Origin of the sequence: Streptomyces sp. NPDC051578, assembly GCF_044454045.1 — a bacterium.
In the GTDB taxonomy this organism is placed as follows: domain Bacteria; phylum Actinomycetota; class Actinomycetes; order Streptomycetales; family Streptomycetaceae; genus Streptomyces.
Genome location: NZ_JBITDH010000001.1, coordinates 1,592,590 through 1,641,283, shown reverse-complemented (window position 1 = coordinate 1,641,283; position 48,694 = coordinate 1,592,590). Strand labels below are relative to the sequence as shown.

Annotated in this window: 43 protein-coding genes and 2 tRNA genes (1 of these 45 cut by a window edge); 31 read left to right on the top strand and 14 right to left on the bottom strand. The window is 73.3% G+C overall.

Features of this window, described 5'->3' with window-relative positions; genetic code table 11:
* The 4 genes from ACIA6C_RS07285 to nudC all read left to right on the top strand — a co-directional run.
* Nucleotides 1-2,545, top strand: a 2,545-nt coding sequence (locus tag ACIA6C_RS07285; RefSeq protein WP_399273504.1) for a PD-(D/E)XK nuclease family protein, incomplete at its 5' end; no start/stop codon positions are given.
* Between the two features lie 47 nt (nucleotides 2,546-2,592).
* On the top strand, nucleotides 2,593-6,267 hold the full coding sequence (locus ACIA6C_RS07280; protein WP_399273502.1) for a UvrD-helicase domain-containing protein: 3,675 nt from the start codon (nucleotides 2,593-2,595) through the stop codon (nucleotides 6,265-6,267).
* 10 nt (nucleotides 6,268-6,277) lie between these two features.
* A complete protein-coding gene (locus ACIA6C_RS07275) occupies nucleotides 6,278-7,678 on the top strand; it encodes a dipeptidase (RefSeq protein ID WP_399273500.1) in 1,401 nt (466 codons plus the stop codon).
* A gap of 65 nt (nucleotides 7,679-7,743) precedes the next feature.
* Nucleotides 7,744-8,691 carry an NAD(+) diphosphatase gene (gene nudC, locus ACIA6C_RS07270; protein WP_399273498.1) on the top strand — a complete coding sequence of 316 codons (948 nt, stop codon included), beginning with the start codon at nucleotides 7,744-7,746 and terminating at the stop codon, nucleotides 8,689-8,691.
* A gap of 64 nt (nucleotides 8,692-8,755) precedes the next feature.
* Here nudC and ACIA6C_RS07265 read toward each other — a convergent pair whose 3' ends face one another.
* A complete protein-coding gene (locus ACIA6C_RS07265; RefSeq protein ID WP_190183315.1) occupies nucleotides 8,756-9,016 on the bottom strand; it encodes a mycoredoxin in 261 nt (86 codons plus the stop codon).
* 215 nt (nucleotides 9,017-9,231) lie between these two features.
* Between ACIA6C_RS07265 and ACIA6C_RS07260 the strand changes: the two genes are divergently transcribed.
* From ACIA6C_RS07260 to ACIA6C_RS07240, 5 genes are all read left to right on the top strand, one after another.
* Complete coding sequence (locus ACIA6C_RS07260; RefSeq protein WP_366083115.1) at nucleotides 9,232-11,397, top strand: ATP-dependent DNA helicase UvrD2; 2,166 nt, start codon at nucleotides 9,232-9,234, stop codon at nucleotides 11,395-11,397.
* 114 nt (nucleotides 11,398-11,511) lie between these two features.
* Nucleotides 11,512-11,907, top strand: a complete 396-nt coding sequence (locus tag ACIA6C_RS07255; RefSeq protein WP_366083114.1) for a hypothetical protein — start codon at nucleotides 11,512-11,514, stop codon at nucleotides 11,905-11,907.
* A 187-nt stretch (nucleotides 11,908-12,094) separates the two neighbouring features.
* Nucleotides 12,095-12,466, top strand: coding sequence for a WhiB family transcriptional regulator (locus ACIA6C_RS07250; RefSeq protein ID WP_053676354.1), 372 nt, complete (start codon nucleotides 12,095-12,097; stop codon nucleotides 12,464-12,466).
* A complete protein-coding gene (locus ACIA6C_RS07245; protein ID WP_329198087.1) occupies nucleotides 12,463-12,795 on the top strand; it encodes a hypothetical protein in 333 nt (110 codons plus the stop codon). The genes ACIA6C_RS07250 and ACIA6C_RS07245 overlap by 4 nt, the downstream gene beginning before the upstream one ends.
* Before the next feature lie 113 nt (nucleotides 12,796-12,908).
* Complete coding sequence (locus tag ACIA6C_RS07240; RefSeq protein WP_329198090.1) at nucleotides 12,909-13,115, top strand: hypothetical protein; 207 nt, start codon at nucleotides 12,909-12,911, stop codon at nucleotides 13,113-13,115.
* Nucleotides 13,116-13,139: 24 nt separating this feature from the next.
* Here the strand turns inward: ACIA6C_RS07240 and ACIA6C_RS07235 are convergent, their stop codons facing one another.
* Nucleotides 13,140-14,486: an ABC1 kinase family protein gene (locus tag ACIA6C_RS07235; RefSeq protein WP_399273495.1), complete on the bottom strand. Its 1,347-nt coding sequence runs from the start codon at nucleotides 14,484-14,486 to the stop codon at nucleotides 13,140-13,142.
* A gap of 103 nt (nucleotides 14,487-14,589) precedes the next feature.
* Nucleotides 14,590-15,732: a TOMM precursor leader peptide-binding protein gene (locus tag ACIA6C_RS07230; protein ID WP_399273493.1), complete on the bottom strand. Its 1,143-nt coding sequence runs from the start codon at nucleotides 15,730-15,732 to the stop codon at nucleotides 14,590-14,592.
* 164 nt (nucleotides 15,733-15,896) lie between these two features.
* Between ACIA6C_RS07230 and ACIA6C_RS07225 the strand changes: the two genes are divergently transcribed.
* The 4 genes from ACIA6C_RS07225 (at nucleotide 15,897) to ACIA6C_RS07210 (ending at nucleotide 19,897) form a co-directional block, all read left to right on the top strand.
* Nucleotides 15,897-16,520 (top strand): M48 family metallopeptidase, encoded by a 624-nt coding sequence (locus ACIA6C_RS07225; RefSeq protein WP_399273491.1) that lies wholly within the window; start codon nucleotides 15,897-15,899, stop codon nucleotides 16,518-16,520.
* Between the two features lie 165 nt (nucleotides 16,521-16,685).
* Nucleotides 16,686-18,413 carry a TerD family protein gene (locus tag ACIA6C_RS07220; protein WP_399273489.1) on the top strand — a complete coding sequence of 576 codons (1,728 nt, stop codon included), beginning with the start codon at nucleotides 16,686-16,688 and terminating at the stop codon, nucleotides 18,411-18,413.
* Nucleotides 18,414-18,442: 29 nt separating this feature from the next.
* On the top strand, nucleotides 18,443-19,123 hold the full coding sequence (locus ACIA6C_RS07215; RefSeq protein WP_329202435.1) for an AIM24 family protein: 681 nt from the start codon (nucleotides 18,443-18,445) through the stop codon (nucleotides 19,121-19,123).
* Between the two features lie 18 nt (nucleotides 19,124-19,141).
* Nucleotides 19,142-19,897, top strand: a complete 756-nt coding sequence (locus tag ACIA6C_RS07210) for an AIM24 family protein (RefSeq protein WP_399273487.1) — start codon at nucleotides 19,142-19,144, stop codon at nucleotides 19,895-19,897.
* A gap of 77 nt (nucleotides 19,898-19,974) precedes the next feature.
* Here the strand turns inward: ACIA6C_RS07210 and ACIA6C_RS07205 are convergent, their stop codons facing one another.
* Together ACIA6C_RS07205 and ACIA6C_RS07200 are read right to left on the bottom strand one after the other, a co-directional pair.
* Complete coding sequence (locus ACIA6C_RS07205) at nucleotides 19,975-20,508, bottom strand: NUDIX hydrolase (protein ID WP_399273485.1); 534 nt, start codon at nucleotides 20,506-20,508, stop codon at nucleotides 19,975-19,977.
* Complete coding sequence (locus tag ACIA6C_RS07200) at nucleotides 20,505-21,980, bottom strand: zinc-dependent metalloprotease (protein WP_399273483.1); 1,476 nt, start codon at nucleotides 21,978-21,980, stop codon at nucleotides 20,505-20,507. Before ACIA6C_RS07200 ends, ACIA6C_RS07205 begins: the two co-directional genes overlap by 4 nt.
* Nucleotides 21,981-22,229: 249 nt before the next feature.
* On the opposite strand from ACIA6C_RS07200, the gene ACIA6C_RS07195 reads away from it, so the two are divergent.
* The 4 genes from ACIA6C_RS07195 (at nucleotide 22,230) to ACIA6C_RS07180 (ending at nucleotide 27,073) form a co-directional block, all read left to right on the top strand.
* A complete protein-coding gene (locus ACIA6C_RS07195) occupies nucleotides 22,230-23,351 on the top strand; it encodes an SDR family oxidoreductase (protein WP_361129797.1) in 1,122 nt (373 codons plus the stop codon).
* Nucleotides 23,352-24,990: 1,639 nt separating this feature from the next.
* Nucleotides 24,991-25,452 (top strand): molybdenum cofactor biosynthesis protein MoaE, encoded by a 462-nt coding sequence (locus tag ACIA6C_RS07190; RefSeq protein ID WP_361128921.1) that lies wholly within the window; start codon nucleotides 24,991-24,993, stop codon nucleotides 25,450-25,452.
* Nucleotides 25,453-25,598: 146 nt separating this feature from the next.
* Nucleotides 25,599-25,877, top strand: a complete 279-nt coding sequence (locus tag ACIA6C_RS07185) for a hypothetical protein (protein WP_399274573.1) — start codon at nucleotides 25,599-25,601, stop codon at nucleotides 25,875-25,877.
* A gap of 107 nt (nucleotides 25,878-25,984) precedes the next feature.
* Nucleotides 25,985-27,073: a PDZ domain-containing protein gene (locus ACIA6C_RS07180; protein WP_399273481.1), complete on the top strand. Its 1,089-nt coding sequence runs from the start codon at nucleotides 25,985-25,987 to the stop codon at nucleotides 27,071-27,073.
* 21 nt (nucleotides 27,074-27,094) lie between these two features.
* On the opposite strand, the gene ACIA6C_RS07175 is transcribed toward ACIA6C_RS07180, so the two are convergent.
* Complete coding sequence (locus ACIA6C_RS07175) at nucleotides 27,095-27,661, bottom strand: PPA1309 family protein (RefSeq protein WP_361128915.1); 567 nt, start codon at nucleotides 27,659-27,661, stop codon at nucleotides 27,095-27,097.
* Nucleotides 27,662-27,792: 131 nt separating this feature from the next.
* Here ACIA6C_RS07175 and ACIA6C_RS07170 point away from each other — a divergent pair, with 131 nt between their 5' ends.
* The 4 genes from ACIA6C_RS07170 to ACIA6C_RS07155 all read left to right on the top strand — a co-directional run bounded on the left by ACIA6C_RS07170 (nucleotide 27,793) and on the right by ACIA6C_RS07155 (nucleotide 33,173).
* Complete coding sequence (locus ACIA6C_RS07170; protein WP_399274515.1) at nucleotides 27,793-30,681, top strand: UPF0182 family protein; 2,889 nt, start codon at nucleotides 27,793-27,795, stop codon at nucleotides 30,679-30,681.
* A 52-nt stretch (nucleotides 30,682-30,733) separates the two neighbouring features.
* A tRNA-Met gene (locus ACIA6C_RS07165) sits at nucleotides 30,734-30,807 on the top strand.
* 204 nt (nucleotides 30,808-31,011) lie between these two features.
* Nucleotides 31,012-32,868, top strand: coding sequence for a tetratricopeptide repeat protein (locus ACIA6C_RS07160; protein WP_361128912.1), 1,857 nt, complete (start codon nucleotides 31,012-31,014; stop codon nucleotides 32,866-32,868).
* A 231-nt stretch (nucleotides 32,869-33,099) separates the two neighbouring features.
* Nucleotides 33,100-33,173: transfer RNA gene (locus ACIA6C_RS07155), tRNA-Met, on the top strand.
* Between the two features lie 139 nt (nucleotides 33,174-33,312).
* Here ACIA6C_RS07155 and ACIA6C_RS07150 read toward each other — a convergent pair.
* Nucleotides 33,313-33,729, bottom strand: a complete 417-nt coding sequence (locus tag ACIA6C_RS07150; RefSeq protein WP_329198116.1) for a Fur family transcriptional regulator — start codon at nucleotides 33,727-33,729, stop codon at nucleotides 33,313-33,315.
* A gap of 150 nt (nucleotides 33,730-33,879) precedes the next feature.
* Between ACIA6C_RS07150 and ACIA6C_RS07145 the strand changes: the two genes are divergently transcribed.
* The gene (locus ACIA6C_RS07145; protein WP_399273478.1) at nucleotides 33,880-35,331 is read left to right on the top strand and encodes a catalase; all 1,452 of its coding nucleotides are present in this window, start codon (nucleotides 33,880-33,882) and stop codon (nucleotides 35,329-35,331) included.
* A 79-nt stretch (nucleotides 35,332-35,410) separates the two neighbouring features.
* Here the strand turns inward: ACIA6C_RS07145 and ACIA6C_RS07140 are convergent, their stop codons facing one another.
* Together ACIA6C_RS07140 and hisN are read right to left on the bottom strand one after the other, a co-directional pair.
* A complete protein-coding gene (locus ACIA6C_RS07140) occupies nucleotides 35,411-35,806 on the bottom strand; it encodes a cyclic nucleotide-binding/CBS domain-containing protein (RefSeq protein WP_190183333.1) in 396 nt (131 codons plus the stop codon).
* 190 nt (nucleotides 35,807-35,996) lie between these two features.
* On the bottom strand, nucleotides 35,997-36,800 hold the full coding sequence (gene hisN / locus ACIA6C_RS07135; RefSeq protein ID WP_399273475.1) for a histidinol-phosphatase: 804 nt from the start codon (nucleotides 36,798-36,800) through the stop codon (nucleotides 35,997-35,999).
* A 136-nt stretch (nucleotides 36,801-36,936) separates the two neighbouring features.
* On the opposite strand from hisN, the gene ACIA6C_RS07130 reads away from it, so the two are divergent.
* Entirely contained in the window at nucleotides 36,937-37,506 is a 570-nt protein-coding gene (locus ACIA6C_RS07130; protein ID WP_399273473.1) for a TetR/AcrR family transcriptional regulator, read from the top strand.
* Here the strand turns inward: ACIA6C_RS07130 and ACIA6C_RS07125 are convergent.
* The 4 genes from ACIA6C_RS07125 to ACIA6C_RS07110 form a co-directional block, all read right to left on the bottom strand.
* Entirely contained in the window at nucleotides 37,472-37,795 is a 324-nt protein-coding gene (locus tag ACIA6C_RS07125) for a multidrug efflux SMR transporter (protein ID WP_190183336.1), read from the bottom strand. The two genes, ACIA6C_RS07130 and ACIA6C_RS07125, sit on opposite strands and share 35 nt — an antisense overlap.
* Before the next feature lie 125 nt (nucleotides 37,796-37,920).
* Nucleotides 37,921-38,931, bottom strand: coding sequence for a ribosome small subunit-dependent GTPase A (gene rsgA / locus ACIA6C_RS07120; protein ID WP_361128900.1), 1,011 nt, complete (start codon nucleotides 38,929-38,931; stop codon nucleotides 37,921-37,923).
* Between the two features lie 8 nt (nucleotides 38,932-38,939).
* A complete protein-coding gene (aroA, locus tag ACIA6C_RS07115) occupies nucleotides 38,940-40,292 on the bottom strand; it encodes a 3-phosphoshikimate 1-carboxyvinyltransferase (RefSeq protein ID WP_399273470.1) in 1,353 nt (450 codons plus the stop codon).
* An 87-nt stretch (nucleotides 40,293-40,379) separates the two neighbouring features.
* Nucleotides 40,380-41,093, bottom strand: a complete 714-nt coding sequence (locus ACIA6C_RS07110; RefSeq protein WP_399273468.1) for a M50 family metallopeptidase — start codon at nucleotides 41,091-41,093, stop codon at nucleotides 40,380-40,382.
* A gap of 53 nt (nucleotides 41,094-41,146) precedes the next feature.
* On the opposite strand from ACIA6C_RS07110, the gene ACIA6C_RS07105 reads away from it, so the two are divergent.
* The 8 genes from ACIA6C_RS07105 to def all read left to right on the top strand — a co-directional run bounded on the left by ACIA6C_RS07105 (nucleotide 41,147) and on the right by def (nucleotide 48,646).
* Nucleotides 41,147-41,962: an SOS response-associated peptidase gene (locus ACIA6C_RS07105; RefSeq protein ID WP_366082128.1), complete on the top strand. Its 816-nt coding sequence runs from the start codon at nucleotides 41,147-41,149 to the stop codon at nucleotides 41,960-41,962.
* Nucleotides 41,963-42,044: 82 nt separating this feature from the next.
* Nucleotides 42,045-42,713: an alpha/beta family hydrolase gene (locus tag ACIA6C_RS07100; protein WP_399273466.1), complete on the top strand. Its 669-nt coding sequence runs from the start codon at nucleotides 42,045-42,047 to the stop codon at nucleotides 42,711-42,713.
* Nucleotides 42,714-43,034: 321 nt separating this feature from the next.
* Complete coding sequence (locus ACIA6C_RS07095; RefSeq protein ID WP_008741505.1) at nucleotides 43,035-43,679, top strand: sigma-70 family RNA polymerase sigma factor; 645 nt, start codon at nucleotides 43,035-43,037, stop codon at nucleotides 43,677-43,679.
* Nucleotides 43,676-43,978: a mycothiol system anti-sigma-R factor gene (rsrA, locus tag ACIA6C_RS07090; RefSeq protein ID WP_190183343.1), complete on the top strand. Its 303-nt coding sequence runs from the start codon at nucleotides 43,676-43,678 to the stop codon at nucleotides 43,976-43,978. Before ACIA6C_RS07095 ends, rsrA begins: the two co-directional genes overlap by 4 nt.
* Nucleotides 43,979-44,169: 191 nt before the next feature.
* A complete protein-coding gene (locus ACIA6C_RS07085; RefSeq protein WP_366082126.1) occupies nucleotides 44,170-45,540 on the top strand; it encodes an HD-GYP domain-containing protein in 1,371 nt (456 codons plus the stop codon).
* Nucleotides 45,537-46,838 carry an HD-GYP domain-containing protein gene (locus ACIA6C_RS07080; RefSeq protein ID WP_399273463.1) on the top strand — a complete coding sequence of 434 codons (1,302 nt, stop codon included), beginning with the start codon at nucleotides 45,537-45,539 and terminating at the stop codon, nucleotides 46,836-46,838. Before ACIA6C_RS07085 ends, ACIA6C_RS07080 begins: the two co-directional genes overlap by 4 nt.
* A gap of 119 nt (nucleotides 46,839-46,957) precedes the next feature.
* Nucleotides 46,958-47,944 carry a hypothetical protein gene (locus ACIA6C_RS07075; RefSeq protein WP_361128880.1) on the top strand — a complete coding sequence of 329 codons (987 nt, stop codon included), beginning with the start codon at nucleotides 46,958-46,960 and terminating at the stop codon, nucleotides 47,942-47,944.
* A 66-nt stretch (nucleotides 47,945-48,010) separates the two neighbouring features.
* Complete coding sequence (gene def, locus ACIA6C_RS07070) at nucleotides 48,011-48,646, top strand: peptide deformylase (protein ID WP_361128877.1); 636 nt, start codon at nucleotides 48,011-48,013, stop codon at nucleotides 48,644-48,646.
* Here the strand turns inward: def and ACIA6C_RS07065 are convergent.
* Nucleotides 48,622-48,694, bottom strand: the 3' portion of a protein-coding gene (locus ACIA6C_RS07065; RefSeq protein ID WP_399273461.1) for a DUF3703 domain-containing protein. The gene runs 356 nt beyond the window's last position; the window shows 73 of its 429 coding nt (coding positions 357-429); its start codon lies beyond the right edge, outside the window; its stop codon occupies nucleotides 48,622-48,624. The two genes, def and ACIA6C_RS07065, sit on opposite strands and share 25 nt — an antisense overlap.

Sequence of the window (48,694 nt, the reverse complement as noted above, 5' to 3'; positions counted from 1 at the left end):
GGCGGGAGACGCCGGTTCGGGCGCCCCCGGCCCGGCGGTGCCGGCGGGGGCCGGGTCGGCCGACGAGGCCGTCTCGGCGGTGCCGGGCGGAGCCCAGGCCGAGCCCGCCGACGCCCCGGGTGCCGCCGCCACTCCCAGGGCCGGCTCTGCCGAAGCACTGGCCCCGGTTTCCGAGCCCGCCGACGCATCCGCCCTGGCGGGAGACGCCGGTTCGGGCGCCCCCGGCCCGGCGGTGCCGGCGGGGGCCGGGTCGGCCGACGAGGCCGTCTCGGCGGTGCCGGGCGGAGCCCCGGCCGAGCCCGCTGACGCCGGCGCGCGGTCCGCCGTGGCGGTCGGCTCCGGTGAGCCGGCCGGTTCCGGGGGCGGGAAGGGTGACGATCCCGCCCGGACGCCGGGTCCCGCCGTCCCGGCGCTGTCGGGTCAGCCGACGGGGGCTGTCGCTCCGGCCGCGTCCGGTCCCGGCGCGGCCCCGGGTTCCGGCTCCGCAGCCGCAGCCGCAGCCGCAGCCGCAGCCGCAGCCGCAGCCGCCGAGGCGGGGTCCGGGGCCGCAGTCGTGTCCGGCGTGGCCCCCGCCGAGGTGGAAGCCGATCCCGGCGCGGGGTCGTCGGGTGAGCCGGTCCGTTCCGGGGGCGGGCAGGGGGACGGCTCCGCCCCGTCGGGCGGGGGCGAGGGGTGGGTCGGGGTCGAGGCGGCCGTGGCGTTGCTGGCGTCGCCGCTCGGCGGGATGGACGCCGCCGATCTGCGGCGGCTCGGGCGCGCCCTGCGGGACGAGGAGCGGGCCGCCGGTGTCACCGTGCCCGCACCCTCCGACGTGCTGCTCGCGCGCGCCCTCGCCGAACCCGAGCGGCTCGTCGCCCACGACCCCGCCTACGCCCGCGGAGCGCAACGCCTCGGCCTGCTCCTGCGCAAGACCCGCGAACTCCTCGAAGGCGGCGGCACCGCCGAGGAGGCCCTCTGGCTCCTCTGGGACGGCACCCCCTGGCCCCAGCGCCTCGAACGCAGCGCCCGCCGCGGCGGCGCCGCCGGCCGCAACGCCGACCGCGACCTCGACGCCGTCTGCGCCCTCTTCGACACCGCCGCCCGCGCGGAGGAACGTACCGGCGGCCGCGGCGCCCTCAACTTCCTCGAACAGCTCGAAGCCGAGGACATCGCCGCCGACACCCTCACCCGCAAGGCCCACCGCTCCGACGCCGTCCGGCTGATGACCGCCCACCGCTCCAAGGGCCTCGAATGGGGCCTCGTCGTCGTCGCCGGCGTCCAGGAGGGGCTCTGGCCCGACCTCCGCCGCCGCGGCTCCCTCCTGGAGGCCGACCGCATCGGCCGCGACGGCCTCGCCGACCCCCTCACCCCCGGCGCGCTCCTCGCCGAGGAACGCCGGCTCTTCTACGTCGCCACCACCCGCGCCCGCCACCGCCTCGTCGTCACCGCCGTCAAGGCCCCCGCCGAGGACGGCGACCAGCCCTCCCGTTTCCTCGGGGAACTCGGCGTACCGGTCAGGGACGTCACCGGCCGGCCCCGCCGCCCTCTCTCCGTCCCCGCGCTCGTCGCGGAACTGCGCGCCACCACCGTCGACCCCTCGGCCTCCGAGGCGATGCGCGACGCCGCCGCCCGGCGCCTGGCCCGCCTCGCCGCGCTCACCGACGACGAGGACCGCCCCCTGGTCCCCGCCGCGCACCCGCAGCGCTGGTGGGGCCTGTACGAACCCACCCGCAGCAGCGTCCCGCTGCGCGACCGCGACCGGCCCGTCGCCCTGTCCGGCAGCGCCCTGGACCAGCTCGCCAACACCTGCTCCCTCCAGTGGTTCCTCGGCCGCGAGGTCAAGGCCGACGCCCCCTCCACCGCCGCCCAGGGCTTCGGCAACGTCGTGCACGTCCTCGCCGACGAGGTCGCCTCCGGCCGGACCCCCGCCGACCTCGCCGTCCTGATGGAACGCCTCGACTCCGTCTGGGACGCCCTCGCCTTCGACGCCCCCTGGAAGTCCCGCCAGGAGAAGGACAACGCCCGCGCCGCCCTGGAACGCTTCCTGCGCTGGCACGCCACCGACCGGGGAGGCCGGGCGGCCGTGGCCACGGAGCACGAGTTCGACGTCACGCTCGAAGCGGGGGACTTCGCCGTGCGCATCCGGGGTTCCATGGACCGGGTCGAATCCGACCCCCAGGGGCGTGCGTACGTCGTCGACTTCAAGACCGGCAAGGCCGCGCCCACCAAGGACGAGGTCGCGCGGCACCCCCAGCTCGCCGTGTACCAGCTCGCGGTGCGCGAAGGCGCCGTCGACGAGGTCTTCGACGGCCGGCGCCCCGAACCGGGCGGCGCCGAACTCGTGCAGCTGCGCCAGGGCGCCGCCAAGCGCGACGGCGGCGACGAGGTGCCGAAGGTCCAGGCGCAGCCGCCACCGGACGGCGAGTGGGCCGCCGACCTGCTCGCCACCGCCGCCGGCCGGGTCCTGGACGAGCGCTTCACCCCCACCACCGGGCAGCACTGCGACCACTGCTCCTTCCGCAGCGCGTGCAGCGCCCGCCCGGAGGGCCGTCACACGGTGGAATGACGGTCGGCGCGGCGGGGGCTGTCGGTGCGGGCGGCTAGCCTTTCGGGGTGTCCGCGCGTCCGGCCGGCCCCCCGGCCCTCACCGATCCCGAGCAGCTCAAGGAGCTCCTCGGGATCCCCTTCACGCCGGAACAGCTGGCCTGCGCGACCGCCCCGGCCGCCCCCCAGGTCATCGTCGCGGGAGCCGGCTCCGGCAAGACCACCGTCATGGCCGCGCGCGTGGTGTGGCTGGTCGGCACCGGGGCGGTCGCCCCCGAACAGGTCCTCGGCCTGACCTTCACCAACAAGGCCGCCGGCGAGCTCGCCGAGCGCGTGCGCAAGGCCCTCGCCCGCGCCGGCATCAGCGACCCGGACCCCTCCCCGGATCCGTTCCCCGCCTCCCTCCCCGGCTCCGCCCCGGCCGGGGGCGGCGCGGCCGTCGGCGAGCCCCGCATCTCCACCTACCACGCCTTCGCCGGACAGCTCCTCAAGGACCACGGCCTGCGCATCGGCCTGGAGCCCAGCTCCCGGCTGCTCGCCGACGCCACCCGCTTCCAGCTCGCCGCCCGCGTGCTGCGCGAGGCCCCCGGACCGTACCCCTCGCTGACGAAGTCCCTCCCCGACCTGGTCAGCGACGTGCTCGCGCTCGACGCCGAACTGTCCGAACACCTGGTCGACCCGGAGGAACTGCGCAGGTACGACACCCGGCTCCTGGACGAACTCGCCGCCACCAAGCTCACCAACGACGACCTGCGCAAGGTCCCCGAGGCGGTGCGCGGCCGGCTCGAACTGCTGGAGCTGACCGAGCGCTACCGGGACGCCAAACGCTCCCGCGACCTGTTCGACTTCAGCGACCAGATAGCCCTCTCCGCGCGGCTCGCCACCACCCGGCCCGAGGTGGGGGCGCTGCTGCGCGAGGAGTTCCGGGTCGTCCTGCTCGACGAGTACCAGGACACCTCCGTCGCGCAGCGGCTGCTGCTGTCGGGCCTGTTCGGCGCGGGCACGGGCCACGCCGTGACCGCCGTCGGCGACCCCTGCCAGGCGATCTACGGCTGGCGCGGCGCCTCCGTAGCCAACCTCGACGACTTCCCCGAGCACTTCCCGAACGCCGACGGCAGCCCCGCCACCCGGTACTCCCTCAGCGAGAACCGGCGCAGCGGCGGCCGGCTGCTGGACCTGGCCAACGGCCTCGCCGCGCCCCTGCGCGCCATGCACGAGGGCGTCGAGGCGCTGCGGCCCGCGCCGGGGGAGGAGCGGGCCGGCTCGGTCCGCTGCGCCCTGCTGCCCACGCACGCCGAGGAACTGGAGTGGCTCGGCGACTCCGTCGCGCACCTGGTGCGCACCGGGACGGCGCCGGGCGAGATCGCGGTGCTGTGCCGCTCCGCCGGGGACTTCGCACAGATCCAGGCGGTGCTGGTGGCCCGCGAGGTGCCGGTCGAGGTGGTCGGGCTGTCCGGCCTGCTGCACCTGCCCGAGGTCGCGGACCTGGTCGCGGTGTGCGAGGTGCTCCAGGACCCGGGGGCCAACGCCTCGCTGGTGCGGCTGCTGACCGGCCCGCGCTGGCGGATCGGCGCCCGCGACCTGGCGCTGCTGGGCCGGCGGGCCCGGCAGCTGATCGGCCGCACGCCCGGCGAGGTGGCTCCGGACGAGCGCCTCGCGGCGGCCGTCGAGGGCGTGGACCCGGTGGAGGTCATCTCGCTCGCGGACGCGCTGGAGACGTTCCTGGACTCCGCCGGGGCCGTCCCGGGCGAGGACCTGCCGTTCTCGGCGGAGGCCCGGGTCCGCTTCGCGTACCTCGCGCAGGAGCTGCGTGACCTGCGGCGTTCGCTCGCCGACCCGCTGATGGACGTACTGCACCGGGTGCTGGCGGTGACCGGGCTGGAGGTGGAGCTGTCGGCCTCCCCGCACGCCCTGGCCGCCCGGCGGCGCGAGACGCTGTCCGGGTTCCTGGACGTCGCGGCCGGGTTCGCCTCGCTGGACGGGGAGGCGTCGCTGCTGGCGTTCCTCGCCTTCCTGCGCACGGCCGCGCAGTACGAGAAGGGCCTGGACCACGCCCTGCCGGGCGGGGAGAACACGGTCAAGGTGCTGACGGCCCACAAGTCCAAGGGGCTGGAGTGGGACGTGGTGGTCGTACCCGGCCTGTGCGCGGGGTCGTTCCCGAAGGAGAAGCCGCCGGAGGCCTGGACCTCGTACGCGAAGGTCCTGCCGTACGCGCTGCGCGGGGACGCCGAGACCCTGCCGGGGGATCCGGCGTGGACCTCGGCGGGCCTCAAGTCGTTCAAGGCCGGGCTGAAAGAGCACAAGGCGGTGGAGGAACTCCGCCTGGGCTACGTGACGTTCACGCGGCCGCGCTCGCTCCTGCTGGCGTCCGGCCACTGGTGGGGGCCGACGCAGAAGAAGCGGCGGGGGCCGTCGCCGTTCCTGGAGGCCCTGTACGCGCACTGCGAGGCGGGCCACGGGGAGATCGAGGCGTGGGCGGACGAGCCGGAGCCCGATGCCGAGAACCCGGCCCTGGCCGCTGCCGCGAGCGCGGACCACGCCTGGCCGCTTCCGCTGGACCCGGCCTCCCTCACCCTCCGCCGCCGCGCGGCGGCCCTGGTCGAGTCCCACCTCTCGACCCCGCATCCTCCGACCCCGCACCTCTGGCCCCCGCACTGCGAGGAACCGTCCTACGACGACCCCCCGTGGCCGGACGACCTGGACGCCCCCGCCCTCCCGGCCCCCCGCCCCGCCCCACCCGAGGCCCCCTGGCCGACCGACGACGCCTGGGCCGCCGCGCAGGCCGACGCCCCGCGCCCGGAGTCCGACCCGGCGGGGCCGTCGGCCCGTGCCGCGCACGGCTGGGAGCCGCGGCCCGGCTCCGCCGTACCCGCGCAAGGCCCTGGGCCGCAGGCCCGTTCCGGCGTACCCGACCGGGGCCTCTGGCCGGAGGCCCGCCCCGGCGTACCTGACGAGGACCTCTGGCCGGAGGCCGACGCCTGGGCTGGCGTGCCCGGCGGGGGCGGCGGGGAGATGCTGGGGGCCGAAGAGGCGCGGGTCGTGGCCTCGTGGGACCGGGATCTCGACGCGCTCGAAGGCGAGCTCCGCCGTGCCCGTACGGCGGTCCGCGACGTCGAGCTGCCGGCCTCCCTCTCCGCCAGTCAGCTGCTGCGCCTCGCCGCCGACGAGGAGGGCTTCGCCCGCGAGCTCGCCCGGCCCATGCCCAAGCCCCCCCAGCCCGCGGCGCGCCAAGGCACCCGCTTCCACGCCTGGGTCGAGTCCCGCTTCGACGAGCTCCCGCTCCCCCTCCTCGACGTCCTCGACCCCGCCACCGAGCTCCCCGGCGCGGCCTTCGACCAGGACATCGCCGACGAGGCCGACCTCGCCTCCCTCAAGGCCGCCTTCGAGCGCAGCGAGTTCGCCGACCGCACCCCGCACCGGATGGAGGCCCCGGTCCAGCTCACCCTCGCCGGCCGGGTCGTCCGCGGCCGGATCGACGCCGTGTACAAGAACCCCGACGGCTCGTACGAGATCGTCGACTGGAAGACCGGCCGCACCACCGAGGCCGACCCCCTCCAGCTTGCCGTCTACCGCCTGGCCTGGGCCGAAGCCACCCGGACCCCGCTGGACCAGGTCTCGGCCGCGTTCCTCCACGTCCGCAGCGGCCGCGTGATCCGCCCCCGCGACCTGCCCGACCGGGCCCGTCTTGAGCGGATCCTCCAAGGCAAATCGGGCACGGACAGCGCCCCCCAGGCGGACGGTTAGGCTCGTAGGCATGAGCGAAACCCCGGCGGACAGCGTCGTCCGCACGTACATCGACACCCACCGCGCCGCTTTCCTCGCGGACCTCGCGGAGTGGCTGCGCATCCCGTCCGTCTCGGCTCAGCCCGAGCACGCGGGCGATGTACGCGCCAGCGCCGAATGGCTCGCCGCCAAGCTCAAGGAGACCGGCTTCCCGGTCGCCGAGGTCCTGGAGACCCCCGGCGCCCCCGCCGTCTTCGCCGAGTGGCCGAGCGCCGACCCGGCCGCCCCCACCGTCCTCGTCTACGGGCACCACGACGTGCAGCCCGCCGCCCGCGAGGACGGCTGGCACACCGACCCGTTCGAGCCGGTCGTCAAGGACGGCCGGATGTACGCGCGCGGCGCGGCCGACGACAAGGGCCAGGTGTTCTTCCACACCCTCGGGGTGCGCGCCCACCTCGCCGCCACCGGCGCCGACGCCCCCGCCGTGCACCTCAAGCTCCTCATCGAGGGCGAGGAGGAGTCCGGCTCCGTCAACTTCCGGGCCCTGGTCGAGCGCGAGACCGCCCGCCTCGCCGCCGATGTCGTGATCGTCTCCGACACCGGCATGTGGTCCGAGACCACTCCCACCGTCTGCACCGGCATGCGCGGCGTCGCCGACTGCGAGATCGACTTCCACGGGCCCGACCAGGACATCCACTCCGGCGCCTTCGGCGGGGCCGTGCCCAACCCGGCCACCGCCGCCGCCCGCCTCGTCGCCGCGCTGCACGACGCCGACGGCCGGGTCACCATCCCCGGCTTCTACGCCGGCGTCGCCGAGCTCGACGACGCCGAACGCCGGCTGATCGCCGAGCTGCCCTTCGACGAGGCCGAGTGGCTGCGTACCGCCAAGTCGCACGCGGCCGCCGGCGAAAAGGGCTACTCGACGCTGGAGCGCGTCTGGACCCGCCCGACCGCCGAGGTCAACGGCATCGGCGGCGGCTACCAGGGCCCCGGCGGCAAGACCATCGTGCCCGCCTCCGCGCACGTGAAGCTGTCGTTCCGCCTGGTGTCGGGGCAGGACCCGTACGAGGTCGAGGCGGCCGTACGGGACTGGGTCGCGGCCCGGGTCCCCGAGGGGATCCGGCACTCCATCGTCTTCGGCGCCCCGACCCGGCCGTGCCTGACCCCGCTGGACCACCCGGCCCTGCAGTCCGTCGTACGGGCCATGGGCCGCGCCTTCGGGCAGCCGGTCCGCTTCACGCGCGAGGGCGGCTCCGGTCCCGCCGCCGACCTCCAGGACGTCCTGGACGCCCCGGTCCTCTTCCTCGGCATCTCCGTCCCGTCGGACGGCTGGCACTCGCCCAACGAGAAGGTCGAACTGGACCTGCTCCTCAAGGGCGTGGAGACGGCCGCCTACCTGTGGGGAGACCTCGCCGTCCACTGGAAGCCCTGAGGCCGGACCGGAGCACACCGACGCGTCCGCCGCCCGCCCAGCCCGTCTGTCCACCACCGGGGGAGTTGGAAGTACCTGTGAGCACCCGTACCGAGCGCCCGCTCTCGCTCGCCGCGCCCAGCGGCATCGACCGCGCCGCGGACCACCGTCTCGACGAGGCCTGGCTCGCCGCGGCCTGGAGCCACCCGACGACCCGCGTCTTCGTCGTCTCCGGCGGCCAGGTCCTGATCGACGACACCCCCGACGGCGGCACGGGCATCGTGATGACCCCCGCCTTCGAGGCCCCCGTCACCCAGACCCACCGCTACTTCCTGGGCACCGACGAGGACGGCGTACGGTACTTCGCGCTGCAGAAGGACTCACTGCCGGGCCGCATGGACCAGTCGGCGCGCGCCGCCGGGCTGCGGGAGGCGGGGCTGCTGCTGTCGCCGCGCGACGCCGGGCTGATGGTGCACGCGGTGGCGCTGGAGAACTGGCAGCGGATGCATCGTTTCTGCTCCCGCTGTGGCGAGCGCACCGTCGTCGCGGCTGCCGGTCACATCCGGCGCTGCCCGGGCTGCGGCGCCGAGCACTACCCCCGCACCGACCCCGCGGTGATCATGCTGGTCACCGACGAGCAGGACCGTGCGCTGCTGGGCCGCCAGGTGCACTGGCCGGAGGGCCGTTTCTCGACGCTGGCCGGGTTCGTGGAGCCGGGCGAGTCCATCGAGCAGTCGGTGATCCGCGAGGTGTGGGAGGAGGCGGGCGTCAAGGTCGGCGAGGTCGAGTACGTCGCCAGCCAGCCCTGGCCGTTCCCGTACAGCCTGATGCTCGGGTTCACGGCGCGCGCCGTCACCTCGGAGATCACGGTGGACGGGGAGGAGATCCAGGAGGCCCGCTGGTTCTCCCGCGAGGACCTGCGGGAGGCGATCGAGTCGGGCGAGGTGCTGCCGCCGTCGGGCATCTCCATCGCGGCCCGGCTGGTCGAGCTCTGGTACGGCGAGCCGCTGCCGAGGCCCGCGGTCCGGGCGTAACGTTCGTCACAGCGGAAGGCCCCCGCCGCGGCGGGGGCCTTCCTGCGTGCGCCGCGCGGTCCGGTCAGACGGCGAGGGCCTGCTTGACCTGGGCCAGGCTCGGGTTCGTCATGACGGACTCGTTGCCCGCGGCGGACTTCACGAGCACGGTCGGGACCGTCTGGTTGCCACCGTTCGCCTGCTCCACGAACGCCGCGGACGCCGGGTCGAGCTCGATGTTGATCTCGTCGTACGCGATGCCTTCCCGGTCCAGCTGGGTCTTCAGCCGGCGGCAGTAGCCGCACCAGGTCGTGCTGTACATCGTGACGGAACCCGTGTCCTGCATGCTGCGCTCTCCTTCGTGAGGCTCGGTGGTCCGAGTACTCGAACGTACGCGACCTCCCCGCCATTCCCGGACCGGCGTCCTGCCGGCCCGCTGCGGGTGGGGGGCGGTGACACTGCGGGTGAGGCCGCGGGTGCGTTGGCGGATAAGTACGACGTATACCGGCGGCCTGTGGACAACGTTCCCGCCCGGCACACCGGACCTGGCAGCATGGCGGGGTGACATCAGCAACGCACTCCTCATCCTTCCCGTCCGGCGCCGACTCGGCCGACGCGGTGCTCCAGGGCCTCGACCCGGAGCAGCGCGAGGTCGCGACGACCCTGCGCGGGCCGGTGTGCGTGCTCGCCGGAGCCGGCACGGGCAAGACCCGGGCCATCACCCACCGCATCGCCTACGGCGTCGCCTCGGGACAGCTCATGCCCGCCAGCGTGCTGGCCGTCACCTTCACCAACCGCGCGGCCGGCGAGATGCGCGGCCGACTGCGCACCCTGGGCGCGGGCGGGGTGCAGGCCCGGACCTTCCATGCCGCCGCCCTACGCCAGCTCCAGTACTTCTGGCCCCGCGCCATCGGCGGAGAGGTGCCCCGGCTGCTGGAACGCAAGATCCAGTTGGTGGCCGAGGCGGGGTCGCGCTGCCGCATCCGCCTCGACCGGGGCGAGCTGCGCGACGTCACCGGCGAGATCGAGTGGGCCAAGGTCACCCAGACCGTCCCCGCCGACTATCCGGCGGCCGCCCTCAAGGCGGGCCGCGAGGCGCCCCGGGACATGGCGGAGATCGCCCAGATCTACGGCACCTACGAGCAGCTCAAGCGCGACCGGAACATGATCGACTTCGAGGACGTGCTGCTCCTCACCGTCGGCATCCTCCAGGACCGCCACGACATCGCCGCGCAGATCCGCGCCCAGTACCAGCACTTCGTGGTGGACGAGTACCAGGACGTCAGCCCGCTCCAGCAGCGCCTGCTGGACCTGTGGCTCGGCGACCGCGACAGCCTCTGCGTCGTCGGCGACGCCAGCCAGACCATCTACTCCTTCACCGGCGCCACCCCCGACCACCTGCTGAACTTCCGCACCAAGTACCCGCAGGCCACCCTGGTCAAGCTGATCCGCGACTACCGCTCGACCCCCCAGGTGGTCCACCTCGCCAACGGCCTGCTCAACCAGGCCAAGGGCCGGGCCGCGGAACACAGGCTGGAGCTGGTCTCCCAGCGCGAGCCCGGCCCCGACCCGGTCTACGCCGAGTACCCCGACGAGCCCGCCGAGGCCGAGGGCGTCGCCGCTCGCATCCGTGACCTGATCGCCGCCGGGGTCCCGGCCGGCGAGATCGCGGTCCTCTACCGCATCAACGCCCAGTCCGAGGTCTACGAGCAGGCCCTCGCCGACGCCGGGGTGCCCTACCAGCTGCGCGGCGCCGAACGCTTCTTCGAGCGGGCCGAGGTGCAGAAGGCGATCCTCGCGCTGCGCGGAGCCGCCCGCTCCGGCGGCAACGACCCGCTGCTCGAAGACGTCGTGGAGCTGGGCTCCCAGGTCCGGGCCGTACTCAGCTCCACCGGCTGGACCAGCGAGCCGCCCGCCGGCTCCGGAGCCGTCCGCGACCAGTGGGAATCGGTGGCCGCGCTGGTCCGCCTCGCCGAGGACTTCGCCCGCAGCCGCCCCGGCGCCACCCTGGCCGAGCTCACCGTCGAGCTGGAGGAGCGCAAGGCCGCCCAGCACGCGCCGACCGTGCAGGGCGTCACCCTCGCCTCGCTGCATGCCGCGAAGGGCCTGGAGTGGGACGCGGTGTTCCTCGTGGGCCTCACCGACGGCATGATGCCGATCACATACGCCAAGACCGACGAGCAGGTCGAGGAGGAACGCCGGCTGCTGTACGTCGGCGTCACCCGGGCGCGGCTGCACCTGACGCTTTCCTGGGGCCTGTCCCGCGCCCCCGGCGGCCGGGCCTCCCGGCGCCCCAGCCGGTTCCTGAACGGCCTGCGGCCCGGCTCGGCGGCCCCCGGGGCCAAGACGGGCGCTCCGGGCGAGCGGGCGGCCCGCAAGCGCGGCCGCCGCGGCCCGGTGCTGTGCCGGGTCTGCGGCAAGACCCTCACCGAGGCGGGCGAACTCAAGCTGATGCGCTGCGAGGACTGCCCGTCCGACATGGACGAGGGCCTCTACGAGCGGCTGCGGGAGTGGCGTGCCGCCCAGGCGAAGGAGCAGGGCCTGCCGGCCTACTGCGTCTTCACCGACAAGACACTGATGGCGATCGCGGAGGCCGGGCCGTCCGAGGAGGGCGAGCTCTCGATGATCTCCGGAGTGGGCGGTCGCAAGCTTGAGCGGTACGGAGCCGACGTCCTGGCCATCTGCGCAGGCCAGGAGCCCGAGGGCGAGGATTCTGACGACGCGTAGAAACTCGTCGGAAAAATAGTTTGCACATGCCCAGCGGATCCCCATAGGTTCTTAGCAACGGAAACGGTGGCTTCTCCGAAGCCCCTGATCCGTGCTGTACTTATCCGAATACGCATGGGACAGGGCCCTCGGGCCGGGTCCCCGAGACGCCGAGAGGAGGCGAGACCAGTGACCAGCTTCATGACCTTCACCAAAATGACCGATCGCTCGGTCGCCGCTTCCTGCACGCTCGGCTCCTCCTCGCTCGTTCCGGTCCTGGCGACCGGTCTGTCCCGGATTTCCGCGGACAGCCCTGCCCTGACGGCCGCGCCCTGCGCGCTGCTCGTCAGCGACCGCAATGAGCGACCGACCCAGGCACCGGTGGCAGTAAAGGCTGCGGAAGCCCAGGCGCATGGCGCCTATGGCTTCGCCGCCGCGGCCGGTGCCGGATCCCAGACGACGCAGACGAAGCAGCAGCACCACCTGATGTGGGCCTTCCGTGGGCTCGAACCCTGGAGTGATCCAGCCTGATTCGCAAGATCAGGCCGGCGCCTTCAGGGCCGCGGAACCCCACCCGGGATCCGCGGCCCTTCTGTTTGTCCCCGAACGGGGACACGACAGAGCGAAGGGGCCTCGGGACTGGCAAGAACAGGTACCAGCCGACCCCGGCCGACCCCGGCCGGAACGACTAGTCAACAAAGACGAGGAAGAAACCACCGTGCAACTCGAAGCGCACGCCCCGTCCGTACCGCAGACCCAAACGATCTCCCCGCCCGCAGTCCCGGAGGACTCCACCTTGACTCCCCTCACCGCGCTGACCGCGCTCGACGACGCCATCGAGAACCTCGGCGTGCCCGTCCCCTGCCGCACCTTCGACCCCGAGGTCTTCTTCGCCGAGTCCCCGGCCGACGTCGAGTACGCCAAGTCCCTCTGCGGCACCTGCCCGCTGGTCGAGGCCTGCCTCGCCGGCGCGAAGGAGCGCCGCGAGCCCTGGGGCGTCTGGGGCGGAGAGCTCTTCGTCCAGGGTGTGGTCGTCGCCCGGAAGCGGCCCCGTGGCCGCCCGCGCAAGAACCCGGTTGTCGCGGCATGACCGCCATCGGCACCATCGACCGCCCCCTGACGCACGACCCCTTGAAGCAGGCCCCCATGTCCCCCTTCGCCACCACGAGCGAGCAGCCGCACGGCTCCGCCACCGCAGACTTCATCACCGCAGGCGCGATCACCTCGCGTCAGAACAGGACCCGCGAAATGCAACTCATCCCAGAAGCCATGGCTCGTGCCCATATGGACGACCGCATGCGTGAGGCCGACGCCGAGCGTCACGCCCTGCGCCTGGTCTCCGCCCGGCGCATGCAGCGTCGAGCCGAGCGCGTCTCCATGCGCGCCCGGCGCGCGCTGGCCATGGCCGTCATGCACTGACAGCCCACAGGCACAGCCCTACAGGCACCCCCGGGGGGACCGGTCCGCACGGACCGGTCCCCCCGGGGCGTTGCGGACGCGCCCCGGGCGCCGGACGGGGATATCGTCGGGAGGTGGACCAGCCGACCCCCCGCCCCACCCAGCCGGGGCCCAAGGCCCAGCCCGTCGTGTGTGCGCGCTGCGGCACCCTGTCCCCCGACGGCGCCCCGCCCACCTGGACGTGCTCGGTGGAGAACGGGACCCGCCAGTACTTCTGCGTCGCCTGCGCGCGCGCCAACCTCAGGGCGATCGAGGGCCGCCTCGACTCCTCTTGGTGGTGACCCCGCCCGGCCCTCCCGCCCCGGCTAGCCCTGGCTCTGGCCCTGGCCCTCGGGGAGGAACCCGGGGAGCCAGGACTCCAGTTCGTCGCGCAGGCGCACCGTCGCGCCGAGCTGGCACAGGACGCCGATGGTGCTCAGCGTCACCCGGTGGATCAGCAGGTACGAGGGCGGCAGGTTGATCTGCCGGCCCAACTGGTGGGCGGGGGAGCGGGGATCGGCGATCCGGGCCGCCTGGCCGCGCAGCCACGGGCGGGTGAAGGTGAACTCCTCCGCCTCCGCCGGCTCGATGATCGGCTGGAGGTAGTCCAGCACCTCAGCCGGGTCGAGTTCTATGGACTTCTTCACGAAGCCCTCCGCGCACAGGTGCCCGTACACCCCCTCGGCGTCACCCTCCAGCGTCATCCGCAGCGACCGGCCGATGGGCTCGGGCCAGCCTCCCGGCAGCCGGTCGACCGTGCCGAAGTCCAGCACCCCCAGCCGTGCCGTCCCGTCGGCGGCCTGGATCAGCCGGAAGTTCCCCGGGTGCGGATCTGCGTGCAGGAGCCCGGTGCGCGCCGGCCCGGAGAAGAGGAACCGGGCCAGCAACTGCCCCGCACGGTCGCGCTCCTCCTGGGTGCCGTCGGCTATCACCTCCGACAGCGGGGTCCCTTCCATCCACTCGCTCACCAGGACCTGGTCGCCCTGGTGCACGACGGCCGGCACCACCACGTCCTCGTCACCCTCGAACGCGTCGGCGTGCGTCCGCTGCGCCTCGGCCTCCAGTTCGTAGTCCAGCTCCTCCGCCACCCGCTCACGCAGCTCGCTGATCAGCGGCTTGATGTCCATACCCGGGATCAGCGGCCCCAGCAGCCCGGCGAACCGGCCCAACTGCTTGAGGTCGGAGAGCAGCGCCTCCCCGGCCCCGGGGTACTGGACCTTGACCGCCACCTGCCGGCCGTCGTGCCACACCGCCCGGTGCACCTGCCCGATCGAGGCCGCCGCGGCCGGCTTGTCCTCAAACTCCTCGAACAGCTCCCGCCAGTCCTCACCCAGCCGCTCCGCCAGCACCTGGTGCACCGTCGCCACGGGCAGGGGCGGGGCCGCCTCCTGGAGTTTGGTCAGCGCCGCCCGGTAGGGGCCCGCGACCTCCTCGGGCAGTGCCGACTCGAAGACCGACAGCGCCTGCCCGAACTTCATGGCACCGCCCTTCAGTTCCCCGAGAGTGCGGAACAGCTGGTCGGCGGTGCGCTGTTGCAGCTCGCGGGCGACGATCTCCGCGGACTTGCCGCCGATCAGCTTGCCCAGTCCCCACGTGGCCCGGCCGGCCATGCCCAGCGGCAGCGCGGCCAGCTTGACGGTGCGGGTGACCGCCTTCCGGGGAAGATCAGACATGCGCCCCTCCAGTTCCCAGACAGCTGCGCCGCCAGCGGCGGTTCGGGGGGTGTCCCCTCTGGCCCTCGGTCACCGCATCCTGTCATGGCCCTCTGTACGCGAGTCAGCCCGATCCTGCCTCCCGCCCGTCCAGTACCGCTGGACCGCTCCCGGTGCCGACCCGGCCCACCGCACCGGCCGCACAAGGGCAGTCCGGATGGGGCAGCACTTCGGAGCGCTCCCAGTGCAGGCCCGGCAGGGCCACCTCCCAGCGGGCGGCGGTCGAAGCGGGCAGCCGGCCGTCGAGGAACGACAGGGCGTGCGCGGCGGCGAGACCGGCCACCGCCGTGGCCAGACCCAGGTCGCAGGCGGCGACGGCTCTGCGGCGGTGTGCCGACCGCCACTGGACCAGCATCCGGGGCCAGGCCGGATCCCGCCCGATGCGCTCGCGCTCCATGCACCCCGCGCAGGCCGCGGCCCCCGGCAGCACCAGCGGTCCGACCACCCCCGTGCCCTCCAGCACCCCCGCGTACAGGTGCGGGATGCCGGCCGCCACCCAGTCGGCGGCCGCCTCGGGATCGGGGGCCCACGCCTGGAGCCCGTCCCGGGGCGCGACCACCACCAGGGCCAGCCCCGGTTCGGGCCCGCTGCCCTGCCCGGCCCGTGGTGGCCGCCCGGGCGCCGCCTCACGGACCACCGCCGCCGCGGCTTCGGCCCGCAGCCGCCCCACGCTGGCCGGACCCAGCCCGCCCGGCGCCACATCGCCCGGCTGCACCCGCCCCCCGTCGAGCACCTCGACCCGGCCCACTCCGGCTCCCGCCAGGACGGCGGCGATCACCCCGCCCACCCGGCCGCTCCCGCGCACCTGTACCCGTATCGCCCGCCGGGCCGCGACCGCCCGTAACTCCCCGCCGGGCTCACGGTGGACCAGGGACAGCGAGGCCAGATCCGGCCCCAGCCGCTCCAGGGTCTCCGGCCGCTTGCGCACCGCCTGTGCCCCGGGGCCGCCCGCGGTGGCGTCATCGAGCAGCCCGGCTCCCGCCAGGCGCCGGACCAGTTCGTCCGCCCGGCCCCGGGGCAGTCCGATCCTCCCGGCCTCCTCGCGCAGCAGCTCCATGCCGCGCGTCCCGTCGATCCGGTCGATCAGCGATGCGGTCGCCGTGTCCACCGGGCCCAGCGCCACCGCGTGGGCCGGGGTCACCCCGCACTGCACGGTGAGCAGATCCCGCCAGGCCCGCGCCAGCGCCGGCTTCACCTTCGGATACATGACAGTCCCCCCGATTCCCCTCGGTTCTTCTTCCGCGATTCCTTCGCGTCTTCCGCCACAGTGCCCGCCCCGCGAAAAGCGTGCGGAAATTTGTCCACAGGCAAGGGGTATTAGGCGTATGAGATGCAGAAAAGGGGTGTTACCGGGCCGGCAACGAATCGATCATGTTCGAACCCCGGACGGACGGCACGGCCGCCCCGGCGACCGGGTACCGTCGATGCGTGTCAGCCGACCCCACGCAGCGCGCCGTCGAAGTACGCCGGAGCGCGCGCCGCCGCAGGACCGTGTCCGCCTACCGCGAAGGCGAGCGGACGGTCGTCCTCATCCCCGCCCGCATGTCCGAGGCGGAGGAGAAGCGCTGGGTGGGCGTGATGCTCGACAAACTCGCCGCCCAGGAAAGCAAGCGCACCCTCGGCGACACGGAACTCACCGAGCGCGCCGAGCGTTTGTCCGAGCAGTACTTCGGCTCCCGCGCCCGTCCCCGCTCGGTGCGCTGGGTCACCAACCAGAACACCCGCTGGGGCTCCTGCACCCCCGCCGAGGGCAGCATCCGGCTCTCGCACCGCCTCCAGGGCATGCCCGAGTACGTCGTCGACTACGTACTGCTGCACGAGCTCGCCCACCTCCTGGTACCCGGACACGGCGCCCGTTTCTGGCAGTTGCTGGAGGCGTACCCCAAGACCGAGCGCGCCCGCGGATACCTGGAAGGGGTCGTCGCGGCCGAACGCCTCCCCGCCGCCCCGGCCGGCCCCGCCGCCCCGGCAGTACCCGCCTCCCGCGAGGAATGACCCCGCCGGCGGGTCGCGCCGCGCCCCCTCCAGGGCGGTACGAGCGCGATGTGTACCGGCTCGGTACCGACTTGGCCGGATGTCCGCCCCAGCCGTTAGCCTGAGCGGCACGCATTCGGGACCGGGTGCACGCATTCACAGTCGGGATGGGGGACGGTCGTACGCATGGCCAGGGAATTCCAACGCGGCCACAAGGCCAGGATCAGCGATCTGACGGCGGGCACCGATCTGTACGTGGGCGTGCAGATCGCCGGTGCGGGCCTCTCCATCGACATCAGCTGCTTCGGCCTCGACGCCAACGAGCAGCTTTCGGACGACCGGTACTTCGTCTTCTACAACCAGCCGAAGTCGCCCGAGGAGTCCATCCAGCAGCTCGGTGCCCAGGCCGGCGACACCGAGTCCTTCCGGGTGACGCTCGACCGCGTGCCCGCGCACATCCACAAGCTGTCCTTCGCCGCCTCCATCGACGGCGCCGGACAGATGTCGCAGATCGGTCCTGGCTACATCCGGGTCGTGGCGGGCGGCGAGGAAGTCGTGCGGTACTCGTTCACGGGCTCGGAGTTCAGCACCGAGCGCGCCCTGATGATCGGTGACTTCTACCTCAAGGACGTGTGGCGCTTCGCCGCCGTCGGGCAGGGCTTCGACGGCGGGCTCGCCGCCCTGCTCCAACACTTCGGCGGCGAGGTCGCCGAAGAGGAGCCCCAGCCCGAGCCCCAGCCCGCCTCGCAGCCACAGCACCAGCAGCAGCCCCCGGCCGCCGCGCCCGGTTTCGCCCCGCCCCCGCAGGCCCCGGCCCCCGCCTTCGGCGCGCCCGCGCCCCAGGCCCCGCACGCGCCCCAGCCCCCGGCTCCGCACGCGCCCCAGCCCCCGGCTCCGCCCGCGCCCCCGCAGCCGGCCTTCGGCGGCCACGTCCCCGCGCCCGCCCCGCACCAGCCGGTGCACTCGGCCCCCACCATGGTCGGCCCGCTGGTGCCCGCGCCCCCGACGACTCCCTACGGCCGGCCGCCGCACGCTCCGCAGCCGCCCGGGCCGCCCTCGTACGGCCAGGTCCCGAACCAGCAGCCCTCGTACGGCGGCCAGGTGCCCCCGCCCGGCCCGGTCCCCGCGCCGCACGGCCAGCCGGCCCCCTACGGCCGGCAGCCGGGCTACCCCCAGCAGGCCCCGTACGGCCAGCCCGCCCCCTACACCCAGCAGCCCGGCTACCCCCAGCCGGCCGCCGCCGCAGCCGCCCCAGGACTCACCTCCGCGCTCAGCCGGTACAAGGAAGCCCCCACCGGCGCCCGCTGGACCCCGCAGAACCACCAGCTGATGCGGGTCGACCTCGCCTCGGGCGGCGGCCAGCCCGTCCTCGCCCGTCAGGGCAGCATGGTCCTCTACCAGGGCAAGGTCGATTTCAGCTACAAGGGCGCCGGTTTCGCCGGCCGCATCGTCGGCAACGCCACCGGCCAGGAGATGCAGCTCATGCGCTGCACCGGCCGCGGCCAGGTCTTCCTCGCGGAGAACGGCGCCCACCTGCACACCATCGAGCTCCAGGGCGACGGCATCTGCGTCTCCGCCGAGAGCGTCCTCGCCTTCGACGAGTCCCTCCAGCACGAGGTCCGCCGGATCGAGGGCCACGGCATCCCGGGCGGAGCCTTGTTCACCATGCTGTTCCAAGGCACCGGCACCGTGGTCGTCAAGACGCACGGCACCCCCGTGGTGCTGCCCGTCACCCCGACCACCTTCGCCGACAGCAACGCCATCGTCGCCTGGTCCGCGGCCTCTCAGGTGATCATTTCCAGCCAGGTCCGGCTCCGCCGCAACGCCTACCCCGGCCACAGCGGGGAGACCGTGAACCTCCAGTTCCGCGGAGCCCCCGGCAACTTCATCGTCGTCCAGCCGTACGAGGTCTGAGGGAGCCCCACATGAACGCCATGAACGCAATGAACCAGCAGCTCGCGGGCTACGCCCCGACCCCCGTCACGGCCCGCATGGAGAACCACGGCCCGGCCATGCTCAAGGTCGCCATGCAAAGCGGCCACGACCTCTTCGCGCGCACCGGCTCGATGGTCGCCTACGAGGGTTTCGTGCAGTACGAGCCCAACCCGCCCGCCGTGCGCCAGATGGCCTCGCAGTGGCTCACCGGCGAAGGCGCCCCGCTGATGAAGTGCACGGGCGACGGCCTGCTCTACCTCGCCGACTACGGCGCGGACGTCGTCGTCATCAACCTCAACAACGACGCGCTCTCCGTCAACGGCACCAACCTGCTGGCCTTCGACGCCCAGCTCCAGTGGGGCGTCGAGCGGGTCAAGGGCATGGCCAAGTTCGCCGGCCAGGGCCTGTTCAACGTACAGATCTCCGGCACCGGCTGGGTCGCCATCACCTCGCGCGGCACCCCGGTCGTGGTCGACTGCGGCCGCGGCGAGGACGAGACGTACGTCGACCCGGACGCGCTCGTCGCCTGGTCCCCCAACCTCAAGGTCAAGGGCAAGCGCAGCTTCAAGGCCTCGTCGATGATCGGCCGGGGCAGCGGGGAGGCCTACCAGATGGCCTTCTCAGGGCAGGGCATCGTCGTCGTACAGCCCAGCGAGGACAGCACCGACCGGCTCCGGGCCCGGGGCTGAGGGGGAGCGGACACCATCATGCAGAGTTCACTTTTCGCCCACGCCGAGGCGCAGTCCCAGGACCGGTACACCGTCCAGAACCCGCAGCTGCTGCGGGTCTCCCTGAGCGGCTCCGACGACGTGCTCGCCCGCAAGGGGGCGATGGTCGCCTACCAGGGGATCATCGACTTCGACGGCGAGTACCAGAGCACCACCCAGCGCACCGCCCGCGCCCGCACCGGCGAGGGCCTGGACCTCATGCGCTGCTCGGGGCAGGGCACGGTCTACCTGGCCAACCTCGCCCAGTACGTCCATGTCGTGGACGTCGACCAGGACGGGCTCACCGTCGACAGCAGCTACGTGCTGGCCCTGGACTCCACCCTGCACACCGAGGCCGTCGCGGTGGACAGCCAGTACGGGATCTCGGGCTCGGGCAAGTACCAGCTCAACATCACCGGCCGCGGCAAGGTCGCCCTCATGACCTCGGGGCAGCCGCTCATGATGCAGGTCACGCCCGATAAGTACGTCAACGCCGACGCGGACGCCATCGTCGCCTGGTCCACCTCGCTGCGCGTGCAGATGCAGGCCCAGACGCACTCCAGCGGTGTGTGGCGGCGGCGCGGCAACACCGGCGAGGGCTGGGAGCTCAGCTTCCTCGGCACCGGCTTCGCGCTGGTGCAGCCCAGCGAGCTTCTGCCGCCGCAGAACGCCCAGCTCGGGCAGGGCCTGGCAGCCCAGTACGGCATGGGCCAGCACGGCGTCCACGCCCAGAACCAGAACAACGCCTGGAACTGATCCGGCAGGCCCGACAGGGGGTCATACGGAAGGGGCGGCCCCCGAGGGACCGCCCCTTCCCGTTCCCGCACAACGCCTCACACGGTCAACAGGCGGGCCCGCGCGGCCTCCAGCAGCCGCACCACCGAGGCGTCGGCCACCGCCGCCACCTGGTCGTACGGGAACCAGCGCAGGTCCAGCGACTCCTCGCTGATCGCCGCCACCGCGTCGGCCGGAGCCAGCGCCGCGTACTGCACGTCCAGGTGCCAGTTGCACGGCGTCGGGATCGGATGCCGGTCCAGTCGTACGGGTCCACCCGCCAGCAGGGTCAGCCCCGCCGGGATCCCCGACTCCTCGCGCGCCTCGCGCAGCGCCGCCTCCGCGAGGGTCGCGTCGCCCGGCTCGCAGTGGCCGCCCATCTGCAGCCACATGCCGAGCTTCTTGTGCAGGGTCAGCAGCACCCGCTCGCGCGACGGGTCGATCACCAGCGCGCTGCCGGTGATGTGCCCCGCCCGGCACGGCTTGTAGACCCCGTCCGGATGTGCGGCGAGGTGCTCCAGGTACAGGTCGCGCAGTTCGGGCTGGTCCTCGTACTCCTTGAGGACGAGCACCGCGTCGTCGTACAGGCTCACTTCTTCTCTTCACCCTCGCCGTCGGAGCCGTCGGCACCGGCAGAGCCGTCGGAACCGGCAGAGCCGCCGGTTTCGCCCTGGGAACCCTGCTCGCCCTGCTCGCGCTTCTCGGCGGCCTCGCCGAGCATCTTGTCGATCTCGGAGAAGTCCAACTGCTCCCGGTGCACGAACCCGTCCGGGTCGTCCAGGTCGGAGGCCGTGGGCAGCATGTCCGGGTGCTCCCAGAGCCCGTCGCGGCCGTCCATCCCGCGGGCGTCGGTCAGCGAGGCCCACAGCCGCGACGCGTCGCGCAGCCGGCGCGGGCGCAGCTCCAGCCCGATCAGCTTCGCGAAGGTCTGCTCCGCCGGGCCGCCCGAGGCGCGCCGCCGGCGCATCGTCTCGCGCATGGCGTCCGCCGAGGACAGCCGGGGCTTGGCCGCCTCGTGCACCACGGCATCCACCCAGCCTTCGACCAGCGCGAGCGCCGTCTCCAGCCGCGCCAGCGCCGCCTTCTGCTCAGGGGTGTCCTGCGGCTGGAACATGCCGCCCTGGAGGGCCTCCTGGAGCTGCTCCGGGTTCGAGGGATCGATCTGACCGACCACGTCCTCGAGCTTCGAAGTGTCGACCTTGATGCCGCGCGCGTAGCCCTCGACCGCACCGAACAGGTGCGAGCGCAGCCACGGCACGTGCGCGAACAGACGGGCGTGCGCCGCCTCGCGCAGCGCCAGGTACAGCCGCACCTCGTCGGAGGGGACGCCCAGGTCCTTGCCGAAGCTCTGGATGTTCAGGGGGAGCAGCGCGGCCTTGCCGGCCGGGCCCAGCGGCAGCCCGATGTCGGTCGAGCCGACGACCTCACCCGCGAGCACGCCCACGGCCTGGCCGATCTGCTGGCCGAACATGGCCCCGCCCATGGACCGCATCATGCCGAGCAGCGGGCCCGCCATCGCCTGCATCTCCTCGGGCAGCACACTGCCCATGGCGACGCCGACGCGCTCGGCGACCGGGTCGACGAGCTCCTTCCACACCGGCAGGGTGGCCTCGACCCACTCGGCCCGGCTCCAGGCCACGGCGGTCGTCGCGCCCGAGGGCAGCGAGGTGACCCCGTCCAGCCAGTGGTCGGCGAGGCGCAGGGCCTCCTCGACGGCCGACTTCTCGGCGATGCCGACGCTGGCGTCCTTGACGCCGTCCGCCGTGCCCTGGGCGACGGTCTGGCGGGCGATGTCCTTGGCCATGTCCCAGTTCACGGGACCGCCCTCGTAGCTCAGCATCTGGCCGAGCTGCTGGAAGGCGGCACCCAGGTCGTTCGGGTTCATCGCGCCGAACATCGCGGCGAACGGATTGTCCGCGCCGCCCGGGGTACCGGCGCCGCCCGGCAGCCCCGTGCCGGCGAACCCGAACGGATTCGGGCCGCCCTGGCCGCCCTTCTTCTTGCCTTCGTCGCCGTTCTCCGGCTCCTCCGGCGGAAGGCCGAATCCGAATGGGGTGTCGCTCACGGGTTTCCTCGGCTCGTAGGGCCGCCGGCGGGTGCCGACGGGCAGTGGTCCGACAACACCACCCAGCGTAGACACCCCACCCGCTTCCGGGCTCGGTGCTCCGCCGGGTCCTGGGCTGCGGCAGGATGGACATCACCTGGTGGGTACGCGTCACGGCGCGTCCCCACTGAAGACAACCGCTGGAGACGCCCGGTGAGTTCCCCAGATCCGCACGCTTTGGACAAAGACGGCCCGCACGAGCCCGATCCCGTGCCGCACGCCGAAGGCCACCCCGAGCCCGGCGAAAGCGGCGTTCGCCCGCCGCGAAACCCGGCGGTACGGGGCCCGGTGATCGCGGTGACCGGCGCCGCGTCGGGGGTCGGCGCGGCGCTGGTGAGCCGCCTCGCCGCATCGGACGAGGTCAAGCAGGTCGTGGCCATCGACGAGCGGCGCGGCGAGTGCGCGTCGGCGACCTGGCACGTCCTGGACGTACGGGACCCGGCGATCGCCGAGAAGCTGCGGGGCGCCGACGTGGTCGTCCACCTCGCGCTGGACCTGGACCTGGAGACCGACCCGGCGGCCCGCACGGCGTACAACGTGCGCGGCACACAGACCGTGCTGACCGCCGCCGCTGCGGCCGGGGTGCACCGCGTCGTGCTCTGCACCTCCGCGATGGTCTACGGGGCGCTGCCCGACAACGACATCCCGCTGGCGGAGGACTCCGAGCTGCGGGCCACCGCCGAGGCCACCGGCGTCGGCGACCTGCTGGAGATCGAGCGCCTCGGCCGGCGCGCCCCCCGGGCGCACCCCGGGCTCAACGTCACCGTGGTCCGCCCCGCGGTCCTGGTCGGCGGCACCGACACCGCCCTGACCCGGTACTTCGAGTCGCCCCGGCTGCTGGTCGTCGCGGGATCCCGGCCCACCTGGCAGTTCTGTCACGTGGAGGACCTGGTCAGCGCCCTGGAGTACGCCGCCCTGGAGAAGGTCGACGGGGAGCTGGCCGTGGGCTGCGAGGGCTGGCTGGAGCAGGAGGAGGTCGAGGAGCTGAGCGGCATCCGCCGCATGGAGCTCCCCTCCGCCGTCGCCCTGGGGGCCGCGGCCCGGCTGCACCGGATCGGGCTGACCCCGTCCCCGGCGGGCGACCTCGCGTACACGATGCACCCGTGGGTGGTCAGCGTGAGCGCGCTGCACGCCGCGGGCTGGCGGCCGCGCTGGACCAACGAGGAGGTGCTCGCCGAACTGCTCCAGGAGGTCGCGGGGCGCCACACGGTCGCGGGCCGCCGTCTGGGCCGCAAGGACGCCGCCACGGCCGCCGGCGCGGCGGGTGCGACGGTCGCCCTGCTCGGCGCCGCCGCCGCCGTCCGCCGTGCCCGCAAACGCCGCGGCATCTGACCGACCCTCGGTCTCCGGGGCCCGGGCCTCCCGGACCACCCGGCCCTGGGCCCCCTCGGCCGTCCCGGACCGCCTCGGCTTCCTGGGCGGCCTGGCCTCCGGGGCTCCCGGGCCTGCCGGGCTGTCCGGGCCGCTTGGGCCTGCGGGGCTTGCCGGGCTTCCTGCGTTTCCCGGGCTTCCCGGGCCGCCTGGGCTTTCCGGGGTCCGGGCCTGCGGGGCTTGCCGGGCCCCCTTGCCGTCCCGGACCGCCTGGGCCTGCGGCCTTCCTGGGCCTCCCGAGCTTCCTGGGCCTCCCGGGCCTCCTGGGCTTCCTGGGCTTCCCGGGCGTCCCGGCCGTCCCGGGCCTCCTGGGCTTCCTGGGCTTCCCGGGCGTCCCGGCCGTCCCGGGCGTCCCGGGCGTCCCGGCCGTCCCGGCCGTCCCGGGCGTCCCGGCCGTCCCGGCCGTCCCGGCCGTCCCGGCCGTCCCGGCCGTCCCGGCCGTCCCGGCCGTCCCGGCCGTTCTGGACCGCATGGGCTTTCCGGCCTCCAAGCCTGCGGGGCTTGCCGGGCCCCCTTGCCCTCCCGGGCCGCCTGAGCCCTGCGGGCTTGCCGGGCTTCCTGCGTTTCCCGGGCCTCCCGCCCCGGCCCTCCTGGGCCGCCTGGGCTTCCCGGCCTCCGGGGCTCCCGGCCTGCCGGGCTGTCCGGTCCCCCTTGGCCGTCCCGGGCCGCCTGGGTTTCCAGACCTGCGGGCTTCCCGGGCCTGCCGGCCGAGGCGCGCAGGGCCGCCGCCATGGAGCGCCGGGCCTGGGCCCTCCGGGCGCCAGCGGGGCGTAGCGGCCTTCGGGCGCGGGCACTGGGCCGCTCGCTGCCCCGGCGGGTTCCCCGTCCGGGGCCCGCGAGGGGGCGGGGTGGCGAGCCCGCCGGACCCGCCAGCCTTCGGGCTTGCCGGGCCTCCTCGGCCTCCGGCCCACCCCGCCCTCCTGGGCGTTCGGGCCCGCCAGACCGTCGCGGTATCCGACGGGACGAACAGGTCGCGGCGGCGATGCCCGCGCGGGACCGCCCGGGGCGGGCCGCGGGGCGCCAGGGCGGCCCGCGGCCCGGCCAGGTCACTTCGCCGGCCCGGCTCGTCCCGCCCCCGCCCCATCCCGCCCCGGGCCGGCCCGGCTCGTCCCGGCCTGTCCCGTCCCGGCTCGGCCCGGCTCGTCCCGGCCCGTCCTGTCTCGCCCCGGGCCGGCCCACCCCGCCCTCCTGGGCGTTCGGGCCCGGCAGACCGTCGCGGTATCCGACGGGACGGGCAGGTCGCGGCGGCGATGGCCGTGCGGGACCGCCCGCGGCCCGGCCACGTCACTTCGCTGGCCCGTCCGGTCCCGGCCCCGCCCGGCCCGGCCCGGCAGCGTCGCTTCGGAGTCCGGCCCGGTCGCGGCGGCGATGGCCGTGCGGGACCGCCCGCGGCCCGGCCACGTCACTTCGCTGGCCCGTCCGGTCCCGGCCCCGCCCGCCCCGCCCCGGCCCGGCCCGGCAGCGTCGCTTCGGAGTCCGGCCCGGTCGCCTCGCCGGAGGGCGGCGGCACGGCTTCCTGTAGGAGGCTCCCAAGGCGGCCGCAGAGGGCAGGGTGAATCGGCTATTTCGCGGCGGCCCCCGCTAGGGCACGATGGGCGGTATGGCACCGCACTTCGACCACCCCGGCGAGCAGGCCGCCCAGGATCCGATCCGGCTGCTCGCGATCCGCGAGACCCCGCTCTCGATCGACGAGGTCTTCACGGCGGTCGGCGACGACGCGACGGGCGGCACGACCCTCTTCGTCGGCACGGTGCGCAACCACGACGGCGGGGCCGACGTCGACTCCCTCGGCTACTCCTGCCACCCCACGGCCGAGGCCGAGATGCGCCGCATCGCCGAGCGCGTCGTGGAGAAGTACCCCGTGCGCGCCCTCGCCGCCGTGCACCGCGTCGGCGACCTGTCGGTGGGTGACCTGGCGGTGGTCGTGGCCGTGTCCTGCCCGCACCGCGGCGAGGCCTTCGAAGCCTGCCGGATGCTGATCGACGACCTCAAGCACGAGGTCCCGATCTGGAAGCACCAGACCTTCGCCGACGGCACGCAGGAGTGGGTCGGGGCCTGCTGAACCCCCGGCCCCGGTACAGCCCCCGCAAGGGGGTAACCTCACACCCGTTCGGCCGCGCAACACGCCCTCGGTTTGCGTAACCCCCTTCCGGGCACGAGCGTTGAAGCCACCGACGACACGTACTTTCGGGGCAGGGAGGCACGTCCATGGCGTCACTGGCGTGGTTGCTGATTCCGCTGTTCGCCGCCATCGGAGCGGCGATATGGGGCAGCTGGGCGGCGCGCGACCGCACGACCGGCGACATATCCGAGCTCACCGGCTACGCACGCTTCCGCGAGGCCATGGATCAGTCCGAGCAGATCCGGCCCGGAACGAAGCTCACCACGACGAACCTCACCACCACGCACCCCATGACGACGCACCTCACCACGACGAGCGGCATCGAGACGAGGGAGAAGGCGCACTCCGGTTCCGACGCCGTCTGACGCGTCCCGCGAGGTCCGCCTGAGAATCCCCTGAGAAGTCCGCGGACGAACCCCGTACGGACCGGCCCCACGGGCCGCCCGTCAGAGGCGTCCCGTACTGTCGGTCCATGCCACGCCGCACTGCGACGATGCTCGCTTCCACCCTCATGCTGTTCGCACTGCTCTGCGCAGGGGTTTTCCTCAAGGTCCCGTACTCCGAGATGAGCCCCGGCCCCACCGTGAACACGCTCGGCGAGTCGCACGGCGAGCCCGTCCTGAACATCTCGGGGCACAAGACCTACCCCACCACCGGGCACCTCAACATGACGACGGTCCGCGTCACCGGGGCGGACTACGACATGAACCTGCTGGAAGCGGTGTACGGCTGGCTGGCCGGGGACACCATCGTGGTGCCGCACGAGAACCTCTATCCCGACGGCAAGACGGACAAGCAGTCCACCCAGGAGAACGCCGAGGAGTTCAGCCAGTCGCAGGAGAGCGCCAAGGTCGCGGCCCTCAAGCAGCTGGGCATCGAGGTCCCGGTCCGGGTCGTCGTCTCCACCGTGGTCAAGGGCAGTCCCTCCGAAGGCAAGCTGCACGCCGGTGACGTGATCAAGTCCGTGGACGGCGCCCCCGTGGCGGAACCCGGCGACGTGGCCAAGCTCGTCACCAAGCACAAGCCCGGAGAGCCGGTCGAGTTCACCATCGTGCCCGCCGCCGACGCGGCCGAGGCCGAGAAGGCGGGCCGCGAGCCGAGCACCACGGTCAAGGTCACGATCGTCGCAGGGAAGGCGGAGGACGACGGCCACGCCATCGTCGGCATCCGCGCCGGCGTCGACCACACCTTCCCGTTCCCCATCGACATCAAGCTCGCCGACGTCGGCGGCCCCAGCGCAGGCCTGATGTTCGCGCTCGGCATCGTCGACAAGCTCACCCCCGCCGACCTGACCGGAGGGAAGTTCATCGCGGGCACCGGCACCATCGACGACGCCGGCAAGGTCGGCCCGATCGGCGGCATCCAGTTGAAGACCATCGGGGCCCGCAAGGCGGGCGCCCGGTACTTCCTCACGCCCGCCGAGAACTGCGCCTCCGCCGCCGCGCACGTCCCCGACGGCCTGACCCTGGTCAAGGTCTCCACCATCGGCGACGCGGAACAGGCACTGGAGAAGATCGCCAAGGGGGACACGGCCGGGCTGCCGAGCTGCACCACGTCCTGACCGGGCCCGCGGCCCCGGCGGCTACGCGAAGGTCGCCGCCAGCGCCTCCGCCAGCCCGGGCACCAGCCCCTCGCCGGTGAGGACCTCGCTGGAGGAGTCCTTCTCCCGCAGCCGGACCGCCGACTCGCGCGACCCGTCCCGCAGCACCGCCACCGTGAGGCGGACCTCCTGCCGCTCCGGGTGCGAGGCGACCCACTTCGCCAGCTGCTTGTCGCTCAGCCCCTCCGGTACGGAGGCCTCCGCGGACGGCGGCAGCATCAGCCGCTCCACGGTCAGCGCGCAGCCCACGACCGCGTCGGGCCAGGCGATGGTGCCCAGGAACTTGTCGAGCGGGGTGTTGGCGGGCACCTCCTCCTGCTCGATCGGGGTCAGGGAGGACTTGCCGGTGTCGTCCTGGTCGAGACCGAGCTGGCCGGCCAGACGGGGCTCCTGCCTGCGCAGGCGGGCGGTGTCTACGAGGGCGAACAGCCGGGCCGGCCGGTCCCAGCCGAGGCCGGCCGCGTACTCGTCGATCTCGAGGCAGGCGCGGGTCAGCGGGCTGGCCGCCATGGGAGTGCCGGAAGGCGAAAGGTTGGACATGGACAACATCCTGCCTCCTTCGGACCGGATAGCGGGAACTGACTAAAGCCTCAGTAAGTTGCATGAGTGGGCTCTACGATCGGGGGCCCGTTGATGACCAGCCCCAGCGACTTTCAGAGGTGCGCACCTTGGCTTTCCAGATGCCGGACCGCGGCGCAGGCCCCTCCGGGCCACGGATGAGAGTCGGCCGCCCCTCCCGGCGTGCCCGCACTCTTCTGATGACTCTGGGCGTTCTGGCCGTGCTGGCCATGGCGTTCATCATGTTCGCGGGCTTCTGGACCGACTGGCTCTGGTTCCGCTCCGTCGCGTTCTCCAGTGTGTTCACCACCACTCTGTGGACCAAGATCGGCCTTTTCGCGGTGTTCGGACTGCTGATGGCGGGAGCCGTCGGGTTCAACATCTGGCTGGCGCACCGGCTGAGGCCGCCGCTCAGCGCGATGTCGATGGAGCAGCAGAGCCTCGACCGCTACCGGATGAGCGTCGCCCCCTACAAGAAGTGGCTGCTCCTGGGCATCGCCGCGATCGTCGGGCTGATCGCGGGGGCGTCGGCAGCCGGCCAGTGGAAGACCTGGCTGATGTACGTGAACGGGGTGCCCTTCGGGCAGAAGGACCCCCAGTTCGGTCTGGACGTGTCCTTCTACACCTTCGATCTGCCCTGGTACCGCTTCCTGCTGGGCTTCGGGTTCGCGGCGGTCGTGCTGTCGGTGATCGCCGCCGTCGTCGTGCACTACCTGTACGGCGGGCTGCGCGTGACCAGCCCCGGCGCCCGGGCCACCGCCGCCGCCACCGGTCACCTGTCGGTGCTGCTCGGCCTGTTCGTGACCTTGAAGGCGGTCGCGTACTGGCTCGACCGGTACGGCCTCGCGGTGAAGTCGAGTGACTTCAAGGCCGCCGACAACTGGACCGGCCTGCGGTACGTCGACGCCAACGCCTACCTCCCGGCGAAGACGATCCTCGTCGCCATCGCCGCGATCTGCGCCCTGCTGTTCTTCGCCACGCTGTGGCGCCGGACCTGGCAGCTGCCGGTCATCGGCTTCGGCCTGATGGTCCTCTCGGCGATCCTCATCGGCGGGCTGTACCCGGCGATCGTGCAGAAGTTCCAGGTCCAGCCGAACGAGCAGGCCAAGGAGTCCCCGTACGTCGAGAAGAACATCGAGGCGACGCGGAACGCCTACGGCATCGACGACGCCGAGGTGAAGGACTACCCGGGAACCGGGTCCAACACCGACCGGGCCAAGCTGCGGGCCAACGCGGACAGCACCGCGAGCATCCGCCTGCTCGACCCGAACATCGTCTCGCCGGCCTTCCAGCAGCTCCAGCAGGTCAAGGGCTACTACGGTTTCCCGGCGACCCTCGCCGTCGACCGCTACAAGGGCCAGGACACCGTCATCGGCCTGCGCGAGCTGAACCTCGCGGGCATCCCCAAGAACAACTGGATCAACGACCACTTCCGGTACACGCACGGCTACGGCGTGGTCGCCGCCAAGGGCACCGAGGTCACGAAGAACGGCGACCCGGTCTTCATCCAGTCCGACCTGCCCTCCAAGGGCGAGTTCGGCACCGGGAACGCCTTCAAGCAGCAGATCTACTACGGCGAGCAGACGAAGCAGTACTCGATCGTCGGCGGTCCGCAGAAGGAGCTCGACTACTCCGACGACAAGGGCGAGAAGGAGACGAGCTACACCGGCAAGAGCGGTGTCAGCCTCGACAACCCGGTCAACCGGGCCGCCTACGCCCTCGCGTTCAGCGAGCCGCAGATCCTCTACTCCGGTGCCATCGGCGACGGTTCGCGGATCCTGTACAACCGCACGCCCAAGGAGCGCGTCGAGGCCGTCGCCCCCTGGCTGACCATCGACGGCGCGGCCTACCCGGCCGTGGTCGACGGCCGCATCCAGTGGATCGTGGACGCCTACACGACGACGAACGGCTACCCGTACGCCTCGCGCACCACGCTCGGCGACTCCACGGCGGACTCGCTCACCAACAGCCAGCGCGCGGTCGTGGCGCAGGAGAACCGGGTCAACTACATCCGGAACTCGGTGAAGGCCACCGTCGACGCCTACGACGGCACGATCAAGCTGTACCAGTGGGACACCCAGGACCCGGTCCTCAAGACCTGGATGAAGGCGTTCCCCGGCACCGTCAAGGCCAAGAGCGAGATCCCCAAGGCGCTCATCGACCACATGCGCTACCCGCAGGACCTCTACAAGGTGCAGCGCGAACTGCTGACCCGCTACCACGTCACGGACGCGCAGACGTTCCTCAGCGGTTCGGAGGTCTGGGCCGTCCCGGACGACCCGACCACCAAGACGGGCAGCGCGGTGCCGCCGTACTACCTGTCGATGAAGATGCCGGGCCAGAAGGAGCAGGCGTTCTCGCTCACGACGACCTTCACGCCGAACGGCCGGGACAACCTGAGCGCCTTCATGGCGGTCAACGCCGATCCGGGCACCCCGGACTACGGCAAGATCCGCATCCTGAAACTGCCGACCAGTACCCCGGTCGACGGACCCAAGCAGGTCCAGAGCAAGTTCAACTCCAAGCCGGAGATCGCCCAGGAGATCAACATCCTGAGCCGGGGCGACTCCCAGGTGGAGTACGGAAACCTGCTGACGGTGCCGCTGGACGACGGAGTGCTGAACGTCGAGCCGGTGTACGTCAAGGGCGGCGGCCTCAAGTACCCGACGCTGCGCAAGGTCCTGGTGACCTACGGCGGCCAGACGGCCTTCGAGGACACGCTGGAGAAGGCGCTGAACGTGGTGTTCGGGGCGGAGGCGCCGAGCGCGCCGACGACGCCGACCACCCCCACCACCCCGCCCGGCGAAGGCACCACCACGCCGCCGGGTACGCAGGACCCGACGGTCAAGGCGGCCCTGTCGGACGCGCAGAAGGCCATCGAGGCGGCGGAGAAGGCGCGCCAGGCGGGCGACTGGACGGCGTTCGGCAAGGCCCAGGACGACATCAAGGCAGCGCTGCAGCGTGCGGTGGACGCCGAGGCGAAGCTGACGGCCCCCAAGCCGGGCAGCTGATGATCACTGGGTAATGGCCCGGCCCCGCGTCGTGATACTGTGGTTTCACCGACGCGGGGTGGAGCAGCTCGGTAGCTCGCTGGGCTCATAACCCAGAGGTCGCAGGTTCAAATCCTGTCCCCGCTACTGAAAACGAAGGCCCGGATCCATGGGATCCGGGCCTTCGTCATGTCCGGGGGAGGCGACCGCCGGCACACGGGGTCACTGGGGCGGGTGAGTTGGGATGGGAGCGTGTTTGACTTGTCTCTCTGTGGGCATGTCGACAAAACGCTGTAGTGACCTCACTGGCTGCGACATACCAGGTGTACGCGGGTAGCAGGTGATGCGACGATGGGATTTATGGGGGACAGGTCAACTCTGCTGGAGACAGGGCGGTTTGTGAGGTCGGGGGTCGAGTCGGGCAGCGAAGCCGAGAAGGGGGCTCAGACCGTTAACGCGCAGACCGCATTGACCGATGCGGATTTCGCGGACGAAGCGTTCGCCGAAGCCGACGTGGCCAGTGACGCGGAGCTGGAGGCCCGGCACCGCGTGGCCGCCGACAAGGGGGACCCCGGCGCCATGAGCGTGCTCGGGGCCCTGCTGCTGCGCCGCGGCGACCTGGCCGGGGCCGAGCCGTACCTGCGGGGAGCCACCGCCGAGGGGGACCGCGCCGCCGCCAACAACCTCGGGGTGCTGCTGCACCAGCGCGGCTACCCCGACGAGGCGGCCGGCTGGTGGCGGGTCGCCGCCGTCGCCGGCTCCGCGCCGGCCGCGCACGCCCTGGGCCGGCACTACCGTGAGCGGGGTGATGAGCCCGCGGCCGAGTACTGGATGCGCCAGGCGGCGGAGTCCGGCCACGCCCTGGGCGCCTACGGGCTGGCCGACCTGCTGGAACACCGGGGGGACAAGGGCGTCGAGCGGTGGTTCCGCGCCGCGGCGGAACAGGGGCACCGCGAAGCCGCGTACCGGCTCGCCCGCCACCTGAGGAAGGGCGACCCCGTCGAGGCCGAGCAGTGGTACCGGCAGGCCGCCGCACGCGGGCACCGCCGGGCCGCGCTGCACCTGGGCGCGCTGCTGGAGGCCCGCGGTGAGCTCAAGGAGGCGGGGCGCTGGTACCTGACCTCGGCGAAGCAGGGGGAGGCGCGGGCCGCGTGCGCCCTCGGCTTCCTGCTGCGCGACGCCGGGGACGAGGAGAGCGCGGCGGCCTGGTGGCGCCGGGCCGCCGAGGACGGCGACGGCAACGCGGCCAACGCCCTCGGCGCCCTGCACGCGGCCCGGGGCGAGACCCAGACGGCCGAGAAGTGGTACCGGGTCGCGATGGACGCCGGTGACCACAACGGGGCGTACAACCTCGCGCTGCTGTGCGCCGCGCAGGAACGGACGGCGCAGGCCGAGCAGTGGTACCGCCGGGCGGCCTACGCGGGCCACCGCGAGGCGGCCAACGCCCTGGCGATCCTGCTCCTCCAGGGCGGCGACGCGGAAGGCGCCGAGCCGTGGTTCTCCAAGGCGGCCGAGGCGGGCAGCGTGGACGCCGCCTTCAACCTCGGGATCCTGTTCGCCAGCCGGGACGAGGACCGCACGGCGCTCAAGTGGTACGAGCGGGCCGCGTCGGCCGGCCACACCGACGCGGCACTCCAGGTCGGCATCGCACTGGTGCGGGACGGCGAGGAGCGGGCGGCGGAACGGCACCTGCGCTGCGCGGCGGGCGGCGGCAGCGCGGAGGCGGCGTTCAGGCTGGCCGCGCTCCTGGAGTCGCTGGCCCCGCCGCCGGAGCCGGTGGCGCTGGGCGAGCCGGTCGGCGGGGCGGCGCGGACCGAGAGCGAGGAGTGGTACGAGCGCGCGGCCGAGCAGGGCCACCGGCGGGCCCAGGTCCGGGTCGGGATGCTGGCGGCTGCGCGGGGCGACCTGGCGGCGGCCGCGCGGTGGTACCGGGAGGCGGCGGAGGCCGGCTCGCGCAACGGGGCGTTCAACCTGGGGCTGCTGCTGGCCCGGGAGGGGAACGAACCGGAGGCGGCGCTGTGGTGGACGCGGGCGGCGGTGGCCGGCCACGGCCGGGCGGCGCTGCGGCTCGGGCTGCTGGCCGCGCGGCAGGGGGACCTCAACGAGGGGCAGAAGTGGTGCGTGCGGGCCATGGAGCTGGGGCCGGCGGAGGTCTCCGAGCGGGCGGCGCGGCTGCGGGACGCCTTGGCCGAGGAACTCTCGGCGTAACCCCGACCGGGGATCCGGCGGCGGTAGGGGGGGTCCGGCGGCGGTAGGGCGGGGTACGGCGGGGTCGTCCGCGGCGCCGTCGGGCACCGGCCCGGCGGGCCCCGCGGCCGCGGCCGCGCCGGGCTCCCGGGCCTCCGCCCCGGAGCCCGCACCCCACCGCGGGCCCGAGCGGGTGGATCGTTAAGCGATTTGCATCTGCCGGGGGGCGTCACGTAAAGTCGTGTTTACCGACGCGGGGTGGAGCAGCTCGGTAGCTCGCTGGGCTCATAACCCAGAGGTCGCAGGTTCAAATCCTGTCCCCGCTACTGAAACCGAAGGCCCGGATCCCATGGATCCGGGCCTTCGGTCATTTCGCGAGCGGAAACGGAAGCGAAGCGCACAGGCCGAAGGGGCCCGGAACCGACCGGTTCCGGGCCCCTCCTCTTCTCTTGCGTTCCCTTGCGGCTACGCCCCCGCGCAGTTCGGGCACACACCCCGGTACGTCACCTCGACCGCGGAGACCACGAAGCCGAACCGCTCCGCGTCCGGCAGGTCGGCCAGCGGGTCGCCCGACGGGTGGACGTCGCGGATCGCGCCGCACTGCGCACACACCAGGTGCTGGTGCGCGCGGTGGGCGTTCGGGTCGTACCGCTTGGCGCGGCGGTCCGTGGAGACCTCCAGCACCTCGCCCAGGCTGACCAGCTCGCCCAGGGTGTTGTACACCGTCGCCCGGGAGATCTCCGGCAGCTTGGCCACCGCGCGCGCGTGCACCTCGTCGGCCGTCAGGTGAACGTGGTCACCGTCGAGCACCTCGGCCACGACGCGCCGCTGTGCGGTCATGCGCCATCCGCGTCCGCGAAGTCGTTCCAGCAGGTCACTCATGAGTCCAAGCCTAACAGTGCGGCTGATTCGGTGTAACTCCCGAACAAGTGCGGAGTTGGATGGCTGCTTGACTTAGACAAAGTCCATTGTAGGATCGAGTACGGCTGACCATGAGGACAGGACACGCAGGAAATGACGCAGGAGGCGCACGTGACGCAGGGACCGCTCACCACGGAGGCCGGAGCCCCGGTCGCGGACAACCAGAACAGTGAGACCGCCGGCGTCGGTGGCCCCGTACTCGTCCAGGACCAGCTCCTGCTGGAGAAGCTCGCCCACTTCAACCGCGAGCGCATCCCGGAGCGCGTCGTGCACGCCCGCGGTGCCGGTGCGTACGGCACCTTCACGCTCACCCGTGACGTCTCCCGGTGGACCCGCGCGAAGTTCCTGTCCGAGGTCGGCAAGCAGACCGAGACCTTCCTGCGCTTCTCCACCGTCGCGGACAGCCTCGGCGGCGCCGACGCGCGCCGCGACCCGCGCGGCTGGGCGCTCAAGTTCTACACCGAAGAGGGCAACTACGACCTCGTCGGCAACAACACCCCGGTCTTCTTCATCCGCGACGCGATCAAGTTCCCGGACTTCATTCACACGCAGAAGCGCGACCCGTACACGGGCTCGCAGGAAGCCGACAACGTGTGGGACTTCTGGAGCCTGAGCCCCGAGTCGACGCACCAGGTGACCTGGCTCTTCGGCGACCGCGGCATCCCGGCCTCCTACCGGCACATGGACGGCTTCGGCTCGCACACCTTCCAGTGGAACAACGAGGCCGGCGAGGTCTTCTGGGTCAAGTACCACTTCAAGACCGACCAGGGGATCAAGAACCTCACCCAGGCCGAGGCCAACCTGCTCGCCGGTGAGGACCCCGACTCCCACCAGCGCGACCTGCGCGAGTCCATCGAGCGCGGCGACTTCCCCAGCTGGACCGTGCAGGTCCAGATCATGCCGGCGGCCGAGGCGGCGGAATACCGCTTCAACCCGTTCGACCTCACCAAGGTGTGGCCGCACGCGGACTACCCGCCGATCGAGATCGGCAAGCTGGAGCTCAACCGCAACCCGGAGAACATCTTCGCCGAGGTCGAGCAGAGCATCTTCAGCCCGGCCCACTTCGTCCCCGGAATCGGTCCGTCCCCGGACAAGATGCTCCAGGGCCGCCTCTTCGCGTACGGCGACGCCCACCGCTACCGCGTCGGCATCAACGCCGACCACCTGCCGGTGAACCGTCCGCACGCCACCGAGGCGCGCACCAACTCCCGCGACGGCGCCCTGTACGACGGCCGCCACAAGGGTGCGAAGAACTACGAGCCGAACAGCTTCGGCGGACCGTTCCAGACGGACCGCCCGCTGTGGCAGCCCGTCCCGCTGACGGGTGGCACGGGCAACCACGCCACCGCGGTCCACCGCGAGGACAACGACTTCGTCCAGGCGGGCAACCTCTACCGCCTGATGTCGGAAGACGAGAAGGGCCGTCTGGTCGAGAACCTCTCCGGCTTCATCGCCAAGGTCTCCCGTGACGACATAGTCGACCGCGCGATCAACAACTTCCGCCAGGCGGACGGTGACTTCGGCAAGCGGCTGGACGTCGCGGTCCAGGCCCTGCGCGGCTGACGGGCGCTTGTCGTAGCGAGACGACGGGCCGGCACTCCTCGGAGCGCCGGCCCGTCGCCGTACCTGCCACGGGGAGTCGCTACGCGAGTACGGCGCTGCGCCGCGCCGGTGCCCAGCAGCGGATGACGTCGCGCACCGAGACGATGCCCACCGGGCCGCCGTCCTCCAGCACGATCAGATGGCGGAAGCCGCCGTGCGCCATGGCCTCGGCGGCTTCCTGCACCGTCGCGTCGGGGGTGCAGAAGACGACGTTGTTGGTGGTGTGGGCGCCCACCGACTCCCGGTCGGGGTCGTGGCCGGCGCCGAGGGAGTTGAGGATGTCGCGCTCGGTCAAGATGCCGATGCCGCTGTGGTCGGGATCGAGGACGACGGCCGCGCCGACGCGCCGGCCGGACATCAGGCAGGCCGCCTGACGGAGGGTGTGGGCGGGTCCGAGGGTGAGGATCACGGTGCTCATGGCGTCGCGGACGAGCATGAAGGGAGCCACCTCCTGGGTGAGCCCCCGCCTGGGTGGGTGCGCCGGGTGAGGGGCCGCCTCAAGAGAAGGGCTTCACAAGCGCACAAGCGGGGGAGTCCCAGATTCCCACGCGCACGCAGGGTCATCAAGAGGGGCGCGCCCGGCAACACCCGCCCGGCCGAGCGCACCGACGGCGCGTCAGCGCGCCTCAGGGGCGCGGACGCAGGCGCGTCAGCATCTCCTCGTGCAGCAGGCCGTTGGAGGCGGCCGCGTTGCCGCCGTGGACGCCGTCGACCCCGTCGAGGCTGGTGAAACGGCCGCCCGCCTCCTCGACGACCACCGCGATGGCGGCCATGTCCCACAGGTTCAGCTCCGGCTCGGCGCACAGGTCGAGCGAGCCCTCGGCGACCATCATGTACGGCCAGAAGTCGCCGTAGCCCCGGGTGCGCCAGCAGGCGCGGGTCAGGTCCAGGAAGCCGGGCAGCCGGCCCTGCTCCTCCCAGCCCGTCAGCGAGGAGTACGCGAACGAGGCGTCGCCCAGGGCCGCGACCTTCGAGACGCCGATCGCCGTGGTCTCGCCCAGCGCGCCGCCCGCCCAGGCGCCGCTGCCCTTCGCCGCCCACCAGCGCCGACCCAGCGCCGGCGCGGAGACCACCCCGACCACCGGCCGGAACACCCCGTCCGCGCCCTCGGCCATCAGCGAGATCAGCGTCGCCCACACCGGGACGCCCCGCACGTAGTTCTTCGTCCCGTCGATCGGGTCCACGACCCAGCGGCGCGGGCCGTCGCCCTTGAGCCCGTACTCCTCGCCCAGGATGGCGTCGCCCGGCCGCGCGGCCAGGATCCCGGCGCGGATGATCTCCTCGGCGGCCTTGTCGGCCTCGCTCACCGGGGTCATGTCCGGCTTCGTCTCCACCTGGAGGTCGAGGGCGCGGAAACGCTGCGTGGTGGCGGCGTCGGCGGCGTCGGCGAGTTCGAGGGCGAGGCGGAGGTCATCGTCATACTCGGGCATGGCCGAACAGTATCGAGACCGCGGCCGGCCGGCGAACGCCGTCCACGGTGCGGCCGACGGGCGCCCTTGACAGGACCTGGCACCCCGTCAACTCTGACGGGAGGACGACCGGGGGAGGGGAGCGGGGGAGGCGACGATGGCGGCGGCGCGGGAGTCCTTGCTGGAAGCGGCGGGAGCGGCGCTGGCGGCGCGCGCCTGGCCCGCCGTGCGGATGGTCGAGGTGGCGGCGGCGGCCGGGGTGTCCCGGCAGACGCTGTACAACGAGTTCGGCGGGAAGGCGGGCCTGGGGCGCGCCCTGGTGCGCCGGGAGGCCGACTGGTACCTGACGGGCGTGGACCGCGCCCTGGAGGGCTCGCAGGACACCGCCGAACGGCTGACGGCCGTCGCCGACTGGACCGTACGGGCGGCCCGCGCGCGTCCCCTCGTACGGGCCCTGCTGACGGGGTCGTGGAACGGCGGCCTGCCCGCCCCGCCCGCACGGGGCGCCCGGCCGGGGCTGCCCGCGCTCGGGCCGGGCGAGCTGGTGCGCGCCGTCCGGGACCGCGCGTCAGCCGCACTCCCGGCGGAGCCGGCGCAGCGGTGCGAGCTGGTCGTACGGCTGGCGCTGTCCTACGTGGTCGCCCCCACCGGCCCGGGCGAGGAGCCGTCGGCGGCCGCGCTGCTCGGGCTGGTCAGTGCGCCGAACCCGACAGCTGGAGCCCGATGACGCCGAGGATGACCAGCGAGATCGAGACGAGTTTCAGCGTGGAGACCAGGTCGCCGAGGAAGACCATGCCGTAGATGGCCGTGCCGGCCGCGCCGATGCCGGTCCACACGGCGTACGCGGGGCCCACGTCGAGCTTCTTGAGCGCCAGGGTCAGCAGGCCGAAGCTGCCGAGCGCGAAGGACGCGAAGGCGATCGTGGGCCACAGCCGGGTGAACCCGTGGGAGAGCTTGAGGCACACCGCGAAACCGGTCTCCAGGATCCCGGCGACCACGACCAGCAGCCACGCCATCGCATGTGCCTCCCCGCGTCCCGCGTCACGTGACGTCGCGTCACCTGGTGCGATTATGCATTTATCCCGACGCGATCTTCGGCAAACACGAGCGCCCCGCCGGGCCGGTGGGCCGCGTGCGCCGGTCAGTCGCCCTCGCGGCGCTCCCGCGTCTCCAGCAGCCGCCGCAGCGAGTACAGCCGCGCCGGGTCCGCGTGCCCGTCCGCCACCCACTGGTCGAGCGCGCAGTCCGGCTCGTCGTGGCTGCAGGCGCGCGGACACTCCTCCGTGCCGCCGACCAGGTCCGGGAACGCCAGGATGACCCGGGACGGGTCGACGTGGTGCAGGCCGAACGAGCGCACGCCGGGGGTGTCGATGACCCAGCCGTCCCCGCCGGGCAGCGGCAGCGCGAGCGCGGAGGTGGTGGTGTGCCGGCCCCGGCCGGTGACCGCGTTGACGTGTCCGGTCGCGCGCTGGCGGCCCTTGGCGACGAGCGAGTTCACCAGGGTGGTCTTGCCGACGCCCGAGTGCCCGACGAAGGCGGTGATCCGACCGTTCAGGCGCTCGCGCACCCGCTCGGCCGCGTCGCCGGCCGCCAGCTCCTCGCGGTTGGTGACGACGTAGTTCACGCCGAGCGTCGAATAGATCTCCAGGATCTTCTCCGCGGAGGTCAGGTCCGACTTGGTGAGCACCAGCAACGGCTCCAGACCGGCGTCGTACGCGGCCACCAGGCAGCGGTCGATCATCCGGGGCCGCGGCTCCGGATCGGCCAGCGCCGTGACGATGGCCAGCTGGTCGGCGTTGGCGACGACCACCCGCTCGTACGGGTCGTCGTCGTCCGCGGTGCGCCGCAGGACGGACTTGCGCTCCTCGATCCGTACGATGCGGGCGAGGGTGTCCTTCTTGCCGGTCAGGTCGCCGACGATCCAGACGCGGTCACCGACCACCGCCGCCTTGCGGCCCAGTTCGCGGGCCTTCATCGCGTGCACCGTGCGGTCGCCGACCAGGCAGGTCAGCCGGCCCCGGTCGACGGTCAGGACGAAGCCCTCGGCCGCGTCCTCGTGCTTGGGGCGGATGTTCGTACGCGGCCGGTTGCCCTTGGGGTTGGGGCGCGAGCGGATGTCGTCTTCGTCGGTGTGCTTGCCGTACCTGCGCATGACGGGCCCTACGCTCCCGCGCCGCGCGACGCAAGGCCCAGCATCCCGGCCCACATCGAGGGGAAGTCCGGCAGGGTCTTCGCGGTCGTCGCCACGTTCTCGATCAGTACGCCCTCCACCGCCAGGCCGATCACCGCGCCGGCCGTCGCCATCCGGTGGTCGTCGTACGTGTGGAACACGCCGCCGTGCAGCGGGCGCGGGCGGATGCGCAGGCCGTCCTCGGTCTCGGTGACGTCGCCGCCCAGGCCGTTGATCTCGGCGGTGAGCGCCGCCAGCCGGTCCGTCTCGTGCAGCCGCAGGTGGCGTACGCCCCGGAGCACGGACTCGGAGTCCGCCAGCGCCGCGATCGCCGCGATGCCCGGCGTCAGCTCGCCGACCTCGCCCAGGTCCACGTCGATGCCGTGGATCTTGCCGCTGCCGGTGAAGACCAGGCCCGCGTCGGTCAGCTCGCAGGAGCCGCCCATCTCGGTGAAGATCCGGCGCAGCGCGTCACCGGGCTGGGTGGTGCGGCGCGGCCAGTCGGGGATGGTCACCGTGCCGCCGGTGATCAGCGCCGCGGCCAGGAAGGGCTGGGCGTTGGAGAGGTCCGGCTCCACCACCAGGTCGCGGCCCAGGAGAGCGCCGGGGGTGACCCGCCACACGTTCTTCTCGCCGCCCGCCTCGGGGGTGTCGACCTGGGCGCCCGCCGCGCGCAGCATCTCCACCGTCATCCGGATGTGCGGCATGGAGGGCAGGTTGTCCCCGGTGTGGCGGACCTCGACCCCCTGGTTGAAGCGCGGCGCGGACAGCAGCAGCGCCGAGACGAACTGCGAGGAGTTGGAGGCGTCGATCTCGACCGTGCCGCCCTCGAGGGCCCCGCCGCCCTGGACGGTCAGGGGCAGTGCGCCCCGGCCGTCGTCGTCGATCCGGGCGCCGAGCACGCGCAGGGCGTTGATGACCTCGCCCAGCGGCCGTTCGTAGGAGCGCGGGTCGCCGTCGAAGCGGATGTCGCCGGAGGCGAGGGTGGCGACGGGCGGCAGGAAGCGCATGACCGTGCCCGCGTTGCCGACGTCGACGGTGGCCGGGCCGTGCAGGGCCGCAGGGATGACCCGCCAGGCCTCGCCGCCCGCGCCCTCGCCGGCGGAGCTGGAGGAGACGGTCTCCTCGATGCCGACGCCCATCGCGCGCAGCGCGTCCGACATCAGCTGGGAGTCGCGCGAGCGCAGCGGACGGCGTACCCAGCCCGGCTCGGAGGCCAGTGCGGCCAGCACGAGGGCCCGGTTGGTGACCGACTTGGAGCCCGGCACGGTGACGGTGGCGTGGACGGCGCCGTCCGCGAGCGGGGCGGGCCAGAGGGCGTGGGGCGCGGGGGTCTCGGTCATGGCCTCCACTTTAGTGGCTTCGACCAAGCCCGGATCGTGGCCGGGGCCCGTCGGGGGACCCGCCACCGGGGCGCCACCGGCGCCGTCTCAGAGACCGAGAAGCCAGCGTGCCCCGCCGGTCAGCGCGCACAGCCCGACGGCGTGGAAGAACAGCAGCCACACCACCGGGTGCACGTGCGTGAGCCGCCCCAGCTGGTCCGCGTCGGAGTCGGGGGCGCCGCCGTGGCGGCGTTTGGCCTGGAGCTCGAACACCGGCCGGACCCCGCCCAGCAGGAGGAACCACACCACCGCGTACGCGAACACCGCCTGCACCTCGGCCGGCGTCAGCCAGGAGACCAGGACGAAGACCGCGCCGGTCAGCACCACCGTCAGCAGCCCGTAGGCGTTGCGGATCATCACCAGCATCGCGAGCAGCAGCGCGGTCGCCGCCCACAGCAGGAGCGTGATCCGGTGCGCGGACAGCAGGGCGGCCCCGCCGAGCCCGAGCAGCGAGGGCGCCGTGTACCCGGCGGCGGCGGTCAGCACCATCCCGATACCGCTGGGCTTGCCCCGGCTGACCGTGACGCCGCTGGTGTCCGAGTGCAGCCGGATCCCGTCGAGCCGGCGCCCGGTCAGCAGCGCCAGCAGCCCGTGCCCGCCCTCGTGCGCGATGGTGATCGCGTTGCGGGCCAGCCGCCACACGGGCCGGGGCGCCACGGCGGCCAGCGCGGCGAGCCCCGTCGCGACCACCAGCCACCACGCCGGCTCGGTCTGTATACCGCTCAGCCGGTCCCACAGACCGGCCGTCATCGTGCTGTCCATGGAGTGGCGGACTCCTTGCGGTAGGGGGAGAGGGCCATGGCAGTGTGTCAGCCATGTGCGGAAGGTATGCAGCGAGCCGGGCGCCCGAGGAACTGGCGCGGATCTTCGGCGTCGAGCGGTGGGAGCCCGAGGAGTCCCTGGCCCCCGACTTCAACGTGGCACCGACGAAAGAGGTCCACGTCGTCCTCGACCGTCCTGTGAAGGACGCGCCGAGCCGGCGTCCGGTTCGCCAGCTGCGGGTACTGAGGTGGGGGCTCGTCCCCTCCTGGGCGAGCAGCCCGGAGGGCGCCGCCCGGATGATCAACGCCAGGGCCGAGACGGTCGCCGAGAAGCCCTCCTTCCGCCGCCCCTTCGCGCAGCGCCGCTGCATCATCCCGGCCGACGGCTACTTCGAGTGGGTCACCGCCCACGACGAGCGGCAGCTGGAGGTCGAGGGGAAGAAGAAGCGGGCGCGCAAACAGCCGTACTTCGTGCTCCCCGCCGACGGGACCGCCTTCGCCATGGCGGGCATATACGAGTTCTGGCGTGACCGGACCCTGCCCGACGGCCACCCGGACGCCTGGTGGGCCACCTGCTCGGTGATCACCACCGAGGCCGAGACCGGGCCGCTGGCCGTGGCGCCCGACGAGGGCCCGCGCTCGCTCGCCGACATCCATCCCCGGATGCCGCTGATGCTGACCCCCGACAAGTGGGACCCCTGGCTGGACCCGGCCGCCGGCGACGTGGACGAACTCCGCCTGCTGCTGGCGCCGCCGCCCGGCGGTCTGATGCGGGCCTACCCGGTCTCCACCGCGGTGAGCAACGTGCGCAACAACGGGCCGGAGCTGCTGACCGAGCTCGCCGCGCCGGAAGAGGCCACGCTGTTCTAGTGCCGTGCCGGGCGCCGCCACCCGGTGGACCTTTCCGGTCACCGCACTGGCCCGCGCTCCCCGCCGGGGCAGGATGGGCGCCATGACCACGCGTACCGAAAGCGTCGACACCCCGGCCGGTGAGGCCCGGATCACCTGGCATCCCGCCACCGGCCGCGCGGCCCGGCTCGTACTCGCCCTCGGTCACGGCGCGGGTGGCGGGATCGAGGCCCGGGACCTCCGGGCGCTGGCCGCCGCCCTGCCCGGCGAGGGGGTCACCGTCGCACTGGTCGAACAGCCCTGGCGGGTCGCGGGGAAGAAGGTCGCCGCCGCGCCCAAGGTCCTGGACGAGGGCTGGCGCGCCCTGTGGCCCGCCCTGCGGGCGCCGGGGCTGCCCGTCGTCGCGGGCGGGCGCAGCGCCGGCGCCCGCGTGGCCTGCCGGACCGCCGGCGAGCTGGACGCGGCCGGGGTACTGGCCCTGGCGTTCCCGCTGCACCCGCCGGGCCGGCCCGAGAAGTCCCGGGCCGAGGAACTGCTGGGCGCCGGGCGGCCCACCCTGGTGGTCCAAGGCGGCCGGGACCCCTTCGGACACCCCGGTGAGTTCCCGCCGCCCGGCCCGCACACCCCGTACGAACTGGTCGCCGTCCCGCACGGCGATCACGGCTTCGCGGTGCCGAAACGGGCCGGCACGACGCAGGAGGAGGCGCTGGCGGTGATCACCGGGGCGGTGGCCGGATGGCTCGGCCGGCTCCCCGCCCGGGGGGCGATCTGACGGATTCCCGGGTGATCCCGCTCACTCCCCGCCCGCCGGCCGCCGCGGTCCGCCCCGCGGGCCCCAAACCCTTGTCCCGCCCGGGAATGCGGTGCCCGGACCCGTCGTTAACCGGGTGTCGGTACGTACGGGAACTTCGCGGAGGAGAGGGAGCGCATGACCCAGGTCATCAGCCATAACCGTCGGCAGGCCGCTGACCTGGACTGGACGGTGCTGCCCGCGCCCAAGCGCGGAACGCTTCGGGCGGCGGAGGGCCGGGAAGGTCGACTATTCTCCGATTCGAGCGGATCCGCTTTCGGAGCCGCCACGCTGTCGGAGGAGGTGGGTCCTGTCGCTGGGACCGACGAAGGCCACGCGGAGGAGACGACCCCGGAGCGCAACGCGCGCTTCGAGCGGGACGCCCTCGGCTACCTCGACCAGATGTACTCCGCCGCGCTGCGCATGACGCGCAACCCGGCCGACGCCGAGGACCTGGTCCAGGAGACGTACGCGAAGGCGTACGCGTCCTTCCACCAGTTCCGCGAGGGCACCAACCTCAAGGCGTGGCTGTACCGCATCCTGACCAACACGTTCATCAACTCCTACCGCAAGAAGCAGCGCGAGCCCCAGCGCAGTGCGGCGGAGGAGATCGAGGACTGGCAGCTGGCGCGCGCCGAGTCGCACATGTCGACCGGGCTGCGCTCCGCCGAATCGCAGGCGCTCGACCACCTGCCCGATTCGGACGTGAAGGAAGCGCTCCAGGCCATTCCGGAGGAATTCCGCATCGCGGTCTATCTTGCCGACGTAGAGGGCTTTGCGTACAAGGAGATCGCGGACATCATGGGTACACCCATCGGTACGGTCATGTCCCGGCTGCACCGTGGCCGCCGTCAACTCCGCGGAATGCTGGAGGACTACGCCCGCGAGCGCGGGCTGGTCCCGGCCGGAGCGGGAGAGTCGAACGACCTGAAAGGCTCGGGCTCATGAGCTGCGGAGAGCCGCACGAGACGGAGTGCGCCGAGGTCCTGGACCACCTGTACGAGTTCCTGGACCACGAGATGCCCGACAGCGACTGCACGAAGTTCGAGACCCACTTCGGCGAGTGCAATCCCTGTCTTGAGAAGTACGGCCTGGAGCAGGCCGTGAAGAAGCTGGTCAAGCGGTGCTGCGGGTCGGACGACGTGCCGAGCGACCTGCGCTCGAAGGTCATGGGACGCATCGAACTGATCCGTTCGGGACAGGCCGTCCCGGACCACGACGTCACCGCGGACCCGTCCTCCGGCTGAGCGGCGACGAGCCGAACGGCGACAACCGCCCCCGGAAGCACCCTTCGTTCACTCGAAGGTGCTAATCCGGGGGCGTCCGTATGCCCCAATTCGCGAATGCGGCCCGCTGCGCCGCGGCCCCCACTTATCCTCCCCTTCCGGTAGCGATCGGTTTCGGTGCCGGACCGGCCCGTGCAGGGGAGGAGGGTGCCATGCGGGTGCTTCCGCCGGGGGCGCGTGCCCTCATCCTGTGCGCCGTGCTGGCCGCCTGCGCCTGCGCCGCACCGGCCGTCGTCGACTCCGGTACGCCGTGGCCCGCCGTGGCCCTGCTCTGCCTCCTGTGCGTCGGCTGCGAACTCACGGGGAGCCGGCGACGGCCCGGCAGCCGGGTGCCCGAGGGCACGGGTGCCTTCTTCCCCGTCGTGCCGGCCGCCGTGTTCCTGCTGTCTCCGGCGGCAGCCGCCCTCGTGGCGCTGCCCGGCGGATTCGCCGCGGCCGTGGTGCAGCGGCCCGTCCGGGTGCGCCGGACCTGGCACGCCGCCCAGCAGGCGAACGCCGCCTGGGCGGCCGGGCAGGTCTACCGGCTGCTGGACGGGCCGGCCACGCTCGGCGGCGCCGGACCCGGCGCCGGATACCGGGTCGCGGACTTCCCGTACGCCGTGCTCCCCGCGGGGGCCGCCGCCATCGCCTTCTGCCTGGTGCTCACCGCCCTCGACGGGGGCATCCTCGCCACCGCCGAACGCCGCCCCGCGGCCACCGCCTGGCGCGGACTGCCGGGCCGCTCCCTCGCCCCGTACTGCGTCCACGGCCTGGCCGGGCTGATGACGGCCGTGATGTGGCGCAGCCCCTACGGGGTGCCGGCCGCCCTGCTGGTGCTGCTGCCGATGTACATCTCCTCCCGGGGCTTCGCCCAGTACACCCGCGAGCGCACCGCCCACCAGGCCACGATCCGGGCGCTGGTGCAGGCCGTCGACATCAAGGACCGCTACACGCGCGGGCACAGCGAGCGCGTCGGGCAGGCCTCCGCGATGATCGCCCGCGAGCTGGGCATGCCCGACGAGCGGATGGAGGTCGTCCGGATCGCCGGGATCCTGCACGACGTCGGCAAGCTCGGCGTCCCCACCCGGCTGCTGCGCAAGAACGGGCCGCTGACCCCCGAGGAGCGCCGGGTCATCGAACTGCACCCCGAGTACGGGCACGAGATGGTGCGCGGCATCGGTTTCCTGGGCGAGGCCCGGTCCGCGATCCTGCACCACCACGAGCGGGTCGACGGCTCCGGGTACCCGTACGGCCTGGCCGGAGAGCAGATTCCGGAGCCGGCCAGGGTCGTGGCGGTGGCCGACGCCTTCGACGCGATGACCTCGACCCGCTCCTACAGCCGGGCCCGGCCGGTCCCCGTCGCCCTGGCCGAGCTGGAACGCTGCGCCGGGACGCACTTCGACCCCGCCATGGTGCGGGCCCTGGTCGACGCCATCGGGCGGCACGGCTGGCACCCGGTGGTGACCTCCGACGACGACGTGCAGGTGGCGGCCCCGCGCAGCGGCGCGCCCGCCCCCGCCCGGGGCGCCGGGGGCGGGGCGTGAGGGATCTTGCCGCCGCGGCCGTCCGGGCGGCGGCCGCGCTGCTCGCCCTCGCGGCGCTCGGCCACACCCTGTGGAACGGGGTCGTCGAAGGCGCCACCGCCCTCGCGTTCGGCACCCTCATCGGCATCGGCGAACTCGCGCGCAGCGACCACCGCGACGCGGCCGCCCCGGCCGAGGACCGCCCATCGGACCGCGACCGCCCGCTGGACCGCCTGCCCGCGCCGCTGGGCTCCGCGGGGGCCCTCGCCTACGCGCTGCTCGGCCGGGCCGCCGGGCACCCCACCCACCACGGGGTGCTCCAGGTCGTGGCCGTCGTCGTCGCCGCGGCCCTCGTGGGGAGCGTCCCGCACATCGCCCGGGGCCACGGGCCCGCCTTCGACCACGTGGCCCGGCGGGTCCTGGCCGTCGCCTTCGCCGGAGCCTGCTTCCAGCCCCTCCACAACTCCGGCCGGCTGGAGGGACGGGTCGGGCAGGGCCCGTACCTGGTGCTGTTCCTGGTGCTGCTGCTCGGCCTCACCGCCCTGTGCGACGCCGTTCTCGCCGCCGCGCTGGCGGGGACCCGCACCGGCCGCCCCTACGGCAGCCTGCTCCGCGACGGGCTGCGCGCGCCGGCCGGGATCGGCGCCGCGATCTGCGCGACCGGCCTGGTGATGGCGCTGGGGACGGCCGTGGCCGGTCTGTGGGCGCTGCCGGTGTTCAGCGTGCCGCTGCTGCTGACCCAGATGTCCTTCCACCGGATCACCGCCGTGCGCACCACCTACCGCCAGACCATCACCTCCCTCGCCCGCGCCACCGAGATCGCCGGCTGCACCCGCCCCGGGCACTCCCGCCGGGTGGCCGCCCTGAGCTGCGCGGTCGGGCGGGAGCTGGGGCTCTCGGAGCGGGAGCTCACCGTGCTGGAGTACGCCGCCCTGATGCACGACATCGGCCAGCTCTCGCTCGTCGACCCCGTCCCGGACGGGGCGACGGCCCCGCTGCCCGCCGCCCAGGCCCGCCGGATCGCGGGGCTCGGCGGGGAGGTGGCCCGGCAGACGGGGGTGCCGGCGGAGGTCGCCGTCGTCGTGGAGCGCCAGGCGGACCCCTACCGGGAGCAGCCCGTCGCCGCGCGGATCGTGCGCGCGGTGAACGCGTACGAGGACCTGTGCGGCGGGGACGGTCACCCGGGCGGCTCACTGGCCGCTCTGGAACGGCTTCGCCTGGGGACCGGGTGCGACTTCCAGCCGGAGGTCGTGGAGTGCCTGGCAAGGGTTCTGGCCAGGGACGGACGGGCCGGAGTCGGGCCGCTCCCACCGGGGTAACCCATGGGTAATGAGCGGCCGTCCGAGTGGGCATGGTTGGATGCGAGTAGGAGTGTCCGCAAGGCTGCACCGTAGTCCCCCAGCCACCGCTGGGAGGTGCCCCCAGGCAGGCGGGAATTGTGAGGATCTTCGGGAAGGTACGGCATCGGCCCTCCGCCTCGTGGCGGCAGGCCACCGACCGCGCGTTCACGCTGATCGGCGACGGGCGGTACGAGGACGCGGGCGCGCTCCTGACCAGAGCGGCGGACCTGGAACCCTGGCTGTCCGAGTCGTGGTTCAACCTGGCCCTGCTGCACAAGTTCCGCCACGACTGGGAGCAGGCGCGGGCCGCCGGGCTGCGCGCGGTGGCCCTGCTGGACCGCGAGACCGGAGCCCCGGACTGGTGGAACGTGGGGATCGCGGCGACCGCCCTCCAGGACTGGCCGCTGGCCCGGCGGGCCTGGCAGGCCTACGGTCTCAAGGTGCCGGGCGACGCCGCCGGAGCGGGCGAGCCCGTGGGGATGGAGCTGGGCAGCGCCGCCGTACGGCTCTCGCCGGAGGGCGAGGCCGAGGTGGTGTGGGGCCGCAGGCTCGATCCGGCACGGATAGAGGTCCTCTCGATCCCGCTGCCCTCCTCGGGGCGGCGCTGGGGCGAGGTCGTCCTGCACGACGGCGTCCCGCACGGCGAGCGGATCACCGCCGCCGGACCCTCGTACCCGGTCTTCGACGAGATCGAGCTGTGGGCCCCTTCGCCGGTGCCGACCTGGGTGGTCCTGCTGGAAGCGGCGACCGAGACCGACCGGGACGCGCTGGAGCAGCTGGCCTCGGACGCGGGCTTCGCCGCCGAGGACTGGTCCTCGTCGGTACGCCTGCTGTGCCGGACCTGCTCCGAGAGCGCGATGCCGAGCGACGAGGGCGACGGCGAGCACCTGGACCCCCACGACCACAGCGAACCCGGCCATCCCGGCCCGCTGGGGCACCGTACGGCCGGGTCCGGATCCCTGTGGGTGCCCGAGCGGGAATGCGGCATCGCCGCGCCGGCCGGTCTGGTCCGCGGACTCCTGGACGGGTGGGTCGCGGACAGTCCGGACAGCCGCGAGTGGCGCGATCTCGAAGAAGTCTGCTGAGCCGGGGCCGTAGGCTGTACCGGTCACATCGGTGACTCGCAGACTTACGGAAGGCGTACGGCGGACATGGCGCAGCAGGAGAACCAGGTGGTCCCGGTCGACGACGAAGGCTACGTCGTGGACACGCAGGACTGTGAGGCGCGCGAGCTCGCCCACCGCGAGCGCGGCACCTCCCGCCCGATCACGGTGGTCGGCAACCCGGTCCTGCACCGGGAGTGCAAGGACGTCACCGAGTTCGGCGACGAACTGGCGCAGCTGATCGACGACATGTTCGCCAGCCAGAAGACCGCCGAGGGCGTCGGCCTGGCCGCGAACCAGATCGGCGTGGACGCCAAGGTCTTCGTCTACGACTGCCCCGACGACGAGGGCGTGCGCCACACCGGTGTCGTGGTCAACCCGAAGCTGGTCGAACTGCCCGCCTCCACGCGGGTGCTGGACGACTCGAACGAGGGCTGCCTGTCGGTCCCCACCGCCTACGCGTCGCTGGCCCGCCCGGACTACGCGGAGGTCACGGGCCAGGACGCCCAGGGCAACCCGATCAAGGTCCGCGGTACGGGCTACTTCGCCCGCTGCCTCCAGCACGAGACGGATCACCTCTACGGGTACCTCTACATCGACCGCCTCTCGAAGCGCGACCGCAAGGACGCCCTGCGCCAGATGGAAGAGGGCACCCCGCGCTACGAGACCGTCCCCAACGACTGACCGGCCGCGGGCCGCGCCCGGTCGCGGCCCAGCAGCACCCGCAGGTCC

What these genes read in the sequence shown, in the direction of transcription:
- ACIA6C_RS07275 (WP_399273500.1), top strand. Translation starts at nt 6,278, where the DNA reads ATGAGCGAAACCCCGGCGGACAGCGTCGTCCGCACGTACATCGACACC.
- ACIA6C_RS07265 (WP_190183315.1), bottom strand. Translation starts at nt 9,016, where the DNA reads ATGCAGGACACGGGTTCCGTCACGATGTACAGCACGACCTGGTGCGGC.
- ACIA6C_RS07255 (WP_366083114.1), top strand. Translation starts at nt 11,512, where the DNA reads ATGGGACAGGGCCCTCGGGCCGGGTCCCCGAGACGCCGAGAGGAGGCG.
- ACIA6C_RS07245 (WP_329198087.1), top strand. Translation starts at nt 12,463, where the DNA reads ATGACCGCCATCGGCACCATCGACCGCCCCCTGACGCACGACCCCTTG.
- ACIA6C_RS07235 (WP_399273495.1), bottom strand. Translation starts at nt 14,486, where the DNA reads ATGTCTGATCTTCCCCGGAAGGCGGTCACCCGCACCGTCAAGCTGGCC.
- ACIA6C_RS07230 (WP_399273493.1), bottom strand. Translation starts at nt 15,732, where the DNA reads ATGTATCCGAAGGTGAAGCCGGCGCTGGCGCGGGCCTGGCGGGATCTG.
- ACIA6C_RS07225 (WP_399273491.1), top strand. Translation starts at nt 15,897, where the DNA reads ATGTTCGAACCCCGGACGGACGGCACGGCCGCCCCGGCGACCGGGTAC.
- ACIA6C_RS07220 (WP_399273489.1), top strand. Translation starts at nt 16,686, where the DNA reads ATGGCCAGGGAATTCCAACGCGGCCACAAGGCCAGGATCAGCGATCTG.
- ACIA6C_RS07215 (WP_329202435.1), top strand. Translation starts at nt 18,443, where the DNA reads ATGAACCAGCAGCTCGCGGGCTACGCCCCGACCCCCGTCACGGCCCGC.
- ACIA6C_RS07210 (WP_399273487.1), top strand. Translation starts at nt 19,142, where the DNA reads ATGCAGAGTTCACTTTTCGCCCACGCCGAGGCGCAGTCCCAGGACCGG.
- ACIA6C_RS07190 (WP_361128921.1), top strand. Translation starts at nt 24,991, where the DNA reads ATGGCACCGCACTTCGACCACCCCGGCGAGCAGGCCGCCCAGGATCCG.
- ACIA6C_RS07185 (WP_399274573.1), top strand. Translation starts at nt 25,599, where the DNA reads ATGGCGTCACTGGCGTGGTTGCTGATTCCGCTGTTCGCCGCCATCGGA.
- ACIA6C_RS07180 (WP_399273481.1), top strand. Translation starts at nt 25,985, where the DNA reads ATGCCACGCCGCACTGCGACGATGCTCGCTTCCACCCTCATGCTGTTC.
- ACIA6C_RS07175 (WP_361128915.1), bottom strand. Translation starts at nt 27,661, where the DNA reads ATGTTGTCCATGTCCAACCTTTCGCCTTCCGGCACTCCCATGGCGGCC.
- ACIA6C_RS07170 (WP_399274515.1), top strand. Translation starts at nt 27,793, where the DNA reads ATGCCGGACCGCGGCGCAGGCCCCTCCGGGCCACGGATGAGAGTCGGC.
- ACIA6C_RS07160 (WP_361128912.1), top strand. Translation starts at nt 31,012, where the DNA reads ATGGGATTTATGGGGGACAGGTCAACTCTGCTGGAGACAGGGCGGTTT.
- ACIA6C_RS07150 (WP_329198116.1), bottom strand. Translation starts at nt 33,729, where the DNA reads ATGAGTGACCTGCTGGAACGACTTCGCGGACGCGGATGGCGCATGACC.
- ACIA6C_RS07140 (WP_190183333.1), bottom strand. Translation starts at nt 35,806, where the DNA reads ATGCTCGTCCGCGACGCCATGAGCACCGTGATCCTCACCCTCGGACCC.
- hisN (WP_399273475.1), bottom strand. Translation starts at nt 36,800, where the DNA reads ATGCCCGAGTATGACGATGACCTCCGCCTCGCCCTCGAACTCGCCGAC.
- ACIA6C_RS07130 (WP_399273473.1), top strand. Translation starts at nt 36,937, where the DNA reads ATGGCGGCGGCGCGGGAGTCCTTGCTGGAAGCGGCGGGAGCGGCGCTG.
- ACIA6C_RS07125 (WP_190183336.1), bottom strand. Translation starts at nt 37,795, where the DNA reads ATGGCGTGGCTGCTGGTCGTGGTCGCCGGGATCCTGGAGACCGGTTTC.
- rsgA (WP_361128900.1), bottom strand. Translation starts at nt 38,931, where the DNA reads ATGCGCAGGTACGGCAAGCACACCGACGAAGACGACATCCGCTCGCGC.
- aroA (WP_399273470.1), bottom strand. Translation starts at nt 40,292, where the DNA reads ATGACCGAGACCCCCGCGCCCCACGCCCTCTGGCCCGCCCCGCTCGCG.
- ACIA6C_RS07110 (WP_399273468.1), bottom strand. Translation starts at nt 41,093, where the DNA reads ATGGACAGCACGATGACGGCCGGTCTGTGGGACCGGCTGAGCGGTATA.
- ACIA6C_RS07105 (WP_366082128.1), top strand. Translation starts at nt 41,147, where the DNA reads ATGTGCGGAAGGTATGCAGCGAGCCGGGCGCCCGAGGAACTGGCGCGG.
- ACIA6C_RS07100 (WP_399273466.1), top strand. Translation starts at nt 42,045, where the DNA reads ATGACCACGCGTACCGAAAGCGTCGACACCCCGGCCGGTGAGGCCCGG.
- rsrA (WP_190183343.1), top strand. Translation starts at nt 43,676, where the DNA reads ATGAGCTGCGGAGAGCCGCACGAGACGGAGTGCGCCGAGGTCCTGGAC.
- ACIA6C_RS07085 (WP_366082126.1), top strand. Translation starts at nt 44,170, where the DNA reads ATGCGGGTGCTTCCGCCGGGGGCGCGTGCCCTCATCCTGTGCGCCGTG.
- def (WP_361128877.1), top strand. Translation starts at nt 48,011, where the DNA reads ATGGCGCAGCAGGAGAACCAGGTGGTCCCGGTCGACGACGAAGGCTAC.